The following is a 50,866-nucleotide window of genomic DNA, read 5'->3' on the forward strand; positions in this document are numbered from 1 at the left end:
GGCAAAATCGCGTGTGGCGACTTCGCTCAGAATCTGTCCTAGCACCTGCTCAATGGAGAGCTCGGTGGAATCCAGCTGTACCGCATCATCTGCTGGCCTCAGCGGAGCCACTTCACGCTGGGTATCGCGCTCATCACGCGCCCGTATCTCATCGAGAAGACTCGCGAGATTAACATCATCACCCTTGGTCTTCAACTGCAGGAAGCGCCGACGCGCTCTCTCCTCCGCGCTGGCGGTGAGGAATATCTTCAAGGCGGCGTCAGGAAAAACCACGGTTCCCATGTCACGACCGTCCGCGACGAGCCCAGGCGGCTCGCGGAATGCTTTCTGACGTTGCAACAACGCCTCGCGCACAACCGGCAATGCTGCAACCTGCGAAGCGCCGGCGCCAACCTGTTCGTTGCGAATCGCCTGAGTGACCTCCTCGCCTTCGAGAATGATCTGCATACCATGACCGTTTATATCCGCGCCGAACTGCACATCCAGATGAGCTGCCAGCAGCTTCAGCGCCTCTTCATTGGTCAGATCCACCCCATGGTTGCGCGCAGCGAACGCAAGTAAACGGTAAAGCGCACCGGAGTCGAGGAAATTCCACCCCAGCTTGGCCGCCAGCAATGCCGCAACTGTGCCCTTGCCGGAGCCGCTCGGGCCGTCAATGGTTATGACTGGGGCCTGGCTGATCATGAGTTGCCCTCCACACCTACACGCATCCCAGCCCGCTCGGCCAGTGCAAGAAAGTTCGGGAACGAGGTCGATACGTTGGCGCAGTCGTGGATGCGGATCGGCGCATTCGCTCGAAGCGCAGCGACACTAAAGGACATCGCAATGCGGTGATCGCCATGCGCCCAGACCTCGCCGCCACCAAAGGCAGCGCCACCCTCGATGATTATCCCATCCGGGGTCGGCGTGGCCTTCACCCCGAGGGTTTGCAGACCATCGGCCATCACCTGGATACGGTCGGACTCCTTGACTCGCAGTTCCTCGGCGCCACGCAATGTCGTGCGCCCCTCAGCGCAGGCCGCCGCGACGAACAGCACCGGGAATTCGTCGATTGCAAGCGGGACGAGATCTTCCGGTATATCGATGCCTCGGAGCTGAGCGGCGCGCACCCGGATATCCGCAACCGGCTCACCGCCGACTTCGCGCAGATTGCTCAATTCGATGTTGGCGCCCATCAGTTTGAGAATGTCGATGACGCCAGTACGGGTCGGATTGACCCCAACATGCTCGAGCGTGATATCGGAATCCGGCGCAATGCTCGCAGCAACCATAAAGAATGCTGACGAAGAAATATCGGCTGGCACCTCGATCTGAGCCGAGCGCAGCGTGTGACCCGACTCGACCGTAGCCGTGTTGCCGTCAACCTGCACCGGATAGCCGAAGCCTTGCAGCATCCGCTCGGTGTGGTCTCGCGTTGGCGCGGGCTCAGTGACCGATGTTTTTTCGGCAGCATACAGACCCGCAAGGAGCAGGCAGGATTTGACCTGAGCACTGGCCATCGGCATGTCGTAGTGCATACCGGAAAGCTTCTGACCGCCACGAATGGTCATTGGCGGGCGGCCCTCGGCGGCCGTCTCGATCACGGCCCCCATCTCGCGCAAGGGCTTGGCGACACGGTTCATCGGCCGTTTGGACAGCGAGGCGTCGCCAGTCAGGGTGGTGTCGAACGGCTGCGCCGCCAGCAGACCAGACAGCAGACGCATCGAGGTGCCGGAGTTACCGAGGTAGATCGGCCCTGGCGGCGGCTTCAAGCCATGCAGGCCGACGCCGTGAACCGTCACACGGCCCTGATTTGGACCCTCGATGACCACGCCCATGTCGCGGAATGCCTGGATGGTTGCCAGTGCATCCTCACCTTCAAGAAAGCCCTCAACTTCTGTGGTGCCTTCTGCGAGCGAACCAAGCATGATGGAACGATGGGAAATGGATTTGTCACCCGGCACACGAATTTGGCCGCTCAGGCTGCCGCCAGGATTGGCAAGGAAGATCAGATCTTTGGAATGCATAACGTCCACATAGGCTCTGCGAGCCAGTATTTTGCTGAAATGTTCCCGGGCAGCCTTGGCGCGCGTGAACACGCCCAACAATGTATGCCCGTCTCCTTCATCGACCGCGGCGCGCAGGGCGTCGAGGTCGGCACGAAAATCGTCCAGGGTATGCAGCACTGCCTCTCGATTGGCGAGAAAGATGTCGTGCCACATCACCGGATCGCTGCCAGCAATGCGGGTGAAGTCGCGAAAACCACCGGCAGCATAACGGAATATCTCGAGGTTCTCGTTCCGCTTCGCCAGCGAGTCCACCAGGCCGAAAGCCAGCAGATGCGGAAGGTGGCTGGTAGCCGCCAACACGCCGTCATGATGCTGAACCTCCATGTGCTCGACATCCGCACCCAGTGCACGCCACAGCGCGTCGACAAGCGACAGCGCGGCTGGATCAGTGCTCTCCAGCGGCGTCAGAATCACCTTGTGTCGTCGGAAAAGCGTGCTTTCGGCAGCCGCCACGCCACTCTGTTCCGAACCGGCTATCGGATGCCCCGGCACGAAACGCGGTGGCATTCTTCCGAACTGTTCCTGGGCACAGCGCACTACGTTGCCCTTGGCGCTACCGACATCGGTCAGCACGGCGTTGCCCAGATCAAAGGTCGCAAGCTCCGCCAGCACGCGTTCCATCGTCAGGATCGGAACGGCCAGCTGAATGACATCCGCCCCCTGACATGCCTCCACGAGGCTTTCTGCACAGCGATCCACCACACCAAGCTCGACGGCGAGTTCGCGAGCGCGAGAATCCAGATCGAAACCTACTACCTCGCCGCAAAGCCCACCTTCCCGCAAACCCTTCGCGAAGGATCCACCAATCAACCCCAGGCCAACAACGACCAGACGTTGCACCATAGGCACACTTGGACGTGATCCCACGTTTCGGCTCAACGTCCGAGGGCCTTGCACAGGGCATCCAGAAAACGGAAATTTTCCGCTTCAGTGCCAATGGAAACCCGTAGGAAAGTCGGCATTCCGTAGCCCGCGACCGGGCGCACGATGACGCCGTCGCGCAGCAATGCCTGGTTGATAGGGGCCGCGTCACGGCCAAAATCGACTGCTATGAAGTTACCCTTGGATGGTATCCATTCCAGCCCCAGCTCTTTGAAACCCGCTTCCAGTTGCTGCATACCGGCGGCATTGCTGGCCCGGCTTCTGGCCAGGTATGCGCGGTCATCAAGGGCAGCACAAGCCGCGGCAAGCGCGAGGCTGTTGACATTGAATGGCTGACGCACGCGATTCAGGACATCCGCGATCTGCGCTGAACAGATCGCATAGCCCACGCGCAGCGCTGCCAACCCGTAGGCTTTGGAAAAAGTCCGAGACACCAGCAGGTTCGGGTGCGAGCCCATGAACGCCAATCCATCCGGCAGCTCCCCATCATCGGCGTATTCGATATAGGCCTCATCGAGAACCACCAGGACATGCTCGGGTACGGCAGCCAGGAACTGCTCCAGCGCTGAGGCGCCGAACCAGGTACCTGTAGGGTTATTGGGGTTCGCGATAAACACGACCCGGGTGTTCGCATCAATGGCGGCTAGCATGGCATCTAGGTCATGCCCCCACTGCTTGGCAGCGACAGCCTTGGCCTGAGCACCTACAGCTTGCGTAGCAATGGGATAAACCGCGAACGCATGCTCGCTGAAGACGGCATTGAGACCCGGTGCAAGATAGGCCCGCGCCACCAGCTCGAGGATATCGTTGGAGCCGTTTCCGAGTGTGACCTGCTCGATGCCGACGCCACAGCGCTGCGCCAGTTTCTGCTTGAGAACGAAACCGTTGCCGTCGGGATAGCGGGTCAGCTCATCAAGCTGCGCACGGACCGCATCGAGGACTTTTGGGCTGGGCCCCAGTGGATTCTCGTTGCTGGCCAGCTTAACGATGGACTGCGGATCGAGATCGAGTTCTCTGGCCAGTTCTTCCACAGGCTTGCCAGGCACATAGGGCGACAGCTTTTGCACACCTGGCTGAGCCAGCGCAAGGAAATCACAAGACATATTCAGCTCCGCTGGAGCGGCAAGCCCGGAGCGTGAAGCCTGAAGTGCCAGGCAAACGACTTTGCTCTCGACTTCCAGCCTCAGCTGCCAGCTTGCAGCTGCTATTTAGAGTACTGCTTTGGGATAGGACCCCAGCACCTTCAGTGCCACCGCTTCGCGGCCGATTTTCTCCAAGACATCCTTGATCAAGGGGTCCTGGTGGTGACCGATGCAGTCGATGAAAAACACATAGGTCCATTTGCCGCTGCGCGACGGCCGCGTTTCGATCCGCGTGAGATCGATGCCATTGGAATGAAACGGCATCAACAGCTCGTGCAACGCGCCTGGCTTGTTGCGCATGGAAACGATGATCGAGGTTTTGTCGTCACCAGTAGGCGGCACTTCCTGGCTGCCAATGATGAGGAAACGTGTGGAGTTGTCCGGACGGTCCTCGATCTTCTCGGCAATCTTGGACAAGCCGTAAAGCTGCGCCGCCATATCGCCTGCGATCGCAGCGGAATTCCACTCGCTTTTGACGCGCTTCGCCGCATCGGCATTGCTGGAAACAGCGACCCGTTCAACGTTCGGATAGTGCGCATCGAGCCACTTGCGGCACTGCGCCAGCGATTGGGCATGCGAGTAGATACGAGTGATGCGATCCGTCTTGGTCGTCTCACCCACCAGCAAGTGATGATGGATGCGCAACTCGACTTCGCCGCAGATGACGATGTCGTGCTCAAGGAAACTGTCGAGCGTGTGGTTTACCGCGCCTTCGGTGGAGTTCTCCACCGGCACCACGCCGAAATTGACTGCACCGGCGACCACCTCACGGAACACCTCGTCGATCGCTGCCATCGGCTTGCTGATCACAGCCTGACCGAAGTGCTTAAGGGCTGCCGCCTGCGAAAAGGTACCTTCCGGACCCAGGTAGGCGACACGCAGCGGCTGCTCCAGCGCCAAACAGGACGACATGATCTCGCGGAACAGGCGCGCCATTTCCTCGTTATCGAGCGGTCCCTTGTTCAGCTCCATGATGTGCTTGAGCACCCAGGCTTCGCGCTCGGGGCGATAGAACACCGCCTCCTCTCCATCGGCCAATGATGCGGTCTTGACCCGAGCCACATCCTGGGCACAACGGGCGCGCTCGCTGATCAGCTCGAGGATCTTCTCGTCGAGACTGTCGATGCGTACACGCAGCGCCTTCAGCCGGTCGACATCGCTCATCAGCCGCGCTCCTTCTCGAATTCGCGCATATAGGCCACCAGTGCTTCAACGGCATCCAGGCCAACCGCATTGTAGATGGAAGCACGCATGCCGCCCACCGAACGGTGACCTTTCAGGTTGAGCAGGCCACGCGCATCCGCACCGGCCAGAAACGCCTTGTCCAATTGCTCGTCGGCCAGCCTGAACGGCACATTCATCCAAGAGCGGGCGTTAGTGGAGATCGGATTGGAATAGAAGTCACTGGAGTCGATCACGCTATAGAGCAGCTCCTTCTTGGCACGGTTGCGCTGCTCCATCGCCTCGACGCCGCCCTGCTCTTTCAGCCACTCGAATACCAGGCCAGAGAGATACCAGGAGAAGGTTGCAGGCGTGTTGTACATGGAGCCGTTGTCGGCGGCGATTTTGTAGTCAAGCATGGTCGGACAGCTGGAGCGCGCATGACCAATCAGGTCCTCACGAACGATCACGACCACCAGGCCCGATGGGCCGATATTCTTCTGCGCGCCTGCGTAGATCAGGCCGAAACGGGAAACATCCAGCTGACGCGAGAGGATGTCGGAAGACATATCGACCACCAACGGCGTGTCGCCAAGCTCCGGTGTCCAGTCGAACTGCAAACCGCCAATAGTTTCGTTGCTGGCGTAGTGCAGATAGGCCGCATTGTCGCTGAGCGCCCACTCGTTCTGGCCTGGGATGGCGAAATAGTCGTAAGGCTTGGCGCTGGCAGCGACATTGATATGACCGAAACGCTTGGCCTCTTCAATACTCTTGCGTGACCAGATACCCGTGTCGATGTAATCCGCGACGCCGCCCTCGGGCAGCAGATTCAATGGAATCTCGGCAAACTGCTGGCTGGCACCGCCCTGCAGAAACAGCACCTTGTAATTCGAGGGAATGCTCAGCAGATCGCGAAGATCCTGCTCGGCCTTCTCGGCGATCGCCGTGTATTCGTCGCTGCGATGGCTCATTTCCATCACGGACAGACCGCGCCCATGCCAGTCAAGGAGTTCAGCCTGGGCGCGCTGTAATACGGCCTCGGGGAGCGCGGCCGGGCCAGCGCAGAAATTGAACGCGCGTTTGCTCATCTTCGTTCTCTCAAAAACGGTCGATACCTTGCTCGCTCCGACCGTGCCTTGGGCTCGGCTCAGTGCTCGCAATTCCTTCATCTGACAGAGGCATACACGAAACGACGGCGGAGCCTTGGAGGCTGCGCCGTCGCTTTGATCAGTCCTCGTCGTCGGTGGGCACTACATCTGGCGGAACGTCGCCGCCGCCGCCGAGCAAGTCATCTTCGCTTGGCTCGGTGCTGACTACCGGCATTTCCTTATCAAGCGCTTCCTCATCGATTACTGCATCGATGTCTTCCAAAACGTCTTCTTCCGAGGGCTCTTGTACCCGCTCAAGACCGACAAGGTGTTCATTCTTGCCCAGCTTGATCAAGGTGACGCCCTGCGTATTGCGGCCCAGCGATGAGACTTCGTCGACACGCGTACGCACCAGCGTGCCCTGATCGGAAATCAACATGATTTCCTCACCCGACTGCACCTGGACAGCGCCAACCAGCGGCCCGTTGCGTTCGTTCGACACCATGGCGATGACGCCCTGGCCGCCACGACCGCGACGCGGGAACTCAGCCAGTACGGTGCGCTTGCCGTAACCGTTCAGGCTCGCCGTAAGGATCTGAGCCTCTGGCTCGGGGATCAGCATCGAAATCAGCCGCTGACCTTCCGGCAGACGCATGCCGCGCACACCGCGAGCGGTACGCCCCATGGTACGGACGTTCTTTTCTTTGAAGCGGATCACCTTGCCGCCGTCGGAGAACAGCATGACTTCACGCGCGCCGTCGGTCACGGCAGCGGCGATCAGGGTATCGCCCTCTTCCAGACCCAGCGCAATCAGGCCCACACTGCGTGGACGACTGAATTGCGACAGCGGCGTCTTCTTCACGGTGCCCTTGGCGGTGGCCATGAAGATGTAGGTACCGGTAGGCTCGTCCACCGACTCGTCGGTCTCATCGCCCTCAATTGCCTCTTCGACATCATCGCTTTCGCCGATGATTTCGGCGTCTTCTATATCATCGTCGCCGTTCAGCTGCTGCTGACGTGCCGCTTCGATATCGACTTGCAGCATCGCGGTGATGTGCTCACCCTCGGACAGCGGCAGCAGATTCACCAGAGGTCGTCCACGCGATGTGCGCGAGGCCTCGGGAATTTCGTACGTCTTGAGCCAATACACCTTGCCCTTGCTGGAGAACAGCAGAAGCGTGGTATGGCTGTTGGCGACCAGCAGATGCTCGACGTAATCCTCTTCTTTCACCCCGGTTGCAGCCTTGCCACGACCGCCCCGACGCTGCGCCTGGTAGGCGGCCAGCGGCTGCGACTTGGCGTAGCCGCCATGAGAAATGGTGACAACGCGCTCTTCTTCGGTGATCAGGTCAGCCAGCGTCAGGTCCAGACGCGCCTCGAGAATTTCGGTACGACGCGCATCGCCGAAGTCGCGCTTGACGCCTTCGAGCTCTTCACGAATGACTTCCATCAGGCGCACAGGGTTGGTCAGGATGCGAATCAACTCACCGATCTGGGTGAGAATCTCCTGGTACTCGCTGAGCAGTTTCTCGTGCTCAAGGCCCGTCAAGCGGTGCAGGCGCAGGTCAAGAATGGCCTGGGCCTGTTCTGGAGACAGGTAATACTTGCCGTCGCGCAGACCGTACTGCGGATCAAGCCCTTCGGGACGGCAGGAGTCGGCTCCGGCGCGCTCGACCATCGCCTCAACGGCACTCGATTCCCATTCCTTGGCAATCAGCGCTTCTTTGGCTTCGGCCGGCGTCGGCGAGGCCTTGATCAGCGCAATCACGGGATCGATGTTGGACAGTGCGACTGCCTGGCCTTCGAGAATATGCCCACGCTCACGCGCCTTGCGCAGCTCGTAGACAGTCCGGCGGGTCACGACTTCGCGGCGATGGCGGACAAAGGCTTCGAGCAGCTCTTTCAGATTCAGCGTACGGGGCTGACCGTCAATCAGCGCTACGACGTTGATCCCGAACACGCTTTGCAGTTGGGTCTGAGCGTAGAGGTTGTTCAGAACGACCTCAGGTACCTCACCGCGGCGCAGTTCGATGACCACGCGCATACCGTCCTTGTCGGACTCGTCGCGCAGTTCGGTGATGCCTTCGAGTTTCTTTTCCTTGACCAGCTCGGCGATCTTCTCGATCAGCCGCGCCTTGTTCAGCTGATAAGGCAGCTCGGTGATGACGATCTGCTGACGGCCACCAACCTTGTCGATGTCTTCGATGGTCGAGCGGGCCCGCATATAGATGCGTCCGCGACCGGTGCGGTAGGCCTCTACGATGCCGGCGCGACCATTGATGATGCCCGCGGTCGGGAAGTCTGGTCCCGGAATGAACTGCATGAGTTCATCGATGGTGATATCGGCGTTTTCGATCAGCGCCAGGCAACCGTCGATGACTTCACTGAGGTTGTGCGGCGGAATGTTGGTCGCCATGCCCACGGCGATACCGCTGGAGCCGTTAACCAACAGGTTTGGAATCTTGGTCGGCATGACTGCCGGGATCTGCTCGGTGCCGTCGTAGTTGGGCACCCAGTCGACGGTTTCCTTGTCCAGATCCGCCAACAACTCGTGCGCCAGCTTGGCCATCCGCACTTCGGTATATCGCATGGCTGCAGCGTTATCGCCGTCCACCGAACCGAAGTTGCCCTGGCCGTCGACCAGCATGTAGCGCAGCGAGAATGGCTGCGCCATCCGCACGATGGTGTCGTAAACCGCCGAGTCACCGTGAGGGTGGTATTTACCGATTACGTCACCGACCACACGGGCGGATTTCTTGTACGGCTTGTTCCAGTCGTTACCCAGCTCGCTCATGGCAAAAAGCACACGGCGATGCACAGGCTTCAATCCGTCGCGCGCATCCGGCAGCGCACGACCAACGATTACGCTCATCGCGTAATCGAGGTAGGACTGCTTGAGTTCGTCTTCGATATTGACCGGGAGGATTTCTTTGGCCAGTTCGCCCATGGAAGCCTGGTTCCTTATAGTCAGCAGGGTCCTGCGATTAAGCGCGGAATGGTATCACACGGAGGCGCCGCTGGAGCCCGGAGGCTTAACGAGAAAGCCTTGAATTAGTGCTTCCCGCTCAGCGCAACTCGAACCACTTTTCGCCTTAGCGTTCAGTCTCCAGCCGCTCCGCCCGACCTTTCGCTATTAGTGCAGCCGTTTACGGCTCATCAAGGCGGCGAGTTTCGCGGCGTTGGGCCGTTCCACAATGCCTTTCTCCGTCACGATGGCATCGATCAGGTCCGCAGGGGTGACATCGAACACCGGGTTGAATGCCTCGACATCAGCCGCGAACCGATGACCGTTGACCTCCAGCAGCTCGCGGCCGGCCCGCTCCTCGATGGGAATGTCATCACCTGACTCCAGCTCCATATCAATGGTCGAGCTGGACGCTACCACCATGAACCGTACGCCATGGTGCATGGCCAGCACGGCAAGCTGATAGGTCCCGATCTTGTTGGCGACGTCGCCATTGGCGGTGATCCGATCGGCGCCAACAATGACCCAGGTAATGCCGCGGGTCTTCATCAGATGCGCTGCCGCCGAGTCGGCATTCAGCATGACCGGCACACCCTCGCCGGCCAGTTCCCAGGCGGTCAGCCTGGAACCCTGCAGCCACGGGCGGGTTTCATCGACATAGACACACTCGACCAGTCCCTCCAGGTGCGCCGCTCGAATCACGCCGAGCGCGGTGCCGAAACCGCCGGTAGCCAAGGCCCCGGTGTTGCAGTGAGTCAGAATGTTTTGTGAGTTGCCTTGATGCTTGCGGATAAGGTCGACGCCAAATTGTGCCATGGTCAGATTGGCTTCGCGATCACTGGCATGGATGGACGCCGCCTGAGCCTCGGCAGCGATCAGCGGATCTTCACCGGGCTTCAGGCGGTCGAGGCGTTCGCGCATCTGGTTCAGTGCCCACGACAGATTGACTGCAGTCGGACGGGCGCCAGCCAGTAGTTCAAAATCGACCTCAAGCGCCGCGCGCCAGTCCTCACCTTCGGCGAGCCGAGCTCGGAGCCCCATGACCAGCCCGTAGGCGGCGCTGATACCGATGGCGGGCGCGCCACGCACGACCATTTCACGGATCGCCGTGGCCACCGCTGCTGCAGAATCACAGGTGTGCCAGAGCTCCTCCAAGGGCAGCTTGCGCTGGTCGAGCAAACGCAGCTGTCCGCCCTCCCATTCGATGGCCTTTACCTTTTCCGCGGCCAACAAACGTTCACGCATGGCATACCTCTTTTTGATTAGCAGCGGCCTGGCTGACGAGCGCTTCAGCGCAAGATCAAGGCCGGAAAACAAAGAAGCCCGGTCGCTTTCGGGCCGGGCTTCCTCGCTTCAATAAATTGGGACGGCGGACCGAATACTCGCCTTGCACCGTTCACCCGGCGCGAATCCTAATCGACTGATTTTGCTAGCACAAGCGACGGTCGTTGGCAGTCGTTGACCGGCCCCAGTGCTCCAGCCGGATCACAGCGTGAGCAACCAGGGCTCTTGCTTATTACAAATAAAACGGATTCGCATTAACATGATCACTTACCTCCGCGGATCGTCCCTGTCATGAAGCGTTACCACCCCCTCTTCTCACTGGATCTGGCCGGACGCATCACGGCCGCTTTGTTCGGCGGCTACGCGCTGGCATTCGGCTTTACCGTCTTTCTATCCGTCTACCTGCCCTTGGCGCGAGCGGATCGAGTGGTTACGGCCAGTCTGCTGTGTTTTGCCGTCTGGGTAGCCGCTGTCATTTATACCTTTGCGGCCCGCAGCGCCTTGCGGGCCTGGCTGTGGCTGGGGGGGCTGACAGTCCTGCTCTGCCTGGCTGCCTTTCTGCCTGTTGAATGGAGGAGCCGACCGTGACCTTACGTCAATCGATGGCGGGGCTGCATACCTGGGGCGGTTTGCTGCCCAGCTGGTTACTGTTCGTGATTCTGTTCGCGGGCACGCTGGCCTGTTTCGACAAGGAGCTCGAACGCTGGATGCGTCCGGCGCTGCACGTGCCTGCAACCAGCAGCATCGAGGCGGATAACGTCAGGCAGTGGCTGGATGCCAACGTCGAAGGTCCCCTGCATGCTTACTGGCTGCATGGTCCGACCGAGCGCGAGCCTTATTGGAAGCTGGGCTGGGAGAAAGATGGCACGGGCGAACGTGGACGTGCCGTCTTCGACCCCGCCACTGGCAAACCCATGCCGGACACCCTCGGTGGTGAGTTCTTTTTCACCCTGCACTACAACCTTCAGGCAGGCACGATCGGCATGTATATCGTCGGCCTGGCCGGCATGTTCATGCTGGTCGCGTTGGTGTCCGGGATCATCGTTCACAGGCGGATATTCAAGGACTTCTTCACCCTCAGGCCGCAAGCCAACGGCCAGCGTGCCTGGCTCGATGCGCACAACCTGTTCGGCGTGATCGGCCTGCCCTTCCATCTGGTACTGGCCTATACGGGCGTCGCCATTTTTGTCGCGACCTACATGCCAGCCGGAGCGATGGTGGCCTATGACAGTGATCCGCTGACCTTCTTCGAAGAGGTTCAGGGCGGCTATCACCGCAATGAAATGGACAAGCCCGTAGGTGAACTCACCTCCCTGGACGGTTTGATCAACGATGCCCGTCAACGCTGGAATGGCGGCGAGCCGGGCTGGCTGATCGTAGAGCACCCGTTCGACGCCTCGGCAGTGGTCAGCATTCGTCGGCTTGACCCTTCACGCATCGGCTCGCCACAGGACACCCTGAATTACGACGCAACCACTGGCGAGATGCTCCACCAGCAACAGGCACCGACCAGTTACGAGGCCTATATGTGGATGGTCGGTTTGCACATGGCTCAATTTGGCGGGCAGATCGTTCGGCTGTTCTATGGCCTGATGGGGCTGGCCGGCTGCGCAATGCTGATCGCAGGTTCAGCAGTCTGGATACGCAAGCGTGAAGCTCGGCAGTCGAAGGGGATACAGGTGGTACGCGCGCTCAACGGCGCGGTCTTTTTCGGATTGCCCATCGCATCGCTGACACTGCTCTGGGCCAATCGTCTGTTGCCAGACACTCTCACCGACCGAGCGGCAATCGAAGGCTGGTGCTTCGCTTTGAGCTGGCTGGCGGTGGCCGTTTTCGCCTGCATCGGACACGGCCAGCCGGCACGATCGAGCCGTCAGATGTTCGCGGCGCTAGCGATTCTCGCCCTCGGTCTGCCCGCGCTGAATGCCATCGTGGCTCCGCAAGGACACCTTGTTGCGAGCCTGACGCGGGCCGATATGACGCTCTTCGGCATCGACCTGGTATTGCTTGCCGTCGGGTTGTTGTGCGGCTGGCGGGCCCTCGCCCAACCAGAGACGCGACCGGCACGTGAGAGGCGCATGCAGGAGGTTTCGCCATGACGCTACTTGCTTTTGCCTTGGCTTACATGGGCATGCTTGCGCTGTGTCTGGCGATGCCTCGTCATCATCGTCAATTGTTCAATCGCGCGCCGAGCCTCCTTCTGCAACGTGGGCTGCGCCTGTTGGCAGGCGGATTGCTGATTGCCATCGTCCTGCTGGATGTCGCAGCGCTTGGGTGGGCCATCGGCCTAGTGGTCTGCCTGGGGCAACTGATGTGCGCCGGGGTGCTGGTAGGCCTGATGCTCGCCTGGCGTGAGCGCATGGCTGTGCCCATGGGCGCTGCACTGTGTTTGATAGGGACGCTGAACGCTCTGATGTGAGCTGGGCCGTATAGACCTTGAGTCGATGACGTTCATCACATCGACTTGACCCGCGTTCGGGCAAAGCAGAATACTGTATCCATATACAGTATTCTGGATTTGCTGTTCATCATGTCCTCCGTTGTCTCACTTGATCGACTGCTCGATGCGCGCCGGCTATGGCGCGGCCAGCAAAGCATCGTCTCGACCAGTAACCAGCCCACCGGCCATCCTGCTCTGGACGCCGCCTTGCCCGGCGGGGGCTGGCCGGACTCGGCACTGAGCGAACTGCTGATCGCCACCACCGGCATCGGCGAACTGCGTCTGCTTTGGCCCACCCTGGCACGGTTGACCAGTGCCGGCGAACGGGTAGTGCTGGTCGCCCCGCCTCACCTGCCCTTCCCTCATGCCTGGCTCGCTGCCGGGGTCGACCTGCGCCAGCTCAGCCTCGTTCAGGCGCACGGACGCGACGCCTTATGGGCGGCGGAACAGTGTTTGCGTTCGGGCAGTTGTGGTGCGGTGCTGTGCTGGCCACAGCAGGCCGATGACCGCGCCCTGCGTCGCCTGCAAGTGGCCGCCGAGACCGGACAGACACTGGCCTTCGCCTATCGCTCTTTACGCGAAGCGGTAAACCCCTCGCCAGCGGCATTGCGGTTGGCAGTCGAAGCTCGCCCGGCTCAAGTGCGCATTCTCAAGTGTCGCGGCGGGCTGGCGCCCGTCCAGCCAATTTCTGCCGTGGGATGGCAATGAGTATGCTCTGGGCCTGCATCCTGTTGCCGCAACTGGCCATGGACGGTGTGCTGCGTAGCCGCCCCGATGCCGAAGCGCCACTGGCACTATTGAGCGGTACGCCACAGCGCCGCGTGCTACAGGCGGTCAATCCAGCGGCGCGGGCACTCGGCTTAAAGGCGGGGCAATCATTGGTTGCCGCCCAGGCGCTGACCCGAGGATTCGAGACAGCCGAATACGACCTGGCCTCGATCGAACGCTGGCAGCAGTTCCTCGCCGCCTGGGCTTACGGCTTCAGTTCGCAGGTCAGTCTGCACTACCCGCGCTGCCTGCTTATGGAAGTGCAGTCCAGCCTCGGCCTGTTCGGGCCCTGGCCTCGTCTCGAGGCGCGCCTGCGCACGGAGCTGAGCGCACTGGGCTTCGGACATCGCATCACGCTGGCACCCAATCCGGCCGCCGCGCGGGTACTGGCCAACGTGCACGATGGCTTGGTCGTGACGGACACCCAGACGCTGCATCAGGTACTGGCTGATCTGCCGGTAGATCGCCTCGGCTTGCCACGTGAGGTGTCCAACGCCCTGGCGCGCATGGGCTTGCGCACCTTCAAGCAACTGCTGGCGCTGCCTCGGAACGGGCTGGCAAAGCGCTTTCCGGCAGAAGCACTGAGACACCTCGACACCCTGCTGGAGCATCGCCCCCTGGCTCTGAGTTTCTACCGCCCGCCCGACCGCTTCGATACGCGTATCGAGCTGAACTTCGAAGTCGAGTCGCACCAGGCCCTGCTTTTCCCGCTGCGCCGTCTGACGGCCGACCTCGCCGCTTACCTGGCAGGCCGCGACAGCGGGGTCCAACGTTTCACGTTGCATCTGGAGCACCGCAGCCTCCCCGAGAGTCAGCTGCCGATCGGCCTGCTCAGTGCCGAGCGCGACCCGGCCATGCTGTTCGAACTGACCCGCGGTCGCCTGGATCATCTGCAGCTTCCAGCACCGGTGCTGGCCATACGACTGCTCGCAGACCAGCTGCCAGCCTTCGTCCCCGAGCATCGCGAGCTTTTCGATGAGCGACCGCAGCAGTCTTTGCCCTGGGAGCAATTGCGTGAGCGATTGCGAGCCCGCTTGGGCGACGATGCCGTGCAGGGGCTCGCGGCTCGCGCCGACCATCGTCCCGAATGCGCCTGGCGACCGCAGCATGCAGCCCACCTTGAGGTGCCATCGACCAAAGCCCCCCGCCCCGGCTGGCTACTGAGCGAAACTAAACCGCTGCATGAAGCCTCGCTGCGCATCCTCTCTGGCCCCGAGCGCATCGAATCGGGCTGGTGGGACGGGGGCGATGTGCGCCGCGACTATTACCTGGTGGAAACCCGCACGGGCCAGCGCGGCTGGGCCTTTCGCTCAGTCACCGGAGGGCCGTTGATGTTGCACGGCTGGTTCGCATGACGCCCGAATACGCCGAACTGCACTGCCTCTCCAACTTCAGTTTTCAACGGGGCGCCTCCAGCGCCAAAGAGTTGTTCGAGCGCGCCGCGCTCCAGGGCTATCGAGCCCTGGCGATTACCGATGAATGTACGCTGGCCGGCATCGTCCGCGCCTGGCAGGCGTCCAAGGAAACAGGCCTGCCGCTGATTGTTGGCAGCGAAATGCAGATCGAGAACGGCCCGAAGCTGCTCATGCTGGTCGAAAACCTGCTTGGGTATCAGCGCTTGTGCCGGCTGATTACCTGCGCACGTCGTCGTGCCGAGAAAGGCCAATACCAGCTGCTGACCGATGACCTGAGCGAGCCCTTGGATGGGCTGTTGGCCATCTGGATCACACCCCACCTCGATGCTGACGCGGAAGGTCTCTGGCTGCGCGAACGCTTTCCAGCACGCCTCTGGCTGGGCATCGAACTGCATCGCGGGCCGGATGATGAAACGCACCGGTGTCAGTTGCAGGCACTGGCCAGGCGCGTGGGCATACCCGCGGTGGCCTGTGGCGATGTGCATATGCACGCCCGTGGCCGGCGCGCCCTGCAGGATTGCATGACCGCGATCCGCCATCACCTGCCTGTAGCCGAGGCCGGGCGCCACCTGTTCCCCAACGGTGAACGCCACCTGCGCCGGCGCGAGGAACTGGCCCAGCTGTATCCACCCGAGCTGCTTGCCGAGACATTACGTATCGCCGAGCGCTGCCAGTTCAGCCTCAAAGAGCTGAAGTATCAGTACCCACACGAGCTGGTACCCGCTGGCCACAATGCCAGCTCCTGGCTGCGCAAACTGGTCGAAGACGGCATGAGATGGCGCTGGCCGGCAGGCGTAACGGACAAATCGCGTGCGCTGGTCGAACATGAACTGCAGCTGATCACCGAACTGCATTACGAAAGCTACTTTCTCACCGTTCACGACATCGTCCGTTTCGCCCGCGAACGCCACATCCTGTGCCAGGGTCGCGGTTCGGCAGCCAACTCGACGGTGTGTTTCGTGCTGGGCATCACCGAACTCGACCCCTCGCACAGCCGGCTTTTGTTCGAGCGTTTCCTCTCTCGCGAGCGTAATGAGCCGCCGGACATCGACGTCGACTTCGAGCACGAACGCCGCGAAGAAGTGATCCAGTATGTATTTCGTCGCTACGGCCGCAATCGCGCCGCACTGACGGCGGTGGCGAGCTCCTACCGCGCCACTGGCGCAGTGCGAGACGTAGCCAAAGTGCTTGGCCTGCCGCCGGATCAGATCAATGCCCTGGCTGAATGCTGCGGGCGCTGGAGTGAGCGCGTACCTGATGACGCCCGACTTCAGGAAGCCGGCTTCGATCCCGCAAGCCCGGTGTTGCGCCGGGTAATGGTGCTGACCAGTGAATTGATCGGCTTCCCTCGTCACCTTTCACAGCATCCGGGCGGCTTCGTCATTTCCGAATACCCGCTGAATACCCTGGTGCCGGTCGAGAACGCCAGCATGGCCGACCGTACCGTGATCCAGTGGGACAAGGACGATCTCGACGTGGTCGGCCTGCTCAAGGTCGATGTGCTGGCGCTCGGTATGCTCAGCGCACTGCGCCGTTGTTTCGATCTGATCTCCCGCTATCGCGGCACGCAGTGGAGCCTTGCCACACTGCCCAAGGAAGACCGGCCGACCTACGAGATGATCAGCCGCGCCGACACCGTGGGCGTTTTCCAGATCGAATCGCGCGCGCAAATGGCCATGCTGCCGCGGCTGCGTCCTCAGACGTTCTACGATCTGGTGATTCAGGTCGCCATCGTCCGGCCCGGCCCGATTCAGGGCGACATGGTTCACCCCTACCTGCGCCGACGCAATAAAGAAGAGCCGGTGGAGTACCCCTCTGATGAACTGAAACCCGTGTTCGAGCGCACCCTTGGCGTGCCCCTGTTTCAGGAGCAGGTGATGGAGCTGGCAATCGTCGCCGCCCAATACACCGCCGACGAAGCCGACAAGTTGCGCCGCGCCATGGCCGCCTGGAAGCGACATGGCAGCCTCGAGCCGCACCGTGTGAGATTGAGCGAACGCATGCTCGCCCGTGGCTACAGCGCAGAATTCGTTGCACGGATCTTTGAGCAGATCAAAGGCTTCAGCAGCTACGGCTTCCCCGAATCCCATGCGGCCAGCTTCGCCCTGCTCACCTATGCCAGTTGCTGGCTCAAATGCCATGAACCAGCCGCCTTCGCCTGCGCCCTGATCAACAGCTGGCCGATGGGCTTCTACAATCCCGATCAGATTCTCCAGGACGCCCGCCGCCATCAACTCGAGATCCGCCCACTGGACGTTCGTCACAGCGGCTGGGATTGCAGCCTTGAGCCGACCGACACCCATCAGCCAGCCATCCGTCTGGGGCTGCGCCTGGTGCGAGGCTTTCGCCAGGAGGATGCCCGTCGAATCGAGGCGGCACGTCAGCAGCAAGCCTTTGTCGGTATCGATGACCTGTGCCTGCGAGCCCGACTGGATGCCCGTGCGCGGGAACAGCTGGCCGATGCCGGGGCGCTGAAAGGACTTGTCGGGCATCGTCATCAGGCTCGCTGGGCGGTGGCCGGCTTCGAGCCGCAGCTGCCGCTGTTCGCTGAACAGGTCCAGACCCCGGAGGCAGCGGTGCCTCTGCCCTTGCCCTCGGTCGGTGAAGAGTTGGTGACTGATTACGCCACCCTGGGTACCACGCTTGGCCCACACCCATTGGCCTTGCTGCGTGACCAGCTGCGGAGCCGACGCTGCCGCAGCTCGCGCGAGCTGGTCGAAGTCGAACATGGTCGGCTGGTCAGCGTGGCCGGTCTGGTTATTGGTCGCCAACGCCCGCAGACCGCCAGCGGCGTCATCTTCGTCACCCTTGAAGACGAGTTCGGCATGATCAACGTGGTGGTCTGGCACGACCTGGCCGAGCGGCAACGGCGGGTATTGGTACAGTCGCAAATGCTTCGAATCGATGGGCATCTTGAATCGGCAAACGGCGTGCGTCACGTCATCGCCGGACGCCTGAGCGACCTCACCCCGATGCTGACCGGCCTCGACGTGCGCAGCCGGGATTTTCAATGACCCCGAGTATCAGCTGATCTAGCCCCCGCGGGTCAGTAGATCGGCCAGCGAAAGGGTGAACATGAACACCAACCAGAAGCCTGCGCCCAAGGCGAAGAAGCGCACCAGCGGCGAATGCGTGCCCAGTTCGGCCAGGCCGAACAGCACCAACAGGGCCTGCCCCGCCGCACAGATCAACGCGACCATCGCCCATTGTGGGAACTGGATCGCTATCGTGGCGCTGATCGCCAGTAACGCCAGCAGCCCGGCATAGATCAGCACCAGCTTGCCCGTCTTCATGCTGCCCTCCCGACCAGATACAGCGAGGGGTAAAGAAATATCCAGATCACATCCACCAGATGCCAGTACAGACCGACCATCTCCAGCGTGATCGCCCGCTCCGGCAGCTTCATATGGGCGAAGTGAATACGCACAACCATGCCGAGCACGATTACTACCGCAATGGTCACGTGTACCGCATGCAGTGCGGTGGCGAAGAAATAGATGTTTATGAACAACCGCGCCGCAAGGGTTTTGAGCGGCGACTCAGGGCCTATGCCGGGCAGCAGGCCTTCGTGGTATTCCCAACCGTACTCAAAAAACTTTACCGCCAGAAAGGCCAGGCCAAAGAAGGCGGTTAGCAGCAGGAACTGCTGCACCCGCCGATAGTTGCCGAGGCGCGAAGCCTGCACCATCAGGCTCATACACAGGCTGCCGGTCAGCAGCAGCGCGCTGTTGAAGCCCGCCAGAATCGAGTGCAGATGATGCACCGCTTCACTGACTGCAGCCGGGTGCTGCAGACGGTAGTAGTAGATGACCAGGAACAGTACGCCGAACATCATGATTTCGGTGGCGAGGAACAGCCACATGCCCAGAAAGCTCGCTTCGCGCTGCTGGGCGGCAGTCTGGTATGGCTCGGCCAAGTACCCGTCACGATCGGCCATGGGTTGCCTCAGGTGGGTAGTCGTACGCCTCGAAGTCGACGATCGGGGTCTCGAGAAAATTGTGCTTGGGCGGCGGCGACGAGGTCCGCCACTCCAGCCCGGCGGCTTCCCAGGGGTCGTCCGAGGCCTTTGGCCCATAGCGCAACGACCAGAGCAGGTAGCAGAACGGCATGATGTAACCCACCGCCAGCACCGCCGCGCCGGCCGACGACAGCACATGGAGGAACTGAAAATCCTCCGGATAACTGTGGTAACGCCTCGGCATGCCGAGGTAGCCGAGCAGGAACTGCGGGAAGAAGGTCAGGTTGAAGCCACAGAAGATCATCACAGCGGCGATCTTGCCCCACAGCTGCGAGTACATCCGCCCGGTCATTTTCGGCCACCAGAAGTGCAGCGCGCCAAAGAATCCGGCCACCGCCGCACCGACCATGATGTAGTGGAAATGCGCGACCACGAAGTAGGTGTCGTGCACGTGCACGTCGGCCGCCAGCAGGGCAAGGAACAGCCCGGTGATGCCGCCAATGACGAACAGCCCGATAAAGGTCAGCGCATACAGGAAATGCGCGTCGATAGTCAGGTTGCTTTTATAGAGGGTGGCGGTCCAGTTGTAGACCTTGATCGCCGAGGGGATGGCGACCAGGAAACTCAGCAGCGAAAAGACCATGCTGGCGTACATCGACTGCCCGGCAACGAACATGTGATGCCCCCAGACCATGAAGCCAATCACCGCAATCGCCAGGCTGGAATAGGCAACGAACGAGTAACCGAATATGCGCTTGTGTGCCGCGGCAGTGATCAGCTCGCTCATCACGCCCATCGCCGGCAGGATCATGATGTACACCGCCGGATGGCTGTAGAACCAGAACAGGTGTTGAAACAGCAGCGGGTCGCCGCCCAGGTTGGGGTCGAACACGCCAATGCCGAACAGGTACTCCGCCGCCACCAGCAGCAGCGTGATGGCCAGCACCGGGGTAGCCAGCACCAGAATCACCGAGGTGGCATAGAGCGACCAGCAGAACAGCGGCATGCGGAACCAGGTCATGCCCGGCGCCCGAAGCGTATGAATGGTGACGATGATGTTCAGCCCCGTCAGGATCGACGAGAAGCCGACGATGAAGACCCCAAGAATCACCGCCACCACATGCCCATTGCTGAACATCGTCGACAGCGGCGTGTAAAAGGTCCAGCCGGTATCTACCCCCCCGATCAGCAGTGCATACAGCGTGAAGAGGCCACCCCCCACCAGCAGGTACCAGCTGAACAGGTTGAGCTTGGGGAAGGCCATGTCCTTGGCGCCGATCATGATCGGAATGAGGAAATTGCCGAATACAGCCGGAATCGACGGGATCAGGAAGAACCACACCATGACCACACCGTGCAGCGTAAAGGTGCGGTTGTAGCCGTCGGGACTCAACAGGTCGCCATCGGGTGTCACCAGCTCGATGCGCACCAGTGCGGCAGCCAGGCTACCGAGAAAAAAGAACGCCGTGACACCGATCAGGTAAAGGATCGCGATGCGCTTGTGGTCCGTGGTCAACAGCCAGGTGCGCAGCCCATGCTCGTCGGCAAGGTAACTGGGCGCACGGTCGGCAGCCGGGTTCTTCTGGCTCAAGGGGCGCTCTCCTCTGGCGTCGGGCTGCGCGGGCTATCGGCGTGCGGCTCACCCTGCCCGCGCTCATCAATCGTGCCGGAGGCGTGGCCTACCTTGCCCAGCGACCTGATGTAGGCAGTCAGGCGCAGCACGCCTTCCTCATCGATCACATTGGCGAAGCTCGGCATGATCGACTCGTAACCGGCCACGATCTGCTTGTGCGGCAGCAGAATGCTGTCGCGAATGTAGGCTTGGTCAGCCACCACCGAGCCGCCGTCCTGCAGCGCAACCCGACGGCCATACAGACCCTCGAGGTTTGGCGCCTTGGCTACGGCAGCCGGGCCGTGGCAGCCACTGCAACCGAGCTGGCGAAACAGCACTTCGCCCTGCTCGGCCAGGGACTCACTGGCGCCGGCCTGTGACAGCCAGCGCTCATATTCCTGCGGCGGTTGCACGACCAGCGTGGCGAGCATCTTCGAATGGTCGGTGCCGCAATACTCGGCACAGAACACCTCGTAGCGACCGGTTTCGGTGGCGTTGAACCACAGCTCCGTATAGCGCCCGGGCAACAGATCCTGCTTGATCCGCAGGGCCGGGAAATAAAGGCTGTGGATCACGTCCTGGGAGATCATGTTCAACCGCACCGGCCGCCCCACCGGTACGTGCAAGGTATTGATCTCGCGCTGGCCGCCGGGGTGCTGGAATTTCCACATCCATTGCTTGGCGACGACCTGGATCTCCATCGCGTCGGCCGGTGGCGTGCGCACCTCGTAATACAGCTTCGCCGAGACCAGGTAGATGATCATCGAGCCGATGAAGGGCAGCACGATCCAGGTCATTTCAACTTTCATGCTGCCCCGCGGGCGATGGTCGCGGGGCGCCTTGGTGCCTTTGCGGTAGCGCACGGCGAACAGGATGCTGAGCACGAACACCGGCACCACGAAAATCGACATCATTCCGGTGAACGACCAGATCAGCCAGTCGATGCTGCTCGCGTGCTCGGAGGCGGTTTGCGGCCACAGCCGCAGGAATTCACCGTTCATCACCGCCCTCCCGCTTGCGCCGTTCACGCCACAGAGAAAGACCGATGAAACCGAGCAGCGCCACCGCCGTGCCGGTGCCAGCGACTTGCAGCGCGCCGATGACCCAGTTGTCATAACCGCCAGTGCGCGGGTTGTAGTGGTAACAGAGCAGCAGCAGCTGATCGCTGAAGTCACCCACCCTCCCCTCGCCGGCATCCGTCAGCGCCAGCCGCAGATCATTGGGCTGATAGCCGAGCCCATATAGCCACTGCACCAGCTTGCCGGACGGGCTCAACGTGGCGACCGCCGAGGCGTGTGCGTATTCCTCGATCGCGCCGTCCCAGCGGTAATGAAAGCCCAGCGCATCGCTGACCTGGCGACTCGCCGATTCTGGCCCCGTAAGCAGGTGCACGGCCTGCGAACCGGCCAGTTCAGGCCAACGTCTGACCAGCTTGTCGCGCTCGGCGCGAGCATCGGCCGGTGTCTCGTGCGGATTGAAGCTATAGGCAATCACCACGTAATCCTTGCCGAGTTCGAACGGGACCGCGCCGAGCAGATTGAACAGACTCGCCAGCTGCGACCCGCATACGTTAGGGCAGCGGAAATAAACCGGCACCAGCACCGCGGGCCGACCGTCGAGCAACTCGGCAAGCGTGACCGACTCGCCGTTGTCATCGGTGAAGCGCACGTCCAGCGGCACCTGCGCACCGGGCCGCGAATCGATACCGGCCGCGGCAAAGGGATCGAATGGCTCGGCGGCACTCGTTGGGGCTGCCAACAGCAACGACCACAGCGCGGCCAGGATCAGCAACAGGCCGTTCATCGAGGTTCGGCTCTCTGTTTGGCTTGCTGCAGACGTACATTCTGCTGATCGCCTGGCTCAGCCGGAGCCGGCCAGCCACGCTCGAGCAACAGGTCCTGTGCCCGCCGCAGCGGAATGCGCGCAATGCCCGCCGCGCGATCGACCCATGCGTAATGACGCAGCTGCTCTTCGCCATCGCGCATCACCTGTTGCGCGTTGAGAAAGGGGTTATTTTCCAGTCGCGGCTGCGGCGGGATGACCGTTTCGCGTTCAAACGGCGTCACCATTGCTTCCGGTTTCGACTCGTAGTAGCTGACCAGCAGCCCAACGCCCGCGAGTGACAGCGCCAACGCCGCCAGCAGGCCAAAGCCGATCATCAGCAACACGTTGACGTCGGCGTCGTGGTGCTCGAAGCCATCCTCCTTGGAACGCGGATCGACCGGGACGCTCATGCGGACCTCCTCGGCAAAATCGACAGCGCCATCAGCGCAATCCCAGCGACCAGAGCGGCGAGCATGGCCAAGCCGCTCGCCAGCGGATGCAGGCCCGACAGGCTTGCCAGGCTGAGCCAGGCGCCCTCGGCCAACCCCAGCAGCAGCGTGGACCCTGCGAGTACCGCCAGCGGCCAGCGGCGTTGCGAAAAAGGCCACCAGGTCGCGATGAATACCAGGCTCTGCAGCGCCACCAGCCAGGTCAGCAGCGGCCAGTCATGTGCTCGGGTTTCATACCACCGCACTTCTTCAGGCATGTTTCCGTACCAGACAATCAGGTACTGCATGAAGTGCAGGTAGATCCAGGCCAAGCTCACGGCCGAGAACAGGCCGCGCAGGACGCCAGGGCGGGAGGCGCCGGCGAACAGGCTGAATAGAATGCAGGTGGCGATCCCGGACAGCATCAGCCGGCCCAGCCATAGCAGGCCGAAGATGCTCGAAGCGAAGTGCGGCTCCATAGACTGCGCCCAGTCAAAGGCTGCCAGCGACACGCTCAACACCACCGCGATCAGCCCCAATCCCGCCCCCGCCGGGTTGCGCAGCGTGGTCGGCAGCAGCCAACGCGCCAGCGCCCACCACAGCCCGACATAGAGCAGCCCACGAACCACGAAACTCGGCCACCACAGCCACAGCCCGCGAAACCCATTGCTGTGCTGGTGCATCCATTCGTAGATCAGCCCCGCCCCCAGCAGACCGGGCAGGACCATCAGCAGCAGCGCCGGCATGGCCCGGCTGGCCACCAATGTCCAGGGCCAAAGCTGGTCGCGGACGCTGCCGCTGATCGGCGCCAGCGAAAGACCGAGGGCCAGCGCGCCGAGCGGAATACCCGCAAGCCCCAGCAGGCTCGCCACAGAAGCGGCCAGGGTGTCACGCGGCGCCAGCAACAGCCCCAGCGCAAGCCCGACCACCCCGAACGCCAGCGCCGCCCAGGCCATGGATCGCCATTTCATGGCAGGGCCTCCAGCGCGCGGCGATCCGCTTCAGGCAGTTTGGCCACCTCGGCCGCGCGCGCCAGCTGCAAGCTGCGTATGTGGGCCACGATCGCCCAGCGATCAGCCGGGCGCACCCGCGCGGCATAGCTGTACATCACCCCGTAACCTTCAGCGATCACCTCGAGAAAATACCGGTCCGCGGCCTGCACCAGTCGAGGTTCGACAAAATCCGGCGGCCGGGGAAAACCGCGATTGACCACCGTGCCGAGGCCATCGCCGGCGACCCCGTGACAGGGCACGCAGTTGATCCGATAGCGTTCTTCGCCGCGGCTGAGCAATTCGGCAGTCAGCGCCGGACGCTCGGCGAGCTGCGCATCCCAGGCCAGCTCGCCACGCGCCACCGTGCCCAACGGGGGTGCCTGGTTGACCTTGCCGTCCGGGAAAAACAGGCTGGACTCCTGCGCGTCGGCGCGCGGTTGCTTGGCCATCTGATCACAGCCGGAGAGCAGCACGAGCAGCACCATCAACCATCGCATCAGGCAGGCACCTCGCTCACCGACACCGCCCGCTCGGCCAGCCACAACGCGGTCCCGGCCTCGTCAAACAGCGGGTCGTCAGCTCGGATGCAGAGCAGGAAACGGTCATCGGTGGCGCGACGGAAGGCGTCCATCTCGAACAGCGGGTGATGCAACAGCGGCAAACGACAGAACAGCAGCAACCCCAGCAGCGCCCCGATTGCGCCGCCTGTGACCATCAACAGGAAAGTGACTACTGCAAAGCCCTGCAAGGCGATCAACGGCCGGCCGCCGATATCCAACGGGTAGCTGAGGTTGGCATAAATCTGCATGCCCAGCCCAAGCCCGCCGCCGATCAGCGCACCGAGGATGCCGGCCCAGTAGGCACGATTGCTGCGCTGGCCGAGCAGGGTTTCCAATTCCGGCAGCATGAATGGGCTATAGGCCTCGAGACGCGTGTAACCGGCTTCGCGCGCGGCGCGTGCCGCCTCAAGCAAACGGTCCGGGTGGGCGAAGTCGGCCAGCATTCCGTAGCAGCGCTCAGTCATCGGAGCCTCCCCGATAGCGGTGCAGCGCCTCTTTGACTTCGAAGGTCGAGACCATTGGCAGCAGCCGCATGAACAGGCAGAACGGCACGAGGAACAGGCCGAAGGTGCCAATGAACAGCGACCAGTCCCAGAAGCTCGGGCTGTAGCTTTGCCACATGGCCGGAAGAAAATCGCGCGTAGCCGGCACGACGATCAGCATCCAGCGCTCGCACCACATGCCAATCAGCACACCGACGGCGATCGCCAACAGCGCCTTGCCGTTGCGCCGCACCTGTGGCCACCAGAGCGCCTGCAAGCAGACCAGATTGAAGAAGATCGCTGTCCACCAGCTCCAGGCCATGGGTCCGGTCAGGCGCGCCATGGCCATGGTGATCTCGTGTTCTTTGCCCGAATAGAAGGCAATGAAGGTGTCGGCAAAATAGCCGTAGGCCGTCATCCAGCCACTGGCGAGCAACAGGATGCCGAGCACATCCAGATGCTTGACGGTGATCAGCAGCTGCCAACCAAAGAAGTGGCGCAGGCCGATGGCAATCACGATCACCAGGGCGAAGCCGGAAAAGATCGCGCCAGCGACGAAGTACGGCGGGAACACCGTGGAGTGCCAGCCGGTTTCGGGCGCAAGGTCGAGCAGGAACGAATAACCACTGGAAACCGAGAACACCAACGGCACGGCTAGCAGTGCGATGAAACGGTAGGCCCGCCGCCAATGCGCCCAGTGCGAAGACGCACCGCGCCAGCCGAGCGCCAGCAGGCCGTAGAAAATCTTGTAGCGCCGTTTGCGCGCATGGTCGCGGGCTGAGGCGAAGTCTGGAATCGAGCCGATGTAGATGAATATCAGCGAGACCGATAGATAGCCGACCACGGCGAAGAAATCCCAGGCGGTCGGGCTCTTGAACTGCGGCCACAACTCCATGGTGTTCGGGTACGGCGCGCTCCAGTAGAACAGCCACGGCCGGCCCAGGTGCAGGATCGGATAGATCCCCGCGCACACCACCGCCATGATGGTCATCAGCTCGGCCAGACGGTTGAGCGAGTTGCGCCACGGCCGGTTGAGCAACAACAGCATGGCCGAGATGAAAGTGCCGGCATGCCCGATGCCCAGCCACCACATGTAGTTGAGGATGGGAAAGCCCCAGTTGACCAGGTTGTTGTTGCCGTAGACGCCGACGCCCTTCCACACCACTACGCCCGCCGAGGCGATGAACAGTCCCAGCAGCAGACAGCCGGAGATGAACAGCGCCCACCACGCGCGGCGATACGGGGCGAAGTCGACCGGAACGGTGAGTACCCGGTTGGAAACCTCGCCGAGCGGCATCTGCCGCGGCAGGAAATGCGGCGTATCGGCGCCTGGGTAGCGTGGGTCGGTGTCGGCGCGGCTCATGGCTCGTCCTCGACGACCTTCGGCAACTCAACCACGCCCAGGTAGGTGGTCTTGGGTCGCGTACCCAGCTCCTCCAACAACGCATAGTGACGCTGGGTATCGCGCCCTTCACGCACCCGCGCCGCCGGATCGGAGAGATCGCCGAAGACGATCGCCTGGGTCGGGCAGCTCTGCTGGCAAGCGGTCTGTACCTCACCGTCGGCGACCGGACGGTTCTCGATCCGTGCGGTAATTTGCGCCTCGCTGATGCGCTGGACGCAGTAGGTGCACTTCTCCATCACGCCGCGCGAACGCACGGTGACGTTTGGGTTGCGCTGATGCTGGATCGACGGCTCGTCGTCCTCGGTCCAGTCGAACCAGTTGAAGCGCCGCACCTTGTAGGGGCAATACGATGCGCAGGTGCGGGTGCCGATGCAGCGGTTGTAGATCTGTTCGTTGAGCCCGTCCGGGCCGTGCACCGTGGCGTTGACCGGGCAGCCGACTTCGCACGGCGCCTGCTCACAATGCATACAGGGCACCGGCTGGAACGCGGACGACTCGGGCTCGGCCGGATCGCCCTTGTAATAGTGATCGACCCGCAGCCAGTGCATGTTGCGGCCCATCGCGACCTGTTCCTTGCCCACCACCGGGATGTTGTTCTCGGCCTGGCAGGCAACCACGCAGGCGTTGCAGCCGATGCACTGATCGAGGTCGATGGTCATCCCCCAGACCGGCTCGTTTGGCGGCGTCGGCGGATAAAGCGTTTTCGCTTGTTCGAAGCGGTACAGCGGCTCCTTCGGCACCTTCTGATAAGCCTTGTCGCGGGGCTCGCTCTTGATGATGTCCTTGCCCTGCGGGAGGTGGAACGGCTGGGTCGTGGCCAGCGGCATGAATTCGCCGGTTTTCTCCAGCGTGGCGCCGCGCCGCAGCCAGGGATCGTCCGCCGTGCGCAGCGGCGCCAGGTCATAGCCGAGACGGTCGGCGACACGTCCGGCGCGCGTGCGCCCGTAACCGGCGTAAAGACTCAGGGTGCGCTCGGCATGGCCGGGCATGACCCAGGCCGGTCCGATCACCACCTGCTGGTCGAGGGTGACCCGCACCACGTCGCCATTGGACAGCCCATATTCTTCAGCCAGCTTCGGTGCGACGCCGATGACGTTGTCCCAGGTGAGCTTGGTGATCGGCTTGGGCAGCTCCTGCAGCCAGCCGAGGTTGGCCAGCCGTCCATCCCACACGCTGGGGTCGGGCAGAAAACGCAGGGTCAATCCCTCCACCGGTGCCGGCGGCGCATGCCAGGTGATCGGCGCCGCCTCGACCATCAGTGCAGGGAACGCCGTATCGGTGATGAAGCCCCGCTCCAGTGCCTGCCGCCAGGCGGTGTCGTCGAGTGCCTGCCAGGTTTTGCGCAGTTCAGCGCGGCTATCGGGGTTGAGGTCGCCCTGCATCAGCGCCAGCACTGCGGACAAGGTGCGGCTGCTGTAGAACGTGCGCACCAGCGGCTGGCCGAGGCAGACGCTGCCATCGGCGGCGCGCGAGTCGTGCCAGCCATCGAGGTCGTGGGTCAAAGGCAGATGCCAATGGCTGTAGGCCGCCGTCTCGTCGTAATAAAGACCGGCATGAATGCGCAGCGGCACCTGATCGAGCAGCTGTACGAACCCGAGATCAGCCGGCGCAGTGTCGAGCGGGTTGCAGTCGAGCATCAGCAGCGCGTCGACCTGATCGCTGCGAATCGCCTCGGCCAGCGCCGGCAGGTCGCCCAGACGTTGGCCGCCCGCTTCGAGCCAGATCACCGGCTCGCTGTAGGTGAGTGTGTTGCCGACATTACCCAGCCGCTGATTGAGCCGGTGCACAGCCGCCTGGACCGTCAAGGGCGTGCGCTCACCGGCGGTGATCAGGCAGCGCCCGGCACGAGCCTTGAGCCCATCGGCAACGGCCTCGATCCAGCGTTGGCGTTCGCGCGGCAGCGGCTGGGCCGGCCCACCGCCCTCCCCCAGTGCGGCAGCCAGGGCCTGTACGTAGGTCTGCAGAGCTTCCGGCTCGATCCGTTTGCGCTCGCTGGCTTTGGCTCCGGTGAGTGTGGGCACCGACTCGACCACCAGCAGGCGCGCTTCGCCCTGGCCCCGCGCCGCCTTGCGCTTGCGTTCGCCCCAGCGCACTGCATGCGGCAGTTCCTGGGGCCCAGCGCCGAGCCAATCGTGCTCGAAGCTCAGTACCCATTCGGCCGCCTCGAAGTGATATCGGCTCTCGACCGGTCGACCAAAGCTGCGCTCGGCGGCCCGGTAGTGATCGCCTTCGAACGGCTCATGTCGATACAGCCGCGCCTTGGGCCAGCGCTGCAGCAACTCGTCCAGCTGACGCTGCAATGTCGGCGAGCTGTGCGCGCCAAGCAGCAGGTGCAGACCGCGACCACGCTGGCGATCAAGCCCTTCGGCCAGACGGCTGACTTCGAGCTGAACGCTCTCCCAGGAGGTGTCGACGCCCTTGAAGCGCGGCGCCTGCGAACGATCCGGGTCGTACAGCTGGAGGATGGCCGCCTGGATGATTGCGGTACTGGCACCACGGCTGAGCGGGTGATCCGGATTGCCCTCGAGCTTGGTCGGGCGGCCGACATGCGTGCGGCCAAGGACTGGCTGGGCATAGCCGGCAAAGGTCACTGCGGTGGCGTACCACTGCGCTTCGCCGGGAATGATCTTTTCCGGCTGAAGGACGTAGGGCACCCCCTGCTCCGGGCGGCCGCAGCCAGCCAGCCCTGCCATCGCCATCGAGGCGCCCATCACCTGTAGAAAGCGTCGACGATCCATCTGCGGAGCGATCGACGGGAACTCCGCCTCGACGAACGCGGCGAAGGCGGGTTCATCGGCCAGTTGCTCGAGACTGCGCCAGTAACGCGGCCCGCGCTCGCCTTCCAGGCGCCCGCGAATCGCCTCCCAGTCGAGGGGCGTGCGGTCCTGTGGTTGGGCGTCGGGTCGATCGTTCATGGCCTACCTATGGCATGTGTAGCAATGAGTCAGGTTGCCATCGCCGATGTGGTGCTTGCGCATCAATGCCTCACCGAGCTCGCGCCGGTCGCCCTTGTACGTCCAGCTCATATCGGCAACGGCATCGCGCGGTCGCAGGCGCGGCGCCGGGTCCTGATGGCAATCGAGGCACCAGCTCATGCTGAAGGTTTCGGCCTTGCGCATCAGCGGCATGCTGTCGACCTGGCCATGGCATTCGGCACATCCGACGCCGGCGTTGACATGCACGCCGTGGTGGAAGAACACGTAGTCCGGCAACTCGGTCACCCGGTTCCAGCGTAAGGGTTCGCCCTGCGCCAGGCTCTGGCGAACCAGTGCGAGCATTTCTGCGCCGGTCCATAAATGCGAATGGCAGCTCATGCAGGTATGCGTCGGCGGCAGGCCGGCCACGGCACTGGTTTCGACGCTGTCGTGGCAGTAGCGACAGTCAATCTGCAACGCGCCAGCATGATGCTCATGGCTGAATGGCACCGGCTGCTGGACCGTCCAGCCCTTGTCCGTCGTGTAGTCCGAGCGCGACAAAATAACGAAGGCCACGAACAGCGCCGCCAGCCCGCCGAACAATCCGAGCAGGGCCAGCCGAAACCACATATCGGCTGTTCGGCTAAACAGTTGGGCCATCTGATGGGCGGCATCCTGGATGTATCTATGTGTGTCTGGCCGCCCAGCGAGAGATGAGTTCCGTACCAGAGCCCTTTCTCGCACAAAACGTAAGGGAACATTTTCCGCCGCCGATCAGTCACCTAAAGACAACAGAATCCACCCTCCGCCACGGTTCGCGCCGGGGCGGAAGACCGAGGAATCGACGCATCCGCCGGACCGTGCCGGCGCCAGGCCAGGACGCCAACACTCATCCGATAACAACAACGGAGGCCTGATGACCAACTGCACGATCCACTTCGACGGCACGCCGCTGAACGGTGAAGCCGATACCCCGCTGATCGACTTCCTGGCCAGCCATGACATTGACCTGCCTCACGTCTGCTACCACCGCGCCCTCGGCTCGCCGCAAACTTGCGACGTCTGCTGGGTGCAAGTCGACGGCGAACTGGTGCGCGGCTGCACGCTGAAAGCGCACGACGGCCTGCAGGTGACCAGTGAGATCGACGAAGCCAGGGCGGCGCGCGAGGAAGGCATGGACCGGCTGGTGGCCAAGCACGAGCTGTATTGCACGCTGTGCGAGCACAACACTGGCGACTGCACGCTGCACAACACCTACGCGCAGATTAATCCGCCGATCCAGCGCTACGAGTTCAAGCGCAAGCCCTACGAGAAAGATCACTCCAACCCGTTCTACACCTACGACCCGGACCAGTGCATCCTCTGTGGTCGCTGCGTCGAGGCCTGCCAGAACGTCGAGGTCAACGAGACGCTGTCCATCGACTTCACGATGGAGCATCCGCGCGTGCTCTGGGATGGCGGCAAGCCGATCGATGATTCGAGCTGCGTGAGCTGCGGCCACTGCGTGACCGTCTGCCCTTGCAACGCGCTGCTGGAAAAAACCATGCAGCCAGACGCCGGCCCGTTCACGGCACTACCGCAGGACGTCAAGCGGCCCATGATCGACATGGTCAAGAAACTCGAGGAAACTATCGGCGCGCGGCCCATCACCGCGATCTCGAAGATGGACATGCACTGGCGCCAGCCGGAGATCAAGCGCACCAAGACGGTGTGTACCTATTGCGGAGTCGGCTGCTCATTCGAGATGTGGACCCGTGATCGGCACATTCTCAAGGTACAGCCGGTAGTCGATGCGCCGGCCAATGGCATCTCCACCTGCATCAAAGGCAAGTTCGCCTGGGATTTCGTCAACGACCCGAAGCGCCTGACCACCCCGCTGATCCGCGACAACGGCAAGTTTCGCGAGGCCAGCTGGGACGAGGCGCTGGATCTGGTCGCGCAGCGCCTGCTGCAGATCCGCGATACCCACGGGCCGGACGCGATCGGTTTCATCGGCTCGAGCAAGGCCAGCAACGAAGAGGCATACCTCACGCAGAAGATCGCTCGCGCGATCATCGGCACCAACAGTGTCGACAACTCCTCACGCTACTGCCAGAACCCGGCGACCAAGGGGCTGTTCCGCACCGTCGGCTACGGCGGCGATTCCGGCACTATCGAGGACATGGAAAAAGCCGAGCTGATCGTGATGGTCGGCAGCAACCTGTCCGAAAACCACCCGGTGATCGCCTCCAAGCTGAAGGCGCAGAAGAAGCACCGCGGGCAGAAGTGGGTGGTGTTCGATCCGCGCAAGCACGAGATGGCCGAGCGCGCCGATATCCACCTGCGACCTAACTCCAGCACCGACATGGTCTGGGCGTCGGCGCTGTCGCGCTACATGTTCGAGCATGGCTATGCCGACACTGAATTCCTCAACGCACGGGTCAATCAGATCGCGGAGTACAAGCAGTCGCTCGAGCCCTTCACAATGGATTTTGCCGCCCAGGTCACCGGTATCGCAAAAGAAAAACTGATCGAGGCCGCCGAGCTGATCGGCCAGGCAAAGAGCGTCTGCCTGCTCTGGGCCATGGGCATCACCCAGCACAGCCACGGCTCGGACACCAGTACGGCGCTGTCGAACCTGCTGCTGGTCACCGGCAACTATGGCCGTCCCGGCACCGGCGGCTACCCGATGCGTGGCCATAACAATGTCCAGGGCGCCAGCGACTTCGGCTGCCTGAAGAACATGTACCCCGGCTACGAGAAGGTCACCGAGGAAAAAAACCGCGACAAGTGGGCCAAGGCCTGGGGCGTGCCGAAGGAGAAACTGTCGCTGGAAAAAGGCAACGACAACTTCACCATGGTCAAGGGTGCGGACGAAGGCTCGGTCAAGGCGATGTTCATCATCGGCGAGGAAACCGCATTCTCCGACGCTGACAGCCGCAACGTACACAGCGGCTTCGAAAGCCTCGACTTCATGGTGGTGCAGGACATCTTCATGAGCCGCACCGCCGAGTTCGCCGACGTGGTGCTGCCGGCCTCCCCCTCGGTGGAAAAGGACGGCACCTTCACCAATACCGAACGGCGCATCCAGCGCTTCTATCAGGTGCTACCGCCGCTCGGTAATAGCCGTCCGGACTGGCAGATCCTCACTGATCTCGCCAAGCGTATGGGCTACGACTGGGGCTACACCCACCCAAGCCAGATCATGGATGAGGTCGCCGGCATTGCCACCATGTTCCAGGGCATCAGCTATGAGCGCCTGGAAGGCTGGCAGTCGCTGTTCTGGCCGATGCAGACCGATGGCAGCACCACGCCGCTGCTGTATACCGAGCGCTTCCACACCGACGACGGCAAGGCCGTGCTCTTCCCGCTGGAATGGAAGCAACCGGCGGAGTCCGCAGACGGCGAGTACGACATCATGCTCGACAATGGTCGGATGCTTGAACAGTTCCAGGGCACCAACCAGACCGGTCGCGGGCCACGCATCTGGTCACAGGCGCCGAACTGGTTCGTCGAGGTCAGCCCAGAGCTAGCTGCTGAGCGCGGCATTGAAGATGGCACATGGGTCCGCGTGACCTCGCGCCGCGGCTCGGTAGAAGTGCGCGCCACGGTGACCGACCGGGTCGCCGGCAAGACGCTGTTCATGCCCATCCACCAGGGCAAGCCAGGCCTCAACCTGCTCACCGGCGAGCATCACGACCCTGACGTGAACACGCCGGCCTACAAGGAAACTGCGGTGAAGCTTGAGGTATTGCCGAAAAAAGGTGAGCCGCCGCTGCCGTCGAATAACTTCCGCAACGCCACCCGCACGCCGAACGATGGCGTGCCCGTAGAGGTGAAGTGGTACCGCGATGATTATGTCGCCCCACCCGCCCAAGCCCCGCATCCGGAGAGATTCTGATGGCCCAACGATTGAACTACGAGGTCAAGCCAACCCCGATCGGCCCCACTGCTCGGGAAGAACTCGATACCTTGCTGGAAACCCTGCACAAGGGCGGCGTGCTGCGCTTTGCCAACGACCTGGCCGGCTCGCAGCATCAGGTGCTCAAGGTGCTGATTGACGGGTTGAGCGAAGAAGGCTCGCTCAATGCCATGCAGAACCTGTCGATTCTCGGCATGGCGCTGTCACGTATCGAGCCGGCGCAGTTCTACAAGATCGTGTTTGCGCTCCAATCGGCCTTTGGCGCTGTCGGGCGCTACAAGCCGGATGACAAGCACGACGAGGCGCCAGGCGTGACCGGTGCCTACAAGATGCTACATGACGACGAGCTATGGGCGGCGCTGATGCCCATCATCGAAGGGTTAAAGACCTTCGCCAGCGGGCTGGACAAGGAAGCGGAAAAACCGATCACCGCCTTCAGCGGCAAGCAGACCGAGCAATGAGGCGAAGCGCTCTGGACCGTTACCGCTCACGCCAGGCAAGCAATTGCCTGGCGAAATCCTGCAGATCGTCACAGTGCAGATCCGGCTGACTGCCGGCTGGATTGAGCACCTTGCCGGGGCGCGCGATGAAGGCCGTCCGGCAGTCTGCCACGGCCGCGCCGGTGATGTCCCAGGCATGAGCCGCGACCATCATCACCTCTTCCTGATTGATCCCGTGGCGCTATTTAGGTACATCAGGCCGAACATCACGACCGTGGAAGTTTCGATCATCGCGGCGAAATGCCAATAAGACATCTGCATCATGTTTTCCTTCTAGTGCTTAATGCGTGCCAGTTTGCTGACCCAGCGCGGCGTATTCGCTGGCGGTCATGCCGGGTAGTTGCTTCACGAACGCGGCAATGTCCCAGAGCTCGGCATCCTTGTGCGTTTCGCCGAAACCGGCATGGTCGACATGCGAACGCCATGCTTGACGAGCCAGAACACCTCGTTCGGCTGCCAATGCGCGGCCACCTCGACCAGGTGCGGCGGTTGCGGTAGCAGCCCCTGTGCCCACTGGGCTCTTTCCACGCCTGGACCGGTGTGGCAGTGCTCGCACATCGCCTTGTAGTGCTCTGCACCTGTGGCTACTTGCGCCTCGGAAAATGCTGCTGGCACCTCTACATCCGCCGCCCGGGCCGATACTGAGTTTTGCGTCGTGGTCGAGAACACCCAGCGAACGAAGGGTGAATGACCCTGAGAAGCAACGATGTTGTACGCGCCGGTATACGCAACGAACAGCACCAGCAGCAAACTTAACAAAGCGGTCAATACAATCCCGGCCACTAAGCCTTTCAGCAAGGTGCTCTGAGCTTTTTGGATAGTTGATGAGCCTCCGATTAGTTGGCGTCGTCAGAGGCATAGACATAACAATCCGGCGCAGAGTTGCTTGTTATCAATCACCTTACAAAAACGTAATCTCGGCAGAACCAGCGAAACGCCATCGGTAGATTTTCAATCAGCTATCAAAAGGGGGTCAGTTATTATCCGAACCAATGTCCGGCAGGCGCTCGATGCGTGCGACACGAAAGTGGGCACTGTGGAAGAAATGATCCAGCGGCCAGCGCAGGAAGCGGTACTGCGCATGAAACGTGTTGAACATGCCGCGGCCGATGCGCGGATCGAGCAGGCCGCTGATCTTGCGAAACAATCGCGTGGTTGGCGACCAGGCAACATCGTTCAAGTCACCACTGACAATCATCGGCTCGTCGGCCTGCTTGACGCTGCGCCCGACGATCAACAACTCGACGTCCCGTTCGGTGGACTCGTCATTTTCCGTCGGGCTTGGCGGTGCCGGATGTAGGAAGTGCATGCGCACGCCAAGCTCGTCATTGACCCGTAGCCGGGCGTGCATCGACGGGATGTTGTCCTGCACCAGAAAGCTCAACCGCTGATGCTCCAACGGCAGACGGGAGAACACGTGCATGCCGTACAGGTTGTCCACGGACAGCGAATGCACCAGGGGTAGTCATCGCTGAGCATCTGCAACTGCTCGTCCCACCACTGATCGGTCTCAAGCGTCACCAGTACATCCGGCCGGTATTGCCTGACCAGCGCGATCAGGCGGTCGGCGTGGCGGTTTGGGGTGAGCACATTGGACGAGAGGATACGAATCCGCGGGCTGTCGTCATTCGGGTCGGCCCAGTCCACTTCACAGGGCACCAAAGGTGTGTAGGGCCGTATCCACCACCACTGATAGGCCAGGCAAGCCAGCGTCACCGGTGGTAGCAGCAAATTCCAGCGGTTGGAAAAATCCAGCAACAGCAACTGAAGCAGCAACAGCCCCAACAGCAGCGCGCCGAGCTGCAACTTGGGGAAATCCCACCCGCGCACCCACCAGCTTGGCTGGCTCCAGTATTGAATGAGTGTGATCGCCACGAACACTACGGTCACCCCAAGCAGGATGCCTTCGGTCATGGCTGGTCCTCCGCACCTTGCATCGTGTTCATAGCATGTTCGGATCGACCCTCGGGCTGATCGTTCCGCTGCCGGACCAACGCCTGTCTGCGTCGCCTGAACTCGTCAGGCGACGCAGCCGCTTCGCCTTCGGAGCATCCCGGGCGCGCAGCGCTGCCAGAGATCTCACGCAGAGAAATGCTTAGGCGGTTATCGGGAAGGAACTGGCTGCCGACTATCACCGAAGCTGCGACAGCCTCATCGGTGCCTTCCAGCAAATTTGGCCGAGCCAGCAGAAATCAGGGTAGTGAACCGCTTCTCGCGGCGCAGCCCTACCCGGCCCCGGTGCAATGAACGGCTTCGCCGAGCCGGCACGAGGTGGTCAGCATGCGCGATCGAAAAAGGTGTCGAGCCCGCAACGCTGCGCCTGAGTGACGGTGTAGGCACGCACGTCCTCAGGCCACTCCACGGCTTTCACCACGCTCAGGCTGCGCAACATCGGAAACAGCGTGACGTCATCCCAGCGCGGCTGCACGTGGGTCGGCGTCAGGTCGGTGATCTGCGGCAGCCGCCGCAATTGCGCAGTGACCTCGCGCGCCTTGGCTTCGGTATTTGCCAGCGCCGTTTCGAAGTCGCCGATGGATTCGGTCTTCTTCTCGCGGAAATGTGCATAGGCCGAGGGGCTGGCGAATTCTTCGAGGCCGATCTGTGTCCAGCGCGGGTAACCGAGGTATTGCAGGTTCGGCACAAAGGGCTCCAGCCAATCGTGCAGCGCGGGCGTATCCGGCTCACGGATCATCGGTTGGCCGTCGAATCCGTCGAGGTATTTCGCAATCTCCACACTGTCAGCCATGGGCTCCCCATCGTCACATACCAGCACCGGGATCTGATGCTTGCCGATCAGCTGGCTGATGGTCTGCTCGTCATCGGCTGGCAGAACTACACGCTCGGCTTCGATCCCTTTCAGGTTCAACAGCATGCGCACGCGGGCACTGAATGGGCAGTGGTCGTAGTAATAGAGCTTCATCGGTCACCTCCGCGACAGGGTTAAAAAAGTGACCGGCAGAGCCGGCATCCGTTTGCTCCGGCCCTCGCCAACCGACGAGAGGAGGCCCGACCCGGCATCGCTTGGCGCGTCCTGCCCGGTGGTCAGGAACCAGCCCGAACCGGGTCGCTCTACTGCCTAGTGCCCGACGTTTCGTGAACCTCCGTCCATGCCGTCGATACGCCGGTGGGATGAAACGTCTACAGACCATGCGACTCAGCCGATGAGGACCCTGCCCATGCCCGCGCTATCTGCCATACCCGACTGCTGCTGGACTGCCAGCGCGCCCCGTAGCGACTTTCCGCCCGCTACCGGCCACAGCGAATGCGACGCTGTCGTGGTCGGCGCCGGCATCGTCGGGCTGAGCGCCGCCATGACCCTATGCGAAGCTGGCAAGAAGGTGATGGTGCTCGAAGCGCGTGAGATCGGCCGACAGGTCACCGGCCGCTCGACCGCCAAGGTCACCACCCAGCACGCCCTCATCTACCGCCACCTGATCGACACCTTCGGCCAGGAGCTGGCGCAGTGCTACGCCGACGTCAACCGCGAAGCGGTGAACCGCATTCGCCACTGGGTCGAAGATCTGCAAATCGACTGCGATTACCAGCGCCAGTCCGCCTTCGTCTATGCCTGTTCCGCACAAGCCCGCGAGGCCATCGAACGAGAAGCCGAGGCGGCGCATTGCCTGGGCTTTGCCGCACGGGTACTCGACCGCGCGCCGCTGCCGTTCGAGACCACGGGTGCGCTCGAGTTTCCTGATCAGGCGCAATTCAACCCGGCCAGTTACCTGGTCGGCCTGGCGGCGGCGGTACAGGCGCGCGGGGGGAAAATCCATCAGCAGACCCGCGCGCAGAAGTTCGAGCGAAACGACCGCTGGCAAGTGAGTTTCGATGGCGGCACGGTCAGCGCCGACCAGGTGATTCTCGCCACGCACATGCCGGTCGAGACGCCCATCGACCTGGTCAGCCCGACTCAGCCACGCTGCCATGTCGCAATCGCCTTCCGTCCCAAGGACGAAGCCCACCTCGAGGGCATGTTCATCGCCGCCGAAGATCCGACCCACTCGATTCGCATGGGCCGCGACGACCAAGGCCCGCTGCTGCTCGTGCTCGGCCCGCGCTTCAACACCGGGCAGGACGGTGACGTGGCGCAGCGCTTCGTCGACCTCGAACAGTGGGCGCGCAACAACCTGCCGGTTGGCGAGGCGGTATGGCAATGGTGCAACGAGGACTATGACACCGCCGACCGCATGGCCTATGTTGGCGAGGCGGATCCGGAGCAGGCGCCCGGGTTGTTCGTCGCCACCGGCTTCAATGCGTGGGGCATCAGCAACGGCACCGCTGCGGGCCTCGGCATTGCCCGTCAGATCATCACCGGGCGGCGTCCGTGGAAAACGCTCTACGATCCCCGACGGCCCTCGCCGGACGACTTCAACCAGAGCGGCGAGAGCCAGTCTCAGGTCGATGAACTGGATGCGATCGGCCCCGGCGAAGGTGGCGTGATTACCCGCGGTGACGAGCAGATCGCGGTCTGGCGGGACGATTCGGGCGTGCTGCACGGCGTCTCAGCGGCCTGCACGCACATGGGTTGCAGCGTGACCTGGAACAACGCCGACCGCACCTGGGACTGCCCTTGCCACGGCTCGATCTTCCGGGCTGATGGTGAAGTGATTCACGGCCCGGCGATCCAGCCGTTGACGGCAAAGCCGCTCTGAACGTCGGCGACTCGCCCCTAGACCAGCGACCCGCCATGAGCGGGTCGCTTGATTTCATGTGCGGTCATTGACCGAGTTCCATCGCTGGTCGATTCGCTCCAGCGCGTCGGACGCTTTGCAGGCGGTGGGTAAGCCAGCCAACGGTACATATCCCCTGATACATATCAGACGCGCACAACTGTTTATTTTCCGGACATCCTCTGGATACTGCTTTTGAAAGGCGCCGCTCGTTTTACAGGCTTCAGACTTGGAGCCTCGCAAAAAACTCTGCGAGTGGCCTACGCGCGGAGCAGACTGTAACGCTGCGCCGAAGAGCGACGCCAATCGGCATTTCTACAACAAAGGGCAGCCATCACCATGCATGCCACGCTCCCCCTTCTGAACGCCCTGGCGTTTCCCCCGATCAGTCGCGGGTCGCTGGAGGCTTTGCAGATCAACCTGACCTACCGCTGCAATCAGCGCTGTTTGCATTGCCATGTGAACGCCGGACCGACGCGCACGGAGGCGATGACCGATGAAAGCCTGAGCCTGCTGCATCAGGTAATCGACGCGCACCCGGTGCACACGCTCGACCTCACCGGCGGCGCGCCGGAGATGCACCCTCGTTTTCGCGAGATCGTCATCCACGCGCGACAAGAGGGGTTGCGGGTGATCGACCGCTGCAACCTGACCATCCTGAGCGAACCGGGATATGAAGACCTGGCTGAGTTCCTCGCCGACCAGGGCGTTGAGATCACCGCCTCCCTGCCCTGCTACTCGCGTGAAAACGTCGACAAGCAACGTGGCGATGGCGTATTCGAAGCCAGCATCGCCGGGCTACGAAAACTTAACCGTCTCGGCTACGGAGCCGAGGGCAGTGATCGCATCCTCAATCTGGTCTACAACCCCCAAGGCCCCAGCCTGCCACCCCCGCAGAACCAGCTCGAGGCCGACTACAAGAGCCACCTCGGGCAAGACTTCGACATTCGTTTCAACCACCTGCTGACGATTACCAACCAGCCCATCGCCCGCTTCGGCAGCACCCTGATCAGCAAGGGCCAGTTCGGTGATTACATGCAGCTGCTGCGCGACAGTTACCGACCGGCGAATCTCGACGCCGTGATGTGCCGCAGCCTGATCAGCGTGGACTGGCAGGGCTACCTGTATGACTGCGACTTCAACCAGATGCTCGACCTGCCAATGGCCATGCCCGAGCTGATTGGTCGCGACCGGCCGCATCTGCGCAACCTGCTGCAGACGACGAGCCTCAACGGCAACGCCATCGTCACGCGTGATCATTGCTACGCCTGCACCGCCGGGCAAGGCTCAAGCTGCAGTGGCAGCCTGAGCGATTCGAGGTAAAGCAAACTACCAAGCGGCTGGACCAACCGACCAGGCCTCTATAAACGGAGACGCAAGGATGAACAGCCGCAAAGTAGCCTTGATAGCCTTGGTTCTGGTCCTGCTGGCAGGCTTCTTCGTATTCGATATCGGTCATTACCTCAATCTGGATGCCCTCAAGGCGCAGCAAGCGGTGCTCGACGGGCAGGTGCAGGCTCATCCCTGGGTCGCTGGCAGCGTGTTCTTCATTGTCTATGTGTTGGTTACCGCGCTATCCCTGCCGGGCGCGGCGCTGATGACGCTGGTGGGTGGCGCGCTGTTCGGCCTGCTGGGCGGCACCTTGCTGGCCTCCTTTGCGTCGACACTGGGGGCGACCCTGGCGATGCTGCTCAGCCGCTACCTCCTCCGCGACTGGGTACAAACACGCTTCCAACAGCGACTCGCGAAAATCAACCAGGGGATCGAGCGCGAAGGCGCCAGCTATCTGTTTGCCTTACGTCTGGTGCCGGTCTTTCCCTTCTTCCTGATCAATCTGGCGATGGGCCTTACGCGACTGCCCGTCTGGACGTTCTGGTGGGTCAGTCAGCTGGGGATGCTCCCCGGCACCCTGGTCTATGTAAATGCCGGACGCGAGCTCGGTCAGCTGGAATCACTAGGCGGAATTCTCTCGCCGGGCTTGATTGGCGCCTTCGTCCTGTTGGGGCTGTTGCCCGTCCTGTCGCGCAAGGCGCTGGCTTGGTTCAAAGCACGCAAGGTGTACGCCGGTTGGGATAAGCCTCGTCATTTCGACCGCAATCTCGTGGTCATTGGTGCGGGGTCTGGTGGCCTAGTCAGCGCCTATATCGCCGCAGCCGTAAAAGCCAAGGTCACCCTGATCGAAAAACACAAGATGGGTGGCGATTGCCTGAATACCGGCTGCGTGCCTTCGAAGGCGCTGATCCGTTCGGCGAGACTGGCCAGCGATCTGAAGAAAGCCGAACAGCTGGGCTTCAAGCCAATCGACGCAGAAGTGGACTTTGCCGCGGTCATGGCGCGCATTCAGCGCGTGATTACCACGATCGAGCCGCACGATTCAGTCGAGCGGTACACCGGGCTCGGTGTCGAGGTGACCGAGGGCGAGGCGCGGATCACTTCGCCGTGGACGGTTGAGGTCAACGGCCAGCGAATCACCACCCGCGCTATCGTCATCGCCACCGGCGCGGGGCCAACGGTGCCGAGCATCCCCGGTATCGAGCAGGTTGCGCCGCTCACCTCGGATACGGTGTGGGCGCTGCGCGAGCAGCCGAAACGGCTGCTGGTGCTCGGCGGCGGGCCAATCGGTTGCGAGTTGGCCCAGGCTTTTCAGCGTCTCGGCTGCCAGGTCACGCTGGTGCAGCGCAACGAGCGCCTGCTGCCGCGCGAGGACTCCGACGCCAGCGCGGCCGTACTGGCGGGCTTGCGCGAGGACGGTGTGGATGTGCGTCTGCAGCATAACGCTGAACACTTCAAGGTGATCGAGGGGCAACGGCAGCTCGTCTGTCGCAGCGTTGATAGCGACGGCGAAGTGGTCATTGAGTTTGATCAGGTGCTGTTGGCACTGGGCCGAACCGCCAATATCAAAGGCTTTGGTGCCGAGGAGTTGCGCTTGGAGGTGCGGGACAACGGCACCCTCGCCACCGATGATTACCTGGCGACTCGCTTCCCCAACATTTACGCCGTCGGGGACGTGACCGGGCCTTTCCAGTTCACCCATGTGTCCTCTCACCAAGCCTGGTACGGCGCGGTGAATGGGCTCTTCGGCGGGCTCAAACGCTTTAAAGTCGACTACCGCGTGATTCCCTGGGCAACCTTCACTGACCCGGAAGTGGCACATGTCGGGCTCAACGAACAGGAGGCGCAAGCCCAGGGTGTTGCCTATGAGGTCACCCGTTTCGACATGGATGAGCTTGATCGCGCCATTGCCGACGAAGCCGCGCATGGCTATATCAAGGTGCTGACGGTTCCAGGTAAGGACCGCATTCTCGGTGCCACCATCGTAGGCGAGCATGCGGGCGACTTGATCACCGAATACGTCGCCGCGATGAAGCACGGGTTGGGTCTGAACAAGATTCTCGGCACCATCCACATCTACCCGACCCTAGCCGAAGCCAACAAATCTGTCGCCGGCGAATGGAAACGTGCCCATGCACCGACCAGCGTGCTGCGCTGGGTGGCGCGGTTTCATCGCTGGCGACTTGGCGGCAGCGCGGATTCGCGATAACCATGGCACAGCCCACTGCGAGTCAGCGGAAACGGAAACGGAAACGGCACCGTCACTTTGTTGTTCACGTAGGTAAAGCAGCGGATGAAACCCAACGGCTAGCCGCTGGACCCTGCATCGAATGCCCGACAGTGCAGATCCAAAGACACCTTCAACGCCTCGCTGCAACGATCGGCAGAGCGGCCTCTCCAAACCGAATACAACCGCAGCGCCGAGATGTGCCGCATCCGACGTCCCCAACGAGCCAGCTTGATGACTACAAAGCAAACCCTTCCAACCGACGCAGCGCTGGTCCTCATTTGCAAGCGACCTGCCCTTGGCCACGGCAAACAGCGCCTGGCTGTGCGGATCGGCGTCGAGCGAGCCTTGGATATCGCCGAACATCTGCTTGATTGCGCACTGGAAGACCTGCGCAGCTGGCACGGGCCGGTCGTCATTGCCCCCGATCAGAGGGATGCGTGTGACTGGGCCGCACAGCTGATGCCGCAGGCTCTGTGTCTGGCGCAAACTGCCGGCAACCTGGGCGAACGAATCAACAACCTGGACCACAGCTTGCGCGGCCTCGACCACCGGCAGCTTCTGTACATCGGAAGCGACGCTCCGGCGCTCGCACCGGATGACTATCAGCGGGTACACGCTGCGTTGGGGACACACGATACGGTACTCGTGGCTGCGCGAGACGGAGGGGTGGTGCTGATGGCGTCGAACCTTCCCTGGCCGGATCTAGCTGCCTTGCCGTGGAGCACCCCTGAACTGGGTCACGCACTGGCGAATGCATGCCGTCGGGTGGGTCATTCGGTTGCGCTCTGCGGGGAATCGTTCGATATCGACGAACAAGCGGACCTGCCTTTTGCAGCCCAAGCGCTCGCCGACGACCCCAGAGCAACGAGGCGAAGACTGCTACAAACGCTGAACAATCTTGAGGGACTGTGACGGTGAGCTCATCAGGGATCAGCGTGATCATCCCGTGCCTGCACGACGAAGAGCACCTTGATCGGCTGCTTTTGCAATTGCGTCTGGCTGAGTCAGCAACCGGAATACCGCTGCAAATCGTCGTAGTGGATGCGGCTGTCAGTGAGCGATGCCAAGCGCTGTGCCGGAACCACGATGCGCTGTGGTCATCGGCAACACCATCGAGAGGCGAGCAGTTACGCCAGGGGGCCGCGCTCTCGGCGCATGAGACTCTCTGGTTTCTGCATGCCGACGCCGATCTGGACCGGCAGGCATTGGTGGCCGTGAGCGAGGCCATAGAGAAAGGCGCTACGGGAGGCTACTTCGCCTTTCGCTTCAGCGATGCCAAGAGTTGGCAGGGACGCTTGATCGAACGCCTGGTCGCGTGGCGAAACCGGGTCGGCGTGCCCTATGGCGATCAAGGCATCTTCGCTCGCCGGACAGCCTATTTCGCCGTAGGCCAACACGCGCCCTGGCCGCTTTTCGAGGAAGTGCCCTTGGTCAAAGGGCTGCGCAGGCATGGCTCGTTTCGCCGCATCGAGCATGGACTCGGGGTAAGCTCGCGCCGCTGGCAGCGGGACGGCTGGTGGCGCCGCGCCTGCCAAAACCGTCTGCTAGCCCTTGGGTTCATGCTCAAGCTGTCGCCCTTCACGCTGGCGCGGCTGTATGCCAGAAAGACAGTCCCGAAACGGTAACTGCCACTGACACGCCAAAGGGATTAGGCGGTCGCCTGCTCCAACCACCCGAGCAGCTGAATGGCCTCCTGTTCAGAGTCTCCACAAACCTCACGATCGGCCTGAAACTGACTACAAACAGCAGGCCTGGACGATAGGCCGAATAGCCCGCAGAGGTTTCGCTCGGAAAGATGCAGGCAGCGCTCACCCGCCGGTTTGCCAGAAGGCATACCGGGAATCGGCGAACTGATCGATGGGGCAATACAACAGGCACCGCAACCGGGACGGCAATTCATTTCAACGTCCGAAATGAAATAACGGGGCGGCGATCATAATCGCCGCCCCGGCAAAACGCACTATCGCTCAGTGGCGTTCGTCAGATACTTGCGAGGCCATAGGGAGAGCCAATAGGATTCGCCACCGCCCCGGAGTGCCCTATGCCTATCTGGATTCAGACTGCTGCCCTGCTCTGCGTTTCCAACCTGTTCATGACCTTCGCCTGGTACGGTCATCTGAAGACGCTGAATGGTAAACCCTGGCTGATAGCCGCGTTGATCAGCTGGGGCATCGCGCTATTCGAGTATCTGATCATGGTGCCGGCCAATCGCATCGGTTACACCGAGCTATCGATCGGCCAGCTGAAGATCATGCAGGAAGTCATCACCCTCGCCATCTTCGTGCCGTTCAGCGTGCTGTACATGCAGCAACCCTTGAAGCTCGACTATCTGTGGGCCGGGTTGTGTTTGCTGGGGGCGGTTTACTTCATCTTTCGCTCATAGCAGCCGTTTCGACGGGCTTTTACGCAGTGTGTCGTGTCGCTATACGGCGTGATGACGGCGTTCAGCGGCTTCGGCATACTGGCCACCCTTTTTCCATCCCTTAGAGATTTTCCGAATGTTCAAGGTTAACGAATACTTCGACGGCACCGTCAAATCCATTGCCTTCGACATGGCAGCGGGCCCCGCCACCATCGGCGTCATGGCGCCTGGCGAATATGAGTTCGGCACGAATCAGCTGGAAGTCATGCACGTGGTAGCAGGCAGCCTCGACGTTAAGCTGCCGGGAAGCGAGAACTACGAAACCTTCGGCGCAGGGACCCAGTTCACCGTACCGGCCAACAGCAAGTTTCAGCTGAAAGTGGCGGAGGCGACTGCCTACTTGTGCGAGTACCGCTAAGCGGTCACTTTTGCTATGGGGCAGTCCGGAACGTCGTTGCGGTGGATGGATAAAGCGCCATCCACCCTACGCCGCCTGTAGCCGTGGGGTGGGCCGGGCGGCGCTCCGTTTCAGCCCACCAAGCCGCGGCACAGTGATTCACGTTGCATAGGTTGAACGGCCGGAGCCACTTCCAGCGTTGACCACGAACGACCCACGCCCCTCGCGCCTGCACCGCAACCGCACCAACCCGAACCTAGGACTACTCCGTCGGCCAATCCAACCTACGTCACCTGTAGGGTGGGCTTCAGCCCACCAAAGCCGGAAACAGACATCGATCCCGACCGCTTCAGCCCAGCGGCTTGTACGCCTGATTGACCTGCTTCGACTGGTTCAAGCGCATCAACTCACCAGCCAATCGCTCTCGCTCCGCTTGACCAGCCTGCTGGAGCTCGCGGTAGATCCGTGATAGCTCGGCCAGTTGCTCGCGCAGCTCCGCGTCAGAAGCATCCTCCTCACCTAGCGCGGCCACCAAACTACGACACTCCTCATCCAGCAGCGCAATGGCTTCCCAATCGCCCGCTGCAAAAGCGTCGCGCAACCTATTTGCGAGTAATGCGAACGCTTGCTTGGGTGACGACATGGCCATCCTCGTTTGTCAGCTCATGGTGAGTAAATTGGAAACCAATCCGCAGAAGGCTAGGAGGACAACTAACTTACGCCTTCGGCGCAATCTGATCCCAACCTACTTTGATCTCACCCAGCAGCCTGCCTACTTCATTCAGCTTTTCGATATCGTTGTGCCGGCTTGCCTCGAACAGACGCATCGTCATGTATTCGTAGAGGCGATCCAAATTCTCAGCCAGCTCACCACCGATGCTCTTGTCCAATGCATCGCGCAAGCCGCCAATGATATTGATGGCCTTGCCGACCAGCACACCCTTTTCAGCAAACGCGTCACGCTCCATGGCGCCTTTGGCCTGAGCGATACGATCCAGCCCGCCCTGCATCAGCATTTGAATCAAACGGTGCGGATCGGCCTCTGTCACCTGAGCCTTCACGCCAACCTGCTGATACTGCTTCATTGCTGACATTGCGTACATATAGATAAGCCCCTTGCCGCATCAAGTTTGCATGTACAGCTTATCGGTCGAGGTCGCTCAAGCTTGATAGCAGTTGGATAAATCGCTGTAATAAAAAACCGCCTCGGCGGCGGATTGAAATTAGTGGAGAGTTTCACCAGCTTGGCGGACCGGACCATTCTTCGCCGATCACCGGAGTAAGGACTGGCAATTCGGTGCGCCGCTGGCTGCGTTTCCGAAGTATGCGCACCGAGACCAGAGCGGTAAGCGTAACGCATAGTCGAGTCCGCTATCGGACCAATGTTAACCGTTTGAGATAGGTCGTGGGCGCTCCGCTGGTGGGCTGAAGCCCACCCTACAGGGTGTCGAAACGTAGGGTGGGCTTCAACCCACCGAAATCGCTAAAAAACCGCTTATCTTTTGGAATTACCCGCCGCCCACGGCAGGTTTTCCAGCGAAGCAATAAGGCTGCTTGACGTGTTGGCCAACTGCCCAACCAGCAGATCCATCGCATTGAACTGCTTGTAAAGCCGGTCCTGCAGAGAGGTGATGCGCCGGGTGAGATCCTCTTTCTGCTTGTCGATGCTCGATATAGTGCCGGTCATTGCCTCGTGGCGCTGCTGCAATACGCCGCCGGTCTCGGTATAGGGCTTGAGCTTGTCGCTCAAGCGGGTCGCCAAACCGGCTTCGCCAGTAAATAATCCGGCGATATCCTCAAAGCTATCAGCAAGCGCCTTGTCCAGCTTCGTAGAATCGACCTTCAACGTCCCGTCCCGCTGGGTAGTCACCCCAATATCCGATAAAGCCCGGAACTTACCATCGGACACCCGTGCAAGCTCTTCTTGAATGCTTCGCTGCACAGTCCTCGCCGTTGCATCACCGACAAGTCCGCCAACAACTGGAGGTTTTCCATCAGCAACCTGAGTGATATTCGTCTCGCTGCTGATGACCCCCATCAGCTTGTTATAAGCATCGACGAATTTTTGGACGTTGGATGTCACGCCCGACTTGTCCAGACTCACCCCAACCGTCAACGGCTTGTCCGTCTCAGTCTTGGCTTTCAATTCCAGCGTGACGCCTTCGATGACCCCCTCGACCTTGTTAGTCGCACTCACCACTGCTAGCCCGTCGATTGTGAGCTCCGCACTCGCAGCTTGGGTAATTGCTCTGGCTGAGGCTGCGTAATCAGGATGATCTTCCGATAGCGGTTCCGCTTTCGGATCGAAAGCCAGCAGCGACAGGCTCTGATTCGGCTCACCTGATGCCGGCTTCGCTACAACGGAAATATCCTCGTCTTTACCCGTTTTACTACTGCTTAGAATCAGCCGCTGCCCTTGTGTATCGGTCACGATAGTGGCAGTGAGACCTTGGTCTGCACCGGCTTTATTGATGAAATCTCGAATATCCGCCAACGAATTGTTCGGCTCGGCCACGGTAATCTTAATCGGCTCGGATGCCCCGATTGCAATTTCAAGACTGCCCGCGCCCAGACGGGCGTCTTCACCAGCAACGGCCCCCAAGACAATTTTGCTGGACGACGCCAGAGATTTGACCTCCACCTGATAACTACCCGCACCCGCTGTGGTGGTTGCGGTCGCCGCCAGGGCATCCTTATTAGAAGAGGTAGCACTGCGAGCCTTGAAAAGATCCGGCTTATTCAACGCTTCGAGTGAGGTCTGAAAAGCACTCATCGCGCTGCGAAGCGAGCCAAGCGAAGTGATCTTGGTAGTGGTCTGCTTTTCCAGCCTGGCTAGTTGGGCTTCTTTCGGGGCTCGCTCAGCCGCCACCATGCCGCTGACGAGGCTATCGATGTCGATTCCTGAACCAATACCCGTAATTCCAGCCATATCACTTACCTCGCCAAAATAGCGTCGCGCCCATCATCGTTTCGTAAGCGCTACAAAATACGTGCCGTTATGCCTTAACGCCTTCCATCAGGCTGCGCATCTCTTCGAATCGCTCGGCTAGTTCGAGCAGTTCCTTGGAAGGAATTTGGCGCACAAGCTTCCCTGATTCGCTATCGATCACTTTGACGACCACCTGTCCGGTAGAGTCGTCGATATTGAAGTCGAGATCACGCTGCACCATCTGCAACCGGGACAGTACATCCGAGACCTGAGACTCCAGTTGTCCACGCGAAACACTCGAAGCTCCGCCAGCGTTCCGTTGCGGTTCTTGAAGCCCCTCTAACGACAAGCCCCCAGCTTCCTTGACGGAACCGGGGGGCGTGTTCGTTGCTGCTGTGTCTGGCCTAATTAGGCCGCTTGCGATTCTTCCGACGTCCATGATTATTTCCTCTCATGAATCGAGGGAGGAGCCAATCGGCCCCTCCCTGTCTTAACGCCCGCTAGCCTGCCGTTACTGCAGCAGGCTGAGGACCGCCTGCGGCAACTGCTTGGCCTGGGCCAGAATCGCAGTACCAGCCTGTTGCAGAATCTGGTTCTTGCTCAGGTTGGCAGTTTCGGCTGCAAAGTCGGTGTCCATAATCCGGCCACGAGATGCAGAGGTATTTTCTGCTACGTTTTGCAAGTTGCTAATAGTCGACTCGAAGCGGTTCTGAACGGCACCCATATTGGCTCGGGTAGTATCTACCTCGGCCAGCGCAGCATCCAGCGTCGCGATAGCTGCCTGCGCGCCATCAACGGAGCTGATGTCGATTTGCTCTACGGAGGAATCAACCGCTCCAGCATCGGACCCGGCATCAGTATCGCCCGTAGTAAACCCCAGGTTTGCCAGTCCGCCGTTAGTCGCGACCTCGGTCAAAGTCACGCTTTTATCCGCGCCTTTTTCAGAGCGAACAAATTGCAGCTGACCGTTATCGACCGTCGCTCTTACCTTCCCTTTGAGATCAGAGTCACCGGCGATACCCTGGTTAATATTGTCAGCAAGCGCTTCCAGGCTATCGTACGAGCCTTTGTCAATCGTAATCTCTTTAGCGGCCCCACCGTCTACAGCAATGCTGAACTTATTGTTTGGATTGGTAGCCGCAACGGTAGCTGTCCCAGTGCTCGACACGGGGGTGGCGCCAAATACTGCTGCTGCGTCAGTTCCAGCGACAGTAATCGCTTGGCCAGTAAACGGGCCAACCGCTTTTTCGCGAATTACAATCGCACCCGCGGCGCCACCGTTAGTACCATCGCCAACGACTGCTTCAAGATTGGCAGTATCAGTATCGGCCGCTAGGTCGCTCGTAATCTTGGTCGCAGCTAGAGCAGCACTAGTATGAGTGGCTCCAACCAGAGTGACTGCGGTGTCGTTGACTGTGAATGAGCGGTCAGCTGCAGCAAAAGTGGTGACAGTCCCACCCAGAGTGCTAGCAGTACCAGTCACGCCGCCAGTTGCTGCGTCATTGATATTCAGCGAAACATCTGTTGTTGACGCCGCACTGACCTTGGCAGCGGTCGCCTCACGCACAGCCGTCGTACCCATATCAACAGTGCGGAAGCTAGCAATTGACACGTTGATGGTTTCGTTAGCATTAGCGCCAACCTGAATGTTTTCTTTTAGATTGCCATCGAATAGTTGCTTACTACCAAAACGCGTGGTGGTCGCGATGCGATCTAGTTCGTTCTTCAGCTGCACAACTTCGCCATTCAGCGCTTTACGCTCGGTGTCACCGTTCGAACCGTTCGCCGATTGCAGCGCAAGGTCACGCATCCGCTGAAGGATGCTGGTAGTCTGCTGCAACGCGCCTTCTGCAGTCTGCGCCATGGAAATACCATCGTTGGCGTTACGCACCGCCACGTTCAAGCCATTGATTTGGCTGGTCATCTTGTTGGAAATCTGCAGGCCGGCTGCATCGTCCTTAGCACTGTTGATGCGGCTACCGGTGGACAGGCGCTGCATTGATGTACTAAGCGCGTTGGAAGAGCTGTTCAGGTTGCGCTGAGTGTTGAGCGACGCAATGTTTGTATTGACTGTAAGAGCCATGATGTGCCTCCAAGGGCGCTAGTTACTTTGGTTGCCTGAGCGTGCGACTCCGGGCCGGCTTTTGCCCAGGCACCCATTGAGTTCGCATTCGATTAGCTTATCGGCGTCGTTTCGGTGAGCTTTAGGAGGCAGTTGAAAATATTTGCAAACCCCGAAAACAACCTGTACGACACCGGCCGATTCGCAACGGAGCGAGCCTGCCTGTGAAGGTTTTCGGACGCTTTGCGAGATTCTTTAATGACGCACCGTGCCAGCGCGTGAAACGCCCCGATCCCGAAGCGCTGCTGCGTCTACTGGGCACAGCGCAAGCCGAAAGGCTGGTTCGCCTCGGGGCGCGCCTCCTACAGGTCCGTTGTAGACTGGTAGCAATTCATCGACATCGAGACGGCGGGCTTCACCCGCCCTACGTTACGGCAGGTTTGTATGACGATTAGGCAAGTCGAGGCGGTTCTAGGACAGCATCCTGACATCAGGTTGGCCTACGTTTTTGGTTCGGTTGCCGCTGGCACTGCGCACAGTGATAGCGACGTGGACTTGGCTGTCTGTGCGACGCAGCCATGACGGCTGACCAGCAGATACATCTCGGATATTGCCGAAGCGACAGGACGTGCCGTGGATCTTATTGACCTGACAGCGGTTGGCGAGCCCTTGCTCGGGCAGATACTTCAGCACGGCGTGCGCATCATCGGCGGATCGGAACGGCATGCGCAGCTCGTGTCGAAACACATCTTTAATAATGGGGACTTTATGCCCTACGTTGAGCGAATGCTCGCCGAAAGGAGGCAGCGATGGATAAGCTGATCGTAGAGCGCAAGCTCGATTCGCTCGTGTGATGCCTTGAAAGAGTGCGGAGCAAGACTCCTGGCAATGTCGACGAGTTACTGTGTGATCTGGACCTGCAGGAAGTGCTGGTTCTGAATCTGAGCCGCGCTGCTATGCTTCCATATCGCAGTCTATGTCCGCAGCGAACAAAAGCAGCCACCTCCAGAAACGATGGGTGGACTTGCCCCTATCAAACCGGACACCGCAACCCTGTTAAGTTGATGTTACAGCCAACCGCCTGAACTCCCGAGGCGAGCGGTACTTCAGTGCG

General features: G+C 61.3%; 47 protein-coding genes (1 of these 47 only partly in view). 17 read left to right on the top strand and 30 right to left on the bottom strand.

Features of this window, described 5'->3' with window-relative positions; genetic code table 11:
- From cmk to mtnA, 7 genes are all read right to left on the bottom strand, one after another.
- Nucleotides 1-684 carry the 5' portion of a (d)CMP kinase gene (gene cmk, locus BUE09_RS07700; protein ID WP_073300187.1) on the bottom strand. Its footprint begins 3 nt before the window's first position, so 684 of the gene's 687 nt are visible here — the first part of the coding sequence; the start codon lies at nucleotides 682-684; the stop codon falls past the left edge of the window.
- Entirely contained in the window at nucleotides 681-2,891 is a 2,211-nt protein-coding gene (locus tag BUE09_RS07705) for a bifunctional prephenate dehydrogenase/3-phosphoshikimate 1-carboxyvinyltransferase (RefSeq protein WP_073300189.1), read from the bottom strand. Before BUE09_RS07705 ends, cmk begins: the two co-directional genes overlap by 4 nt.
- Nucleotides 2,892-2,923: 32 nt before the next feature.
- On the bottom strand, nucleotides 2,924-4,033 hold the full coding sequence (gene hisC / locus BUE09_RS07710; RefSeq protein WP_073300191.1) for a histidinol-phosphate transaminase: 1,110 nt from the start codon (nucleotides 4,031-4,033) through the stop codon (nucleotides 2,924-2,926).
- 105 nt (nucleotides 4,034-4,138) lie between these two features.
- On the bottom strand, nucleotides 4,139-5,236 hold the full coding sequence (gene pheA, locus BUE09_RS07715) for a prephenate dehydratase (protein ID WP_073300193.1): 1,098 nt from the start codon (nucleotides 5,234-5,236) through the stop codon (nucleotides 4,139-4,141).
- Nucleotides 5,236-6,321 carry a 3-phosphoserine/phosphohydroxythreonine transaminase gene (gene serC / locus BUE09_RS07720; RefSeq protein WP_073300195.1) on the bottom strand — a complete coding sequence of 362 codons (1,086 nt, stop codon included), beginning with the start codon at nucleotides 6,319-6,321 and terminating at the stop codon, nucleotides 5,236-5,238. The genes pheA and serC overlap by 1 nt, the downstream gene beginning before the upstream one ends.
- A gap of 139 nt (nucleotides 6,322-6,460) precedes the next feature.
- The gene (gene gyrA / locus BUE09_RS07725; protein ID WP_073300197.1) at nucleotides 6,461-9,268 is read right to left on the bottom strand and encodes a DNA gyrase subunit A; all 2,808 of its coding nucleotides are present in this window, start codon (nucleotides 9,266-9,268) and stop codon (nucleotides 6,461-6,463) included.
- 186 nt (nucleotides 9,269-9,454) lie between these two features.
- Nucleotides 9,455-10,531: an S-methyl-5-thioribose-1-phosphate isomerase gene (gene mtnA / locus BUE09_RS07730; protein ID WP_073300199.1), complete on the bottom strand. Its 1,077-nt coding sequence runs from the start codon at nucleotides 10,529-10,531 to the stop codon at nucleotides 9,455-9,457.
- A 330-nt stretch (nucleotides 10,532-10,861) separates the two neighbouring features.
- Here mtnA and BUE09_RS07735 point away from each other — a divergent pair, with 330 nt between their 5' ends.
- The 6 genes from BUE09_RS07735 to BUE09_RS07760 all read left to right on the top strand — a co-directional run bounded on the left by BUE09_RS07735 (nucleotide 10,862) and on the right by BUE09_RS07760 (nucleotide 18,207).
- Nucleotides 10,862-11,158: a DUF3649 domain-containing protein gene (locus tag BUE09_RS07735; protein ID WP_073300201.1), complete on the top strand. Its 297-nt coding sequence runs from the start codon at nucleotides 10,862-10,864 to the stop codon at nucleotides 11,156-11,158.
- Nucleotides 11,155-12,669: a PepSY-associated TM helix domain-containing protein gene (locus BUE09_RS07740; RefSeq protein WP_073300203.1), complete on the top strand. Its 1,515-nt coding sequence runs from the start codon at nucleotides 11,155-11,157 to the stop codon at nucleotides 12,667-12,669. Before BUE09_RS07735 ends, BUE09_RS07740 begins: the two co-directional genes overlap by 4 nt.
- Entirely contained in the window at nucleotides 12,666-12,989 is a 324-nt protein-coding gene (locus BUE09_RS07745; RefSeq protein ID WP_073300205.1) for a DUF3325 domain-containing protein, read from the top strand. The genes BUE09_RS07740 and BUE09_RS07745 overlap by 4 nt, the downstream gene beginning before the upstream one ends.
- Before the next feature lie 111 nt (nucleotides 12,990-13,100).
- Entirely contained in the window at nucleotides 13,101-13,718 is a 618-nt protein-coding gene (gene imuA, locus BUE09_RS07750; protein ID WP_073300344.1) for a translesion DNA synthesis-associated protein ImuA, read from the top strand.
- Between the two features lie 2 nt (nucleotides 13,719-13,720).
- Nucleotides 13,721-15,133: a Y-family DNA polymerase gene (locus tag BUE09_RS07755; protein WP_073300206.1), complete on the top strand. Its 1,413-nt coding sequence runs from the start codon at nucleotides 13,721-13,723 to the stop codon at nucleotides 15,131-15,133.
- A complete protein-coding gene (locus tag BUE09_RS07760; RefSeq protein ID WP_073300208.1) occupies nucleotides 15,130-18,207 on the top strand; it encodes an error-prone DNA polymerase in 3,078 nt (1,025 codons plus the stop codon). The genes BUE09_RS07755 and BUE09_RS07760 overlap by 4 nt, the downstream gene beginning before the upstream one ends.
- Before the next feature lie 18 nt (nucleotides 18,208-18,225).
- On the opposite strand, the gene BUE09_RS07765 is transcribed toward BUE09_RS07760, so the two are convergent.
- The 12 genes from BUE09_RS07765 to BUE09_RS07820 are packed head-to-tail and all read right to left on the bottom strand — an operon-like array spanning nucleotide 18,226 to nucleotide 30,029.
- The gene (locus BUE09_RS07765; protein WP_073300210.1) at nucleotides 18,226-18,486 is read right to left on the bottom strand and encodes a hypothetical protein; all 261 of its coding nucleotides are present in this window, start codon (nucleotides 18,484-18,486) and stop codon (nucleotides 18,226-18,228) included.
- Entirely contained in the window at nucleotides 18,483-19,130 is a 648-nt protein-coding gene (locus tag BUE09_RS07770; RefSeq protein WP_073300212.1) for a cytochrome c oxidase subunit 3, read from the bottom strand. The genes BUE09_RS07765 and BUE09_RS07770 overlap by 4 nt, the downstream gene beginning before the upstream one ends.
- Nucleotides 19,117-20,742, bottom strand: coding sequence for a cytochrome c oxidase subunit I (locus BUE09_RS07775; protein WP_073300214.1), 1,626 nt, complete (start codon nucleotides 20,740-20,742; stop codon nucleotides 19,117-19,119). Before BUE09_RS07775 ends, BUE09_RS07770 begins: the two co-directional genes overlap by 14 nt.
- Entirely contained in the window at nucleotides 20,739-21,764 is a 1,026-nt protein-coding gene (gene coxB, locus BUE09_RS07780) for a cytochrome c oxidase subunit II (protein ID WP_073300216.1), read from the bottom strand. The genes BUE09_RS07775 and coxB overlap by 4 nt, the downstream gene beginning before the upstream one ends.
- A complete protein-coding gene (locus tag BUE09_RS07785) occupies nucleotides 21,754-22,566 on the bottom strand; it encodes an SCO family protein (protein ID WP_073300218.1) in 813 nt (270 codons plus the stop codon). Before BUE09_RS07785 ends, coxB begins: the two co-directional genes overlap by 11 nt.
- Nucleotides 22,563-22,997, bottom strand: coding sequence for a hypothetical protein (locus BUE09_RS07790; RefSeq protein WP_073300220.1), 435 nt, complete (start codon nucleotides 22,995-22,997; stop codon nucleotides 22,563-22,565). The genes BUE09_RS07785 and BUE09_RS07790 overlap by 4 nt, the downstream gene beginning before the upstream one ends.
- Nucleotides 22,994-23,986: a hypothetical protein gene (locus tag BUE09_RS07795; protein ID WP_073300222.1), complete on the bottom strand. Its 993-nt coding sequence runs from the start codon at nucleotides 23,984-23,986 to the stop codon at nucleotides 22,994-22,996. Before BUE09_RS07795 ends, BUE09_RS07790 begins: the two co-directional genes overlap by 4 nt.
- A complete protein-coding gene (locus tag BUE09_RS07800; RefSeq protein WP_073300224.1) occupies nucleotides 23,983-24,504 on the bottom strand; it encodes a c-type cytochrome in 522 nt (173 codons plus the stop codon). Before BUE09_RS07800 ends, BUE09_RS07795 begins: the two co-directional genes overlap by 4 nt.
- Nucleotides 24,504-25,031: a quinol:electron acceptor oxidoreductase subunit ActD gene (locus tag BUE09_RS07805; protein ID WP_073300225.1), complete on the bottom strand. Its 528-nt coding sequence runs from the start codon at nucleotides 25,029-25,031 to the stop codon at nucleotides 24,504-24,506. Before BUE09_RS07805 ends, BUE09_RS07800 begins: the two co-directional genes overlap by 1 nt.
- Nucleotides 25,024-26,412, bottom strand: a complete 1,389-nt coding sequence (gene nrfD / locus BUE09_RS07810; protein WP_083380717.1) for an NrfD/PsrC family molybdoenzyme membrane anchor subunit — start codon at nucleotides 26,410-26,412, stop codon at nucleotides 25,024-25,026. Before nrfD ends, BUE09_RS07805 begins: the two co-directional genes overlap by 8 nt.
- Nucleotides 26,409-29,369: a TAT-variant-translocated molybdopterin oxidoreductase gene (locus tag BUE09_RS07815; protein WP_073300226.1), complete on the bottom strand. Its 2,961-nt coding sequence runs from the start codon at nucleotides 29,367-29,369 to the stop codon at nucleotides 26,409-26,411. Before BUE09_RS07815 ends, nrfD begins: the two co-directional genes overlap by 4 nt.
- Before the next feature lie 3 nt (nucleotides 29,370-29,372).
- Complete coding sequence (locus tag BUE09_RS07820) at nucleotides 29,373-30,029, bottom strand: cytochrome c3 family protein (RefSeq protein WP_073300228.1); 657 nt, start codon at nucleotides 30,027-30,029, stop codon at nucleotides 29,373-29,375.
- 256 nt (nucleotides 30,030-30,285) lie between these two features.
- Here BUE09_RS07820 and fdhF point away from each other — a divergent pair, with 256 nt between their 5' ends.
- Nucleotides 30,286-33,249 (top strand): formate dehydrogenase subunit alpha, encoded by a 2,964-nt coding sequence (gene fdhF, locus BUE09_RS07825; RefSeq protein ID WP_073300230.1) that lies wholly within the window; start codon nucleotides 30,286-30,288, stop codon nucleotides 33,247-33,249.
- Nucleotides 33,249-33,731: a DUF1641 domain-containing protein gene (locus tag BUE09_RS07830; protein ID WP_073300233.1), complete on the top strand. Its 483-nt coding sequence runs from the start codon at nucleotides 33,249-33,251 to the stop codon at nucleotides 33,729-33,731. Before fdhF ends, BUE09_RS07830 begins: the two co-directional genes overlap by 1 nt.
- A 19-nt stretch (nucleotides 33,732-33,750) precedes the next feature.
- Here BUE09_RS07830 and BUE09_RS20235 read toward each other — a convergent pair whose 3' ends face one another.
- From BUE09_RS20235 to grxB, 5 genes are all read right to left on the bottom strand, one after another.
- Nucleotides 33,751-33,924, bottom strand: a complete 174-nt coding sequence (locus tag BUE09_RS20235) for an HAD family hydrolase (protein WP_156889448.1) — start codon at nucleotides 33,922-33,924, stop codon at nucleotides 33,751-33,753.
- A 191-nt stretch (nucleotides 33,925-34,115) separates the two neighbouring features.
- Nucleotides 34,116-34,568: a c-type cytochrome gene (locus BUE09_RS07835; RefSeq protein ID WP_083380715.1), complete on the bottom strand. Its 453-nt coding sequence runs from the start codon at nucleotides 34,566-34,568 to the stop codon at nucleotides 34,116-34,118.
- A gap of 175 nt (nucleotides 34,569-34,743) precedes the next feature.
- A complete protein-coding gene (locus BUE09_RS20590; protein WP_156889447.1) occupies nucleotides 34,744-35,193 on the bottom strand; it encodes an endonuclease/exonuclease/phosphatase family protein in 450 nt (149 codons plus the stop codon).
- Nucleotides 35,151-35,684, bottom strand: a complete 534-nt coding sequence (locus BUE09_RS20595) for an endonuclease/exonuclease/phosphatase family protein (RefSeq protein ID WP_073300237.1) — start codon at nucleotides 35,682-35,684, stop codon at nucleotides 35,151-35,153. Before BUE09_RS20595 ends, BUE09_RS20590 begins: the two co-directional genes overlap by 43 nt.
- A 361-nt stretch (nucleotides 35,685-36,045) precedes the next feature.
- Entirely contained in the window at nucleotides 36,046-36,690 is a 645-nt protein-coding gene (gene grxB, locus BUE09_RS07850; protein WP_073300239.1) for a glutaredoxin 2, read from the bottom strand.
- Between the two features lie 256 nt (nucleotides 36,691-36,946).
- On the opposite strand from grxB, the gene BUE09_RS07855 reads away from it, so the two are divergent.
- From BUE09_RS07855 to BUE09_RS07875, 5 genes are all read left to right on the top strand, one after another.
- Nucleotides 36,947-38,422, top strand: a complete 1,476-nt coding sequence (locus BUE09_RS07855; protein ID WP_073300241.1) for an FAD-dependent oxidoreductase — start codon at nucleotides 36,947-36,949, stop codon at nucleotides 38,420-38,422.
- Between the two features lie 357 nt (nucleotides 38,423-38,779).
- On the top strand, nucleotides 38,780-39,763 hold the full coding sequence (arsS, locus tag BUE09_RS07860; protein ID WP_073300243.1) for an arsenosugar biosynthesis radical SAM (seleno)protein ArsS: 984 nt from the start codon (nucleotides 38,780-38,782) through the stop codon (nucleotides 39,761-39,763).
- Nucleotides 39,764-39,821: 58 nt separating this feature from the next.
- Entirely contained in the window at nucleotides 39,822-41,981 is a 2,160-nt protein-coding gene (locus BUE09_RS07865) for an FAD-dependent oxidoreductase (protein WP_073300245.1), read from the top strand.
- 252 nt (nucleotides 41,982-42,233) lie between these two features.
- On the top strand, nucleotides 42,234-42,914 hold the full coding sequence (locus BUE09_RS07870; protein WP_159438398.1) for a DUF2064 domain-containing protein: 681 nt from the start codon (nucleotides 42,234-42,236) through the stop codon (nucleotides 42,912-42,914).
- 2 nt (nucleotides 42,915-42,916) lie between these two features.
- Nucleotides 42,917-43,627, top strand: a complete 711-nt coding sequence (locus BUE09_RS07875) for a glycosyltransferase family protein (protein WP_197675250.1) — start codon at nucleotides 42,917-42,919, stop codon at nucleotides 43,625-43,627.
- Between the two features lie 23 nt (nucleotides 43,628-43,650).
- On the opposite strand, the gene BUE09_RS07880 is transcribed toward BUE09_RS07875, so the two are convergent.
- Entirely contained in the window at nucleotides 43,651-43,902 is a 252-nt protein-coding gene (locus BUE09_RS07880; RefSeq protein WP_073300249.1) for a YkgJ family cysteine cluster protein, read from the bottom strand.
- Nucleotides 43,903-44,043: 141 nt separating this feature from the next.
- Between BUE09_RS07880 and BUE09_RS07885 the strand changes: the two genes are divergently transcribed.
- Together BUE09_RS07885 and ppnP are read left to right on the top strand one after the other, a co-directional pair.
- Nucleotides 44,044-44,385 (top strand): DMT family protein, encoded by a 342-nt coding sequence (locus BUE09_RS07885; RefSeq protein WP_019339363.1) that lies wholly within the window; start codon nucleotides 44,044-44,046, stop codon nucleotides 44,383-44,385.
- A 115-nt stretch (nucleotides 44,386-44,500) separates the two neighbouring features.
- Nucleotides 44,501-44,782 carry a pyrimidine/purine nucleoside phosphorylase gene (ppnP, locus tag BUE09_RS07890; protein ID WP_073300251.1) on the top strand — a complete coding sequence of 94 codons (282 nt, stop codon included), beginning with the start codon at nucleotides 44,501-44,503 and terminating at the stop codon, nucleotides 44,780-44,782.
- Nucleotides 44,783-45,110: 328 nt separating this feature from the next.
- Here the strand turns inward: ppnP and BUE09_RS07895 are convergent, their stop codons facing one another.
- The 5 genes from BUE09_RS07895 to BUE09_RS07915 form a co-directional block, all read right to left on the bottom strand.
- Complete coding sequence (locus BUE09_RS07895; protein ID WP_073300253.1) at nucleotides 45,111-45,404, bottom strand: flagellar protein FliT; 294 nt, start codon at nucleotides 45,402-45,404, stop codon at nucleotides 45,111-45,113.
- Nucleotides 45,405-45,477: 73 nt separating this feature from the next.
- Complete coding sequence (gene fliS, locus BUE09_RS07900) at nucleotides 45,478-45,864, bottom strand: flagellar export chaperone FliS (RefSeq protein ID WP_045427943.1); 387 nt, start codon at nucleotides 45,862-45,864, stop codon at nucleotides 45,478-45,480.
- Nucleotides 45,865-46,256: 392 nt separating this feature from the next.
- The gene (gene fliD / locus BUE09_RS07905) at nucleotides 46,257-47,690 is read right to left on the bottom strand and encodes a flagellar filament capping protein FliD (RefSeq protein ID WP_073300255.1); all 1,434 of its coding nucleotides are present in this window, start codon (nucleotides 47,688-47,690) and stop codon (nucleotides 46,257-46,259) included.
- 67 nt (nucleotides 47,691-47,757) lie between these two features.
- On the bottom strand, nucleotides 47,758-48,039 hold the full coding sequence (locus BUE09_RS07910; protein WP_231975581.1) for a flagellar protein FlaG: 282 nt from the start codon (nucleotides 48,037-48,039) through the stop codon (nucleotides 47,758-47,760).
- 162 nt (nucleotides 48,040-48,201) lie between these two features.
- Entirely contained in the window at nucleotides 48,202-49,773 is a 1,572-nt protein-coding gene (locus BUE09_RS07915; protein ID WP_073300259.1) for a flagellin N-terminal helical domain-containing protein, read from the bottom strand.
- Nucleotides 49,774-50,196: 423 nt separating this feature from the next.
- On the opposite strand from BUE09_RS07915, the gene BUE09_RS20850 reads away from it, so the two are divergent.
- Nucleotides 50,197-50,334, top strand: coding sequence for a nucleotidyltransferase family protein (locus BUE09_RS20850; protein ID WP_197675249.1), 138 nt, complete (start codon nucleotides 50,197-50,199; stop codon nucleotides 50,332-50,334).
- A gap of 51 nt (nucleotides 50,335-50,385) precedes the next feature.
- Nucleotides 50,386-50,574 (top strand): hypothetical protein, encoded by a 189-nt coding sequence (locus tag BUE09_RS20475; RefSeq protein WP_197675248.1) that lies wholly within the window; start codon nucleotides 50,386-50,388, stop codon nucleotides 50,572-50,574.
- Nucleotides 50,575-50,866 lie beyond the last annotated feature (292 nt).

The organism is Stutzerimonas xanthomarina DSM 18231, from assembly GCF_900129835.1.
GTDB classification, from domain to species: Bacteria; Pseudomonadota; Gammaproteobacteria; order Pseudomonadales; family Pseudomonadaceae; genus Stutzerimonas; species Stutzerimonas xanthomarina.

Bases quoted from the DNA above. Each gene is read 5' to 3' on its own strand.
- BUE09_RS07705 (WP_073300189.1), bottom strand. From the start codon at position 2,891: ATGGTGCAACGTCTGGTCGTTGTTGGCCTGGGGTTGATTGGTGGATCC.
- hisC (WP_073300191.1), bottom strand. From the start codon at position 4,033: ATGTCTTGTGATTTCCTTGCGCTGGCTCAGCCAGGTGTGCAAAAGCTG.
- pheA (WP_073300193.1), bottom strand. From the start codon at position 5,236: ATGAGCGATGTCGACCGGCTGAAGGCGCTGCGTGTACGCATCGACAGT.
- serC (WP_073300195.1), bottom strand. From the start codon at position 6,321: ATGAGCAAACGCGCGTTCAATTTCTGCGCTGGCCCGGCCGCGCTCCCC.
- gyrA (WP_073300197.1), bottom strand. From the start codon at position 9,268: ATGGGCGAACTGGCCAAAGAAATCCTCCCGGTCAATATCGAAGACGAA.
- mtnA (WP_073300199.1), bottom strand. From the start codon at position 10,531: ATGCGTGAACGTTTGTTGGCCGCGGAAAAGGTAAAGGCCATCGAATGG.
- BUE09_RS07735 (WP_073300201.1), top strand. From the start codon at position 10,862: ATGAAGCGTTACCACCCCCTCTTCTCACTGGATCTGGCCGGACGCATC.
- BUE09_RS07745 (WP_073300205.1), top strand. From the start codon at position 12,666: ATGACGCTACTTGCTTTTGCCTTGGCTTACATGGGCATGCTTGCGCTG.
- imuA (WP_073300344.1), top strand. From the start codon at position 13,101: ATGTCCTCCGTTGTCTCACTTGATCGACTGCTCGATGCGCGCCGGCTA.
- BUE09_RS07755 (WP_073300206.1), top strand. From the start codon at position 13,721: ATGCTCTGGGCCTGCATCCTGTTGCCGCAACTGGCCATGGACGGTGTG.
- BUE09_RS07760 (WP_073300208.1), top strand. From the start codon at position 15,130: ATGACGCCCGAATACGCCGAACTGCACTGCCTCTCCAACTTCAGTTTT.
- BUE09_RS07765 (WP_073300210.1), bottom strand. From the start codon at position 18,486: ATGAAGACGGGCAAGCTGGTGCTGATCTATGCCGGGCTGCTGGCGTTA.
- BUE09_RS07770 (WP_073300212.1), bottom strand. From the start codon at position 19,130: ATGGCCGATCGTGACGGGTACTTGGCCGAGCCATACCAGACTGCCGCC.
- coxB (WP_073300216.1), bottom strand. From the start codon at position 21,764: ATGAACGGTGAATTCCTGCGGCTGTGGCCGCAAACCGCCTCCGAGCAC.
- BUE09_RS07785 (WP_073300218.1), bottom strand. From the start codon at position 22,566: ATGAACGGCCTGTTGCTGATCCTGGCCGCGCTGTGGTCGTTGCTGTTG.
- BUE09_RS07790 (WP_073300220.1), bottom strand. From the start codon at position 22,997: ATGAGCGTCCCGGTCGATCCGCGTTCCAAGGAGGATGGCTTCGAGCAC.
- BUE09_RS07795 (WP_073300222.1), bottom strand. From the start codon at position 23,986: ATGAAATGGCGATCCATGGCCTGGGCGGCGCTGGCGTTCGGGGTGGTC.
- BUE09_RS07800 (WP_073300224.1), bottom strand. From the start codon at position 24,504: ATGCGATGGTTGATGGTGCTGCTCGTGCTGCTCTCCGGCTGTGATCAG.
- BUE09_RS07805 (WP_073300225.1), bottom strand. From the start codon at position 25,031: ATGACTGAGCGCTGCTACGGAATGCTGGCCGACTTCGCCCACCCGGAC.
- nrfD (WP_083380717.1), bottom strand. From the start codon at position 26,412: ATGAGCCGCGCCGACACCGACCCACGCTACCCAGGCGCCGATACGCCG.
- BUE09_RS07815 (WP_073300226.1), bottom strand. From the start codon at position 29,369: ATGAACGATCGACCCGACGCCCAACCACAGGACCGCACGCCCCTCGAC.
- BUE09_RS07820 (WP_073300228.1), bottom strand. From the start codon at position 30,029: ATGGCCCAACTGTTTAGCCGAACAGCCGATATGTGGTTTCGGCTGGCC.
- fdhF (WP_073300230.1), top strand. From the start codon at position 30,286: ATGACCAACTGCACGATCCACTTCGACGGCACGCCGCTGAACGGTGAA.
- BUE09_RS07830 (WP_073300233.1), top strand. From the start codon at position 33,249: ATGGCCCAACGATTGAACTACGAGGTCAAGCCAACCCCGATCGGCCCC.
- BUE09_RS20235 (WP_156889448.1), bottom strand. From the start codon at position 33,924: ATGATGGTCGCGGCTCATGCCTGGGACATCACCGGCGCGGCCGTGGCA.
- BUE09_RS20590 (WP_156889447.1), bottom strand. From the start codon at position 35,193: ATGCACGTGTTCTCCCGTCTGCCGTTGGAGCATCAGCGGTTGAGCTTT.
- BUE09_RS20595 (WP_073300237.1), bottom strand. From the start codon at position 35,684: ATGACCGAAGGCATCCTGCTTGGGGTGACCGTAGTGTTCGTGGCGATC.
- grxB (WP_073300239.1), bottom strand. From the start codon at position 36,690: ATGAAGCTCTATTACTACGACCACTGCCCATTCAGTGCCCGCGTGCGC.
- BUE09_RS07855 (WP_073300241.1), top strand. From the start codon at position 36,947: ATGCCCGCGCTATCTGCCATACCCGACTGCTGCTGGACTGCCAGCGCG.
- arsS (WP_073300243.1), top strand. From the start codon at position 38,780: ATGCATGCCACGCTCCCCCTTCTGAACGCCCTGGCGTTTCCCCCGATC.
- BUE09_RS07865 (WP_073300245.1), top strand. From the start codon at position 39,822: ATGAACAGCCGCAAAGTAGCCTTGATAGCCTTGGTTCTGGTCCTGCTG.
- BUE09_RS07870 (WP_159438398.1), top strand. From the start codon at position 42,234: ATGACTACAAAGCAAACCCTTCCAACCGACGCAGCGCTGGTCCTCATT.
- BUE09_RS07880 (WP_073300249.1), bottom strand. From the start codon at position 43,902: ATGAATTGCCGTCCCGGTTGCGGTGCCTGTTGTATTGCCCCATCGATC.
- BUE09_RS07885 (WP_019339363.1), top strand. From the start codon at position 44,044: ATGCCTATCTGGATTCAGACTGCTGCCCTGCTCTGCGTTTCCAACCTG.
- ppnP (WP_073300251.1), top strand. From the start codon at position 44,501: ATGTTCAAGGTTAACGAATACTTCGACGGCACCGTCAAATCCATTGCC.
- BUE09_RS07895 (WP_073300253.1), bottom strand. From the start codon at position 45,404: ATGTCGTCACCCAAGCAAGCGTTCGCATTACTCGCAAATAGGTTGCGC.
- fliS (WP_045427943.1), bottom strand. From the start codon at position 45,864: ATGTACGCAATGTCAGCAATGAAGCAGTATCAGCAGGTTGGCGTGAAG.
- fliD (WP_073300255.1), bottom strand. From the start codon at position 47,690: ATGGCTGGAATTACGGGTATTGGTTCAGGAATCGACATCGATAGCCTC.
- BUE09_RS07915 (WP_073300259.1), bottom strand. From the start codon at position 49,773: ATGGCTCTTACAGTCAATACAAACATTGCGTCGCTCAACACTCAGCGC.
- BUE09_RS20850 (WP_197675249.1), top strand. From the start codon at position 50,197: ATGACGATTAGGCAAGTCGAGGCGGTTCTAGGACAGCATCCTGACATC.